This is a genomic window from Paraburkholderia sp. GAS32, assembly GCF_050434225.1.
Lineage (GTDB): Bacteria > Pseudomonadota > Gammaproteobacteria > Burkholderiales > Burkholderiaceae > Paraburkholderia > Paraburkholderia madseniana.
In genome coordinates, this window is sequence record NZ_JBNPVS010000010.1 from 1 (window position 1) to 57671 (window position 57671).

Genomic DNA, 57671 nt, shown 5'->3' on the forward strand with positions numbered 1-57671 from the left:
ATCACTACGTTGCGCATCTTGCTCGGACTACGGCTCACGCAACGCTTGCACCATTCATCGAAGCAGTGGTCCTCAGGATATATGACACAGTAAGACTAGTGTTCCGTGGAGACCCACGTAACACGAATTCGCCGATCCTTTCTTTCGAGCGTGCAGATAGTGAAAGAGTGCTCCCCTCGCTGAGTTCGGGCGCAGTATCGTGGCGGTACCTATTGGTGTCTACGAGGCAACAGTGAGTGCTGTGATGCGTATCTACCAAGGTAGGGACTCGGCGCCTAGTATTCCCGACATGGCATCGCGATCGACTCGACTGAGTTGGCCGGTCGTTGAGGTCGTTAGTGGAGAGCGTCATGCTTCGTCTCGGACCCCTGTCGGTGTTTGCAGGCTGGATCATGCTATCTGCGGTCAGTGTCGGGCTTGCAATTGCTGTCTCGTTCAGCGGTATTTTCTGAAGTCTGATATTCGCCTCCCAGATCGCGATTTTCCATAACCAGCGAGGCATGAGAACTGAAACATGCGGCTCGTAAAGCGGACATCCAGCTGAATTGGCAATCCGCATGAGTGTGCTTGGGAGCGACCGCACTGCTCGATCTTTCTGGCTGCCCATTTGTCGGCGGCGGGTGAATGTAAATCCACTGTGATGAGGTGGTCACTTTTCCTGAGGGGAGCCTCCTCGGAAGGACTTGCTTTGCCTTCGGCCCGCAGGCGGGTGATTGGCTCTTCGGTGTGTTTGTGAACGAGGTCCGCCGGTGGTACCGAACTCATCGCGGATATGACATGGGTGGCTCGCCATGGAAACTCCATATGTTGATTGGCTCGCAACTTCGCCGGCGTTGACCAGCACAGGATGCGCTATCGCAGTTGGCGCCCATCTTGTTAGTGAACGGAAAGGCTATACACACCACGGAATTTATGCGGGAAATGGACAAGTTATTCACTATGGGGGCTTTCATCATTCGGCGAAACGGCGCCCCATTGAATATATTTCGTTGCACGGTTTTGCAGCAGAAAAAGGCATAAAAATTCAATCTGAACCCGACGCCATTTATACCGGGACTGATGCCGTGGAGAGAGCCAGATCCCGCCTCGGCGAAGACCGGTATCAGTTGCTGACCAATAACTGCGAACACTTCTGCACATGGTGTGTACTAGGCGTCGCGCGTAGTGAGCAGGTACGCCGGTGCTTAAGGAATCCTTGGACAGGTATCAAGATGCTGTTTGCGCTTGCGAGGGGAGAATGCATGCCCTCCGTGTCCGCGCGAAGCGGACTCGTCGGGACAGTCGCAGTTTAGGTCGCGCTGCATGATGCCGAGGCCGCACCAGATGTGCTCCGTGATTCGCTACGAAGAACTCTTTTACTCAACGATCAGATAGGCCAGAAAATGAGCATTCAGTCACACACCGGACAGCGCGCATCACGCGCGCTGAAGCTGGGTGTCTCGGCGATGTTAGCGGCGGTGCTGTCGGCGTGCGTGAACTACGCCGGCATCCACAGCGACGCGAAAACGGCTGAGCCGCAACAGTATGCGACCCAGCAAAGCCTTCCCGCCGAACAAGGCCATTGGCCCGCCGCCAACTGGGCCGACCAGTTCGGCGACGCGCAACTGAAGGCGCTAATCGACGAAGCGTTGAGGAGCAGCCCGACGCTCGACCAGGCGCGTGCCCGCGCTGCGGCTGCATCGGCATACAGCGAAACCGCGAAGGCGAGCACGATGCCACGCGTCGACGCGAGCTATTCGCTCACACGTCAACAGTTCTCGAATACAACATTCATACCGCCTCCATTTGGCGGCTCGTGGCAGACGGAGAACAAGGGCCTGCTGGGCGCCTCCTATGACCTTGACCTCTGGGGCAAGAACCGTGAAGCGCTGAAAGCGGCAATCTCGCAGCTTCGGGCGAGCCAGGCCGACGCGGAAGTCGTCAAGCTGACGCTGACGACGTCGATCGCCCGCACGTACAACCAGCTTGGGCGTCTCTATGCGTTGCGCGATATCGCGCAACAGGAAATCACGCAGCGCGAGCAGATCGACCGTATCACAGCGGGCCGCATCGCGACGGGCCTGGAAACGGAAGTCGAACGCAAGACCGCGCAGGCCAATCTTGCAACGAGCCGCGCTGCGTTGAAATCGTTCGACGGACAGATCCTCACGACGCGCTATCAGATCGCCGCGCTGCTCGGCGCGGGTCCCGACCGTGGCCTGCAGATCGCACGGCCGACGCTTGGCATTGGCGACGAAGTGCGCCTGCCCGACAACCTGCCCGCCGATCTCGTGAGCCGCCGCCCGGAGATCGTCGCAGCGCGCTGGCGCGTCGACGCGATGACGCACGACGTCAAGGAAGCGAAGGCCGAGTTCTATCCCGACATCAACCTGAGCGCCGCAATCGGACTCGACGCTTTCGGCTTCGGCCGCTTTCTGACGGCGGCGAGCCGGACGGCATCGGTCGGTCCGGCAATCCACCTGCCGATCTTCGACGCAGGCGAACTGCGTGCGCAACTGAAGGGCCGCTATGCCGATTTCGACTATGCCGTCGCGACCTACAACCAGGCGCTCGTGACCGCGTTGAGCGAAGTCGCCACGCAACTCGCCGACGTGCGTTCGACGGATGTGCAGCTTGTCGATGCGCAGACCGCGCAGGACGCCGCTAGCAAAGCCGCCGAACTCGCGCTTGTGCAATACAAGGCCGGTCTCACGAATCAACTGACCGTGTTGAACGCCGACGTCAACGCGCTTTCCGCCAATCAGAGCGTCACGAATTTGCGCATGAACCGCCTCGATCAACAGATTGCACTGGCTGCCGCACTGGGCGGCGGTTTCGTCGACACGTCGAACGCAAACTCCGGAGCAGCGCCGCGCGCCGATGCGTCCGCACCCAACACGCCTGTCGTCGCCGCGCGCTGAGCGGCTGCCTACCGAATCTGTCTGGAGACTTGAAATGAGTGAAATCGATGCAACGGAGCCCCGAGCGATGCAAGCGGCGGGCGCGAAACATGACGCGGCACAGACGAAAGCTTCTGTTGCAAACGAACCCAACACACGCAAGCGCCAGGTGCTGCTCGCGCTGTTCGGTGTGGCTATCGTCGTGTCGGCGGCGGCTTATGGCGCGTATTACACGACCTATGCGCGCTACCATGAGTCCACCGACGATGCATACGTCAGCGGCAACCTCGTGCAACTGACGCCGCAGGTGGCTGGCACCGTCGTCGCCGTGAATGCCGACGATACGCAGATCGTGAAGGCGGGCGACCCCGTCGTTACGCTCGACAACGCCGATGCGAAAGTCGCGCTCGGCAACGCCGAGGCGACGCTGGGGCAGACCGTGAGGCAGGTGAGCAGCCTCTACGTGAACAACGATTTCTACGCAGCGAACGTCACACAGAAACAGTCTGATCTGGCACGCGCGCAGGACGATCTGCGCCGCCGCCAGGCCGTCGCCGATACGGGCGCCGTGTCGGCAGAAGACATCGCGCACGCGCGCGATACCGTGACGGCCGCGCGGGCCGCGCTCGACGCCGCGCATCAACAAGCGGAAGCCAACCGGGCGTTGACCGACCGCACGACGATCGAACAGCACCCGAACGTGCAAGCCGCCGCGTCGAGAGTGCGTGATGCGTATCTTGCCTATGCGCGCAACACGTTGCCCGCGCCCGTCACAGGCTATGTCGCGAAGCGATCGGTGCAGGTCGGCCAGCGCGTGTCGCCGGGCACGCCGTTGATGGCGATCGTGCCGCTCGACGGCGTGTGGGTTGACGCGAACTACAAGGAAAACCAGTTGCGCAGCATGCGCATCGGTCAACCCGTCACGCTGACGGCCGATGTGTATGGCGGCAAGGTTAAGTATCACGGCCGCGTCGTCGGCTTTTCGGCGGGTACGGGCAGCGCGTTCGCGAGCTTGCCGGCGCAGAACGCGACGGGTAACTGGATCAAGATCGTCCAGCGCTTGCCCGCGCGCATCCAGCTCGATCAGAAGGAACTCGAAGCGCATCCGCTGCGAATTGGCCTGTCGATGAATGTCGATGTGGATACGCGCAACGACACGGGCCCGCAGCTCGGCGCGGCGATGAACACGTCGTATCGCACGGATGTGTTTGCCGAATACGGCGCGCAGGCAGATGCCGAGATCGGGAAGATCATCGCGCAGAACATTGTCCGTTTGCATGTTGCGTCCACGGGCAACGTCGTATCGTCGATGTCTTCCGCAAAGCGCGACGCAAGCGACAAGAGTGGCGCTAAACAGCGAGCAGGTTGAATTGCATCCCGGGGCGCGCAGCGCAGTCGCGTCCTGGTTCATTCAATAGTCTGACAGGCCGGATCAATGCGCCGGACCTGTCGAAAACTTCAGACTGGAAGCGAGATGAATTCCCCAATGCAACTTGCACCGCCTCCGTTGACAGGCGGAAAGCTGGTTCTCGCGACAATCGCCGTCGCGCTCGCGACGTTCATGAACGTGCTCGATTCATCCATTGCCAACGTTGCGATTCCAACCATCTCGGGCAACCTCGGCGTATCCGTCGACGAAGGCACCTGGGTGATCACGCTATTCTCGGCGGCCAATGCCGTCGCGATTCCGCTGACGGGCTGGCTCACGCAGCGCGTCGGCCAGATCAAGCTGTTCGTGGCTGCGATCGTGCTGTTCGTGTTCTCGTCGTGGCTGTGCGGCGTCGCGCCGAATCTGATCGTGCTACTCGCTGCGCGTGTACTGCAGGGCGCCGTCGCGGGCCCGCTGATTCCCCTTTCGCAGGCCATTCTGCTTAGCTCGTATCCGAAGGAAAAAAGCTCGACGGCGCTGTCGCTGTGGGCGATGACGGCGACGGTCGGGCCGATCGCAGGTCCTGCGCTGGGCGGCTGGATCACCGACAGCTACAGTTGGTCGTGGATCTTCTACATCAACATTCCAGTAGGCCTGTTTGCCGCAGCCGTGACGTGGATGATCTACCGCGACCGCGAGACGCCGGCGCACAAACTGCCCATCGACAAGGTTGGCCTGATGTCCCTCGTCGTGTGGGTCGCGTCACTGCAAATCATGCTCGACAAGGGCAAGGATCTCGACTGGTTCAGCTCGCCCGTGATCTGCATTCTTGCGGTCGTCGCGGCGATCAGCTTCCTGTTCTTCCTGATCTGGGAGTTCACGGAGAAGAACCCGATTGTCGATCTTCGCCTCTTCGCGGGACGCAATTTCCGCGGCGGCACGATCGCGATCTCGGTCGCTTACGCGGTGTTTTTCTCGAACCTCGTTATCTTGCCGCAGTGGATCCAGGGTTATCTCGGTTATCGTTCGGTGGATGCGGGTCTCGTGACCGCGCCGCTCGGGATTTTCGCCGTGCTGCTTGCACCCGTGATGGCGAAGATCATGCCGAAGTCCGATGCACGGGTACTCGCGACGCTGGCCTTCCTCGGCTTTGCAGGCGTGTTTTTCATGCGCTCGCACTACACGACGGGCGTCGACCCTTATACCCTGGTGTTGCCGACGCTGCTGCAAGGCATTCCGATGGCGCTCTTTTTTACGCCGCTTACCGCAATCGTCCTGTCTGGGCTGTCACCCGACAAGATTCCGGCGGCCGCCGGCCTGTCCAACTTCGTGCGCGTGTTCGCGGGCGGCGTGGGCACGTCGTTGATCTCGACGGGCTGGAACGACCGTACGATCCTGCATCATGCGCAACTCGCCGAACAGTCAAGCGTGAACAACCCTGACTATATGAGCGCCATCGCGAACCTCCACGCGACGCTCGGCGGCGGCATGGATCAGGCCGTGGCGTTTTTCGAACACTCGCTGAATGCGCAGGCTGCGATGCTCGCGCTGAACGATATTTTCTGGCTCTCGTCAATGATCTTCATTGTGATCATTCCGCTGGTCTGGCTCACCAAGCCCGGCAAGGGCGGCGGCGGGGCGGCGGGTGCTCACTGAGTAAGACCACTTCACATACGCGAGGATTTCAATGAAGCTACTTTGCCGCCTTTTGTCCGCCACAAGTCTGTCCATTCTTCTGGCTGCGTCGGCCGTTGCGCAGCCGCCGACCGACTTCAAGCTCTCGAGCCCCGACATTGCTCCTGGCGGCAAGATCGATAACAAATTCGTGCTCAACGCGTTCGGTTGTACTGGTGGAAACGTGTCGCCCGCACTTGTCTGGAAAAATGCGCCGGCTGGGACGCGGTCGTTCGCACTGCAGGTATACGATCCGGATGCACCGAGCGGTAGCGGTTGGTGGCACTGGACGGTCTACAACATTCCCGCAGCCGTTACACAACTGCCGCGAGGTGCCGGCAACGATCCATCCCGTTTGCCCGTCGGCGCCAATCCCGGTATGAACGACTTCCAGGACACAGGCGCGGTTGGAAGCAACGGTAACTATGGTGGCCCCTGTCCGCCGGTGGGCGACAAGCCCCACCGGTATATCTTTACGCTGTATGCGTTGTCGGTCGACGACTTCTACGCCGCAGCGGGCATTCCGAAGACGGGTACCGCCGCCCTGCATGGCTTTGCACTGGACAAGGCGTTGGGCGACAAGGTACTCGGCAAGGCGTCTTTTGCTGCCTACTACGGCCGGTAACGTACGACCGTGCCCCGTTGCGGTGACGGCGGAGCGCCTCTCGCGGGCGCGTCATGCGCAGTCGGAAAGGAGAGTTTCAGTCGTTCATGTCGGTTCGCTCATCGCAGCGGACCGCCTGACTGCGACAGAGCCGATTTTGCTCATGTTCAGGTTTCCTCAAGGCGTCAAGCGCGTCGCGTTATGAGTTGCTGTCATCGTCCGACGGCGCAAGCGCGACGACGTTCTCAATTCCGTGTCGTGCCATCTTGGTGTAAGGACAAAAGCGTTCCGTGTTGCGCACCAGTTCCTCGGCGACCGCGCGCTCGATACCTGGCAAACGGACGCGGGTGTGCGCCGTCAACTTGAACAAACCATCGATCGGGTCGCGGCCGAAGTCGACCGTGACGCCCACGGAGGCGCCGGGAATCGGAATGCCCGACCGCGCTGCAAGCAGACTCAGCGCGCCATGAAAGCAGGCCGCGTAGCCCGCCGCGAATAGCTGCTCCGGATTCGTGCCGCCGCCAGGGCCGCCCAGTGCCTCCGGTATTCGCAGGTCGACTGCGAGCTGTCCGTCATCGGAACGGGCAATGCCCGACGCGCGTCCGTGTCCTGCGTCGCCGCCTGTTACGGTGACGGTGGTTGAATACAGCGTTTGCGCATCTTGCCCGTAATACTTCTCGAGCAATGTCAGCGGCGGTGGACGCAATGTTGTCATGGCGCGCCTCGTATGTGCTTGACAGTGTTTTACCGGACTGGCCGCGATTCGCGTGCCGTCTGTACAGGAAGCATCTTAGGCGTGCGCTACGTCATGTGGTAGGGCCGCCGAGGGACCCGCTGTGTTGCATCAGAAACATCAGTCAACGCAGCGTCGTTCGGAGCGTCATCATTCGACCACCGATAACGTCGTCATCGTCGTCAGACACTGCAGATCGAGTGCTCTGGTCTGCTCGGTCATGTAGTCGATGAACACACGGATCCGGGCCGGAAGATGCTTGCGGCTCAGATAGCAGAGGTAGTGGCCGCCGTCTTCGGGTGCATGCTGCACGAGGCAAGGGAGGAGTTTCCCGTTGCCGATCAGATCGCAAACCTGATAGGCCGGCAACTGCGCGATGCCCAGCCCATCGAGCACCGCCTGCAAGATCAGATCCGCGTCGTTGAACGTGTGTAGCGCGGCAGGCTGGTGCCGCTGTGCGAGACCGTCGACCTTGAATTCCCACGCCCTGACGCGGCCGGACGCCGACCGGAAGTTGATGCAGCGATGATTCGCCAGTTCACCGACATGGCGTGGCAAGCCGTGAATCCGCGCATAAGCGGGCGATGCACAGACGATCATCTGCATCGGAATCAACTGCCGCGCTACGATTCCGCTGTCCTCCATGCGTCCATCGCGAAACGACACGTCGACGCGATCGGCAGTGAAGTCGGCGTCGGCGGGGCGATCGTTCAGCAACAGTTCCAGGGCTATCTCGGGATATTGCGTGTGAAAGCCTCGCAGCAGCGGCGCGACAATCTTGCGGCCGAAGCCAGGCGTCGAGCCGATGAGCAGATGGCCGCGCGGCGGCCCGTTGCGCAGCTCCCGCATGTCTTCCAGCGCCTGGGCGATGCGCTCCATACCCGGCTGACAGTTCTCATAGAAGAGTTCGCCCTCGCGCGTCAGCGACGTACTGCGAGTCGTGCGCAGGAAGAGACGCGTGTCGAGCTGGGCCTCGAGTTTCTGCACGTTGCGGCTAACCGAGGAGCGACCGATGCCGAGGCGATCGCCCGCGCGGGCAAAGCTGCCTTCGCTGGCAACGGCCAGAAAGGAAACGACGCCAGCGTAACTGGTCGCAAATCTGCTTGCAAACGGATCGTCGGCGCTGGCGGCGGGGGAGCGTGATGGGAAAGCTGAGATGGGAGCGCGGTTCGGGGAGTCCATGCTAGGCCAGACGTATCAGCACTGTTATTTGTGACATCGTGCGCCGTTTTTTTTTGCGATGGATGTGTGGGCGTGCTCACGGCGTTAGTTCCCCGGTACGAGGATTGGCCGAAGTTCTCGATTGGTCAATGGGCCGGAGATGGCTGGAAGCGGTCGCCCGTGGATTCTTGTGGCGTCGAAGCGTCGGATTAGACTCCGGTACAGGTCAGGGCGCCTCTCGTGGGCCGCCCTGGCGCTTTGTAGACACGACTGTAATTAATGCGCGAAAAGTTTTCTCTCTTCTCCACTGATTGCAGCGTCGTTCATCGCTACTATCGGCTCGACGTCGAAGCCCGCCACACGCCACGCATCGATACCGCCAGTAAGCGGCAATGCAAGCTTGACGCCGGCCAGTCGCAACCGCTTGGCCATCCACGCCGCAGAGACTTCGTTTGGACATGAACAATAGATGACGAGCGTCCGGTTCGCCCCATAGCGTTCCACGATCTGCGGCAGTTTCCGTTCATCGGCAAATACGGCGCCTGGAATGACAAACGGATCGAGCATTCTCCGCTCGGCGGAGCGGATATCGAACAGGATTGGCCGCGGGTTGTTCGCGAGCAATGCATGCAATTCGCCCACACTGATCCGCGCCTTCTCGAGCGCTTTTGCCAGCATGATTCTCCGGCAGTATCGATACAACACGTAAAGCACCAGTGCGATGCCGATCACGATCAACGCCTGCCAGCCAAGATGAGAGATAAGCACGAAAACCACGTCGATCTGCGACGCGAATAGTGTACCGATAGCCAGCCCAACCGATGCCCACAGCGCAACGCCCGCGCAATCATGCAAGACAAAGGAGCGCAACCTGACGGCCATTGCGCCGCACAGGGGCACGGCAACGAGCGACAAGCCAGGTACGAAGCGCGCAACGACCAGCACGCGGACTCCCCAGCGCCCAAAGAAGCGCTCCGTCTTCCTGACGCACGTCTCGCGCGAAAGCGACAGTTTGCAAACGGTATGGAGCGTGCGTTCGCCGTATCGCTTGCCACCCTGAAACCAGATCAGGTCGCCCAGCACACCGCCAATCACAGCGGAGCCTAGCATTGTCGCTAAATGCAACAACGTCGATGACGCAACGTGTATGGCGAGCGCGGTGCCTGCTCCAACGGTGATCAATGTCGGTAAGACAGGCAACGGCAGGCCAAGCGAAGAACCAAGCACATTCAGGAACACGACTAACATTCCGTACCGCGCGATCAATTCATGGGACAACATGGTGCTCTCCTTGTGGCCTGCACGTACCCGTCTTGAGGATCGTTCATCGCTCCGCCTGAACCGGGCTGCCTAACGCTCGCCCCATAGTGACCGGCATATTGACGGTGCAGGAACGAAGAACGCCATCGCCCGACCACAACTCGCTGCAACGCCAGTACATAAACAATGCGGCGATCTGCATGTCACTGAAGTAGCCTTGCAAGCTCGGCCACACTGCGTCATGAACAGACTGCCGGGCCATGGCCGCAAGATGTTCGGCCCAGGAAAGTACAGCTTTCTCACACGGAGAAAACACACCGGCGCAGCGCCATGCGCCGATGTTCTCGGCTTTCGCCGCTGGCACCCCTGCCTTACGGGCACGGCAAAGATGGTGTTGAACGCACAACAAACAGCCATTGATTTGTGAGGCGCGCAGATCGAGAAGCGCGATCAGGCTTTCGTCAAGCGTGTTGGTCGCATCAAAACACGGGGTATTTGGCGACGCCGCCGCGCCCTGCATCAGACGGCTGAAGCCCTGATACGACTCCCAGGATGCATACGCCCCGATGCCGCGCTCGCCACATGACCGGACCGTCTTCGTTCTGGTTTGCCATGAAGTCGCGTCATGGCGCAATCGAGGCAGGGATGTCTGGTTCATTTTTGCCTGATCAGCGGAAATAGAGCTACCGAGGGAGGGAGTCGATACGCGCTACTTTGCGCCAGACAGTTCTTCCTCCAGCGAGCGTTTCAATGGCGGCAAAGCGTCCTTGCCCAGCCCGGCGATTTCGTTGACCTCCTGTCGATAGCGGTGCACGTCCCGCGTGACGAAGCCGATTTCGCGGCTCGGGATATCGAACCACTCGGGGTGTCCGAACGAACGGCGAATATCCTCGAGGCCGCTCGCCCAATGCTCGCGCATCGTATCCTTGCTGAATTCATAGTCCTTGTAGTGCCCCTCGAACGATTTGTTCTTGTAGATCAGGTGCACGACATTCACCGCACTGCCGTCCGCTGTTTTCTGCGCCTCCCGCAACAACGGGTGCGCAAGCCGCAATTTTTCGGGAATGTGTTCGAGCAGCGCCTTGATCATCTGCGCGTGTTTCTGGTTCTGCGACATGAACGCGGTGATCGCTCGCGTACGGCTTGAATATTGAATGTCCTTGGTGCGCTCGCTGACGTCGAGGAAGTCGCCTGGCAGCTTGCCTCGCGAGCTCCACAGATCGATCTGGAAAACGAGTGTGTCCTTATGCTGGCTTTCCTTGATGATCTCGGTAAGTGGCGTGTTGGAAACCAGCCCGCCGTCCCAGTAGAACTCTCCATTAATCTCGACGGCTGGAAAGCCCGGTGGCAGCGCGCCGGATGCGATGAAATGCTCCGGTGCCAGACGCATTGTCGAATTGTCGAAGTAGACGAGATTGCCTGTTCGCACGTTGACCGCCCCAACGGATACGCGAATATTCCCGTCATTGATGCGATCAAAGTTTGCGTACCGCAAAAGCGTTTCACGCAACGCCGACGTGTCGTAATAGCTGACCTGGTCTGGACGTTTCCTGCCGAGCCCTGCAAGAGGCATAGGCGTGCGCGGGGAGAAGAACCCGTCCTGACCTTCCATCAGCGTGCGCGTCGCGGCCCATGCGCTCGACCACCTGCGCCCCATATTTTCAAACCCCGGCCATGCTGGAATGCGCGCACCGATATGTGAGAAGAAATCTGCCGGCTGACTGATCGTGTTCCAGAAGCCGCGAAGCGCTTCCACCCGGTCCGCAGGCGCATTGCCGGCGATGATCGCCGTATTCAGCGCACCAATGGATACTCCGGATATTCGCGTCGGTTCCACGCCGACTTCGGCCATACCTTCATACACGCCGGCCTGATATGAGCCCAGGGCGCCGCCACCCTGCAGCACGAGTCCGATTTCGTCATATGCGGGGAGCTTGATGCGATGGGGCTGCTGCAGCTTGTTGCGCTGGCTCGGATACATGGTTGTCTCCTTACTGCATGAACCAGCCGTGGCTGACCACAATCGATTGTCCGGTGAGCGCGCTCGACTCGAAGCCGGCGAGGAATGCAACCGTGTTCGCGACATCGGCTAGCGACGTGAATTCGCCGTCGACCGTCTCCTTCAACATTACGTCCTTCACAACCTGCTGCTCGGAGATTCCCAAGGCCTTCGCCTGCTCGGGGATCTGCTTGTCGACCAGCGGGGTTCTGACGAAGCCCGGACACACGACATTGGCGCGCACGCCACGCGGTCCGCCTTCTTTCGCGACAACCCGAGCGAGACCGAGCAGCCCGTGCTTCGCGGTCACATACGCCGATTTGAGCTGCGACGCCTCGTGCGAGTGCACCGAGCCCATGTAGATCACAGCGCCACCTTTGTTCGACGCGTACATATGCCTGATGGCAGCCTTGGTCGTCAGGAACGCGCCATCGAGGTGAATGGCCAGCATCTTCTTCCAGTCGGAAAATGCGTAGTCCTCGATCCGGTTGACGATCTGGATGCCTGCATTCGATACGAGCACGTCGATGCCGCCCAGCCGGCTCAACGTTTCGGCGACACCCGCATTGACCGCTTCTTCGCTGGTTACGTCCATTGCAACAGCGATTGCTTTACCGCCGTTAGCAACGATACCTTCAGCGACCTTTTGAGCGTTCGCGAGATTCAGATCCGCGATCACGACCGTCGCGCCGTCTGACGCGAGCTTACGTGCACACTGCTCGCCGATACCGCTTGCTGCACCCGTAACGAGCGCGACCTTATCATTCAATGCCATACGTCCTCCGAGAGCTTACTGGTTGACTGCGAGTTTCAACGACTCGGCAGGGGCGAGATAGTCATAGACCACTTCGCCGACGTCGAGCGTGAGATTTGCAATGATGTGACGTGCGCCGATCACCTTGCGAACCGGCAGATCGGCAACCGATGCGAGCGCGTGCGGATGCAGCTCGAGCGCTGCAGGACCCTCCCACGCGCCGATCACATCGACGTCACGCAGGAAGAAGCGCACCAGTTCGCAAATGCGTACCGAGCCATCGACGTGCGGAATGACCTTGAGCAGATAGTTGGGCGTGTCCGCGAGCTTGCGGCGCTCGGCCGCCGTCTCGAGCGCGCGATACTTGTAGCCCATCGTTCCGGTGGCGATGCGCTGCGTTCCGTAGTCGAGCGTGCCGAGCAGCGTGTCCTTGCCATCGACGCAGAGCTTCGGTGAAGCCAGCTTCTTGGGAAAGCCCCAGATTTCGCGTCCGCCTGCGATCGGGCCTTCGTCGTCCAGATACATCGCGTGGGTGAAGTTGGCGCGATTGCCGTCCTCATCCAGCACCGAGATCACCTGGCCGCTTTCCGTGTAGTCGCCGAACCCCGACGAATCGGGCATGCGGATGAATTCGTAGTGAACGATTGCGTTGTCGACCGTCAGCGGTTCCGGAACGACGGCCTTAAGAGCATCAATGTCCGTTTCGTATGAAATGATGAAGTACTCCCGATTGACGAAGCGGAAGGGCGGACGCGGATACGCCGGATTGTGTACGGGCATCGCAAATGCGTTGTTGCGGATATCTTCTTCTGTCACGGATCGTTCCTCGGTTGGTGAGGTGCTGCGTAACACGCATCGCAACAGCTTTTGCTGCCGCGGCCAATGACGTGGGCGCGCAAGGCAGTGAAGACTTGCTGTGCGCGTTTGCACGTTTCTTTTACAGTGTTGTGTTTCACGGCTTGCATCAGGCAGCGTGTGTCGTTACCGTCAGGACAAAGCGTAAGCGTGGTCGTCTTGCGGCAGTAGCTCTGCAAAGGAGCTCACCGTGTTGTCTCTGCGACAACAATCAACGGCAGGAGGGCAGGTACACAGCGTGTGGCGCTTGGTGGTATTTCTGGTGGTATGTTTTTCCGCGTAGAGCCGCAGATGCCTGTTGGTGAAGGATGACGCGGCAGTATTCGAGTCCGGTCCCCGGTACCAAGTTGTATTCCAGCCGATTCCCGGAAATTCCGTCAACCCTTGATGCAGCAATGCTTCGAGGGTTTTTGTTCCGGCATATCTCGCAGGGGCGAACATGCGGAATTCAGTTGGTTGCGTCGATCACCAGGGTCGACCGATGCAGGTGTCGCGGCAACGTATCTGGCCGTCGCTTTAACGCATGCGCGTGTTATCTGATATATGCACAATGGCAGCCACGATCAAGTGTCCCGCATGGACGACTTGAATGCGTACCGCCGTCGTGAGAGGGCGATACGTTCAATCTGAATCGAGGACCCCGACATGCATGAGTCAATTCCTGCGCAGGTGGCGTTTGAAAGCCTGGCATCGACGATTCCAGACATCGACTTCACGGATTGCACCGCCACGGCGCTAGTCGTGGTCGACGTTCAGTACAGCGACGCCGCAGCCGACCGTGGCTGGGTCAAGGCATGCGAAGCGATAGAACCCGGTTCGATGCATTACTACCTCGAAAGGCTTGAGCGCACGACCATTCCTGCAATTCGCACGTTGCTCGATGCCTTTCGTCGAATGGGAAGACCGGTCATTCACCTTGCAATTGGGTCGGCGTATCGAGATATGCGTGATTGCCCGATACGGTTTCGCGAATGGTCGGGCATGCTGGAAAGGGCCAGTGGCATCGAGGACTTATGGTGGACGGGAAATCCGGACTATGCGTTCCGCGAGGAGGTCGCTCCTCTGGATGGAGAGACTGTGATTCGCAAGACCACGCAAGGTGCGTTTAACGGTAGTGAAATTCAGAACGTCCTGGATCGTATGGGGATCAAAAATCTGGTATTCACTGGGGTGGTGACGAGTTGCTGCGTCGAGACGACAGCACGGGATGCTGCTGACCGGGGTTTCGGCTGCGCGCTGGTTTCAGACGCGTGCGCCGATTGCGATCCGGCCATGCATGATGCTGCGCTGTCTAACTTCGGGCTTTACTTCGGCAAGATTGTGCCCACTGCGGATGACCTCGTCAGGACGTTGGCCGAGAAGGGACGCATGTAGCTGATAACCGTGTCCGCAAATGCGGCACCCAGGGCGAACAACTTGGCCACCATTTTTCTTCACCGCCGCTGTCGCAAGAAAGATTTCAGTAGACTGCGGGCATACCTGCCGGGCGGTGTTTGAAGCGTCTGTGGACCCAGTAGTACTGGTCGGGAAGGCGCAGGATTTGCCTCTCAAGAAACGCGTTCATCGTGCATGCGTCAAGCGCTTCGCTGTCCGTGGGAAAGTTTTCGAGCGAATCGAAGATCGTCAGCTTATAGCCGCGAAATGCGGGCAATACCTCGGTCACAAAGGGCACGACGCGTGCACCGCCCAACCTGGCGAGGCGTGACACGGACGTGAGCGTGCAGGCCGGCACACCGAAGAGCGGCGCGAACACCGAACCCGTTGTTCCGTGGTCCATGTCCGCCGCCAGCATCACGGGAACGCCTGAGCGCAGCAGCCGGACAACTTGTTTCGCACTTGCGCTGCGTTCAATCATATCTGCTCCGAACCGTCCCCGTTGACGCCGTGCGAGCTCGCAGACACGCGTGTTCGACATGCGCGTGTACAGCGCGGCGCCAAGCGCGTTGCCGGCTCGTGCAACTAGCGCGTGCGGCAGAACCGACAGTAGCCGCAGCAAACCGAGCAGCAGCCAATAACCGAGACTTTTCATGCTTACACCTGTTGTCAGTGGATACATTGATGACCACGCAGTTCGAGGTGCAACTGGACCAGCCACGCAAACGGGCAGTCATCGGCAATCGATGCTACGAGATCGTGCTTCCCGATCAGTTGAACCTTATGCGCGAGCCTCGCTGCGTCGAACGCTTGCCGCGCACGCCAGCGCAGCGCCAGCATGATCACGGCGCCGAGCAGAAAAATGCTGCCCTGGTAAGGCAATGTAGGCGTGCCGTCGTCGAGCAGGCCGAGCAGCGATGCGAGACTGACGCACGGGACGATCGCGATAACTGTCGAAACCGAAAAGAGCACGAGGTTGGCGCGCAGTGCGGTCACAGTACTGGCTTTCATGGACACGCTCCCACAGTCGGATGAAGTCGGCCTTCATACTGGACGCGCATGGCTTACCAGACACTTAACGGTGAGCTGCGCAGACTGTCATGCTTCGGCCATGCCGCTATTGAGGTGAGGGATCTGGGTAGTCCGGCAACTTGTCGGCGTCGGCGGATCTCGTCGAGAGCATGTGGCGCCTCTGCAGGTAGAGGTCGCGAGTGAACGAATAGGGATCGATCGCGGCCTGTGAAAGCAGGTCCGAGGCGCTTAGAAGATCGGCGCGTTTGCTGACAATACGAGTGCCGGTCACCGACACCTGAACGGCAACTGGTGCGGCCGCGAACGGGTTGAGCAGAACGCCTGCCGCGACGTCGCTGACATCCCGCACGCTGCTCGGGCCGAACAACGGCATCACCAGATATGGGCCAATCGGTACGCCATAGTGCGCAAGCGTCAGGCCGAAATCCTGATGGTGCTTGGGCAAGCCCGCAGGCGTCGCCCAGTCGATCAGGCCGCCAATCCCCAAGGTGGAGTTGAACGCAAAGCGCACTACATCCTCGCTCGCGTCTGTCGCTTTCAGTTGCAGCAGGTCATTGGCAAAGTTGCCGATATCGCCGAGATTGGAAAAGAAATTCCGGACTGCCGTCTGTACTGGCGTCGGCGTCACCTTCTGGTAGGCGGTTGCTACTGGTTTGACCGCGTATCTGTCGACCTTGTCGTTGAACGAGTAGATGGTTCGGTTCATCGGTTCAAGCGGGTCGCCTGCGGTGCGCCCGGGCCCCGTAGCGCATCCCGATGAAAGAAGCACCGTGACGGCGAGCGCCAGAGTATTCAGATCGCGCCTTTTCATCGGGGGACTCCCGGTACAAAAATGACAAAGAGGTACTAGCCATGCAGCGCTTCGGCCGTGGCGAAGGACAGTCGATGCGATAGTGCGACGGGAACACTTACCGGCCACTTACTGGCCGCCTGGCGATTACATTGCGGTCCCTTACCGCTAGCACCGCACGAATCGTTCCGATCGAAGCAGACGGCTTCCGGATCAGTGAGTCTTGACGCCGGGCGCACGCACTGTGCACGCGACACTACTCGGTCGGTTTGTACAACAGGATTTCACATCCGGGCGTCGTGTCCTTGAAACGGATCGACATGCCGTGCATGCCCGCTACCGCCAGCACAAGGCTCAGGCCGAGCCCGCTGCCGGGCGTGTGGCGGCTCGCTTCACCGCGATAAAAGCGCCGTAGCACCGCTTGCTGTTCGGCGGGCGCGATACCTGGCCCGTCGTCCGAAACGGTGATGCCTGCGCCGGTCTTGTCGCGGAACACCGTGATCCGCACATGGCCGCCGTGCGGTGCGAACTTGATGGCGTTTTCCACCAGATTCGCTAGTGCCTCGAATAGCAGATTCGGATCGCCCTGGATCTCAAGCGGCCCCGATACCGTTCGCTGCAATTCGAAGGCGATTTGCTTGTCTTCGGCAGTCGGATCGTAGAATTCGAAGACGTCGTCGGCGACGGCAGCCAGATCGACCGTTGCGAAACCTGCACGGCGCACGCCGCTTTCGATTTCCGAAATGCGCAGCAGCGCGTTGAAGGTGCGCAGCAGCCCGCTGGTCTCGATGATGGTTTCATCGATCGCCGCGCGATACTCCGCATCGGTTTTGGCGCGCCGCTGCGCACGTTCGAGTCCGCCGAGCATCCGGGTGAGCGGTGTGCGCAGATCGTGCGCGATCGCATCGCACACACCCTTGACTTCGTTCATGAGCCGTTCGATTTCGTCGAGCATGCCGTTCACGACGCCTACCAACCGATCCACGTCGTCCCGTTTCGAAGACATCGGCAAACGCCTGCTGAGATTGCCGGCGACGATTTCTTCGATCGAGGCGGTCACCGCGTCGAGCCGCCGCATGGCCGAAATGCCGATCAGACCCGCTCCGACCAGGCCGATCACGAGTGTGATCATGGCGGTGGAAAGCAGCGCGTGCAGCAGTTCTTCGTCGAAGTGGTCGAGTTCGCGGGTGTTCTGGCATTGCAATGCGATGCGGCTATCCGGCACGCGCGCGGCAATGCATCGGCCGGGCGGGTGGCCGGGCAGCTTCGCGAGCCGCATGGAAAACGGCTGGTCGAACACGGGGATAGCCGGTTCATCGCCCGCGTAGCCGCCGGCAAGATGTTTTCCTGCAGCGTCGAACAGACCGAACGGGCGCTGGTGGCGCGGATCGAACTGGTTTTGATGTTCGAATCGCGCGACCAGTTCATCCGGCTCTTCGCGTGTCAACTGTGCGTGCTCGCGCATCAGCCAGTCGTCGATACGTTCCTGTTCGAAGCCGGTGATCTCGCGGTACAGGTAGCCGAACAACAGTATCGCGATCACGCCGAACAGCATCAGGAACAGCGTGGCGAGGCGAAAGCCGGTGGTGCGGTGCAGGTCAGTCAGGCGCATGGAGCATGTACCCCGAACCGCGCACAGTATCGATCATCGGAGCCGTCCCGTCCGGGTCGAGCTTCTTTCTCAGGCGGCTGATATGCACGTCGATCACATTGGTCCGCTCGTCGAGCCGGTAATCCCACACCGCCTCGAACAGCATGGTGCGGCTCACCACCTGGCCCTCATGCTGCATCAGGTATTCGAGCAGCCGGTATTCGCGCGGCAAGAGCGACACCGGACGGCCGGCGCAGCTCACTTCGCGCTTGAGCGGGTCGAGACGCAATGGGCCGACCTGATATTCCTGCACACCGGGTGCCGCTTCGCGCCGGCGCATCAGCGCGTCGAGCCGTGCGGTCAGCTCGATGAATTCGAACGGCTTGGTCAGATAGTCGTCGCCGCCGGCGCGCAAGCCGCGCACGCGTTCGTCGACCGCGGACAGGGCGCTCAGAATCAATACCGGCGTGACCACGCCGGCGCTGCGCAACGCCGCCAGCATGCCGAGCCCTTCGAGGCCACCCGGCAACATGCGATCGAGCACGATGGCGTCATAACTGTTGGCGACCGCGAGCATCAAACCGTCACGGCCCGTGCTCGCGGCCTGCACCTTGCAGCCGTGATCGGTGAGCGCTTCAACGATCTCCGCGAGGGTTTGCTCGTCGTCCTCGACGACCAATACATTCGACATGCCTTTTTCCAGAAGTGAGCGCGTGTCGAGCCTGCGCGAACCGCGCCGTTTACACTACGCTCGTACCTGCGATGTCCGCAGTATGCCGCGTGAAGCCGCACAGGCGTTTCGCGCCAACATGAAAAAATTTTAATGTAAGTCCTCATTGCCTTGATTAGCGCATGCGAGTCCTTCTGATCGAAGACGATACGCGCGCCAGCCATTTTCTGGCGCGCGGGTTGAGCGAGAGCGGTCTCATTGTCGACGCGGTGGCCGACGGTGCGACCGGGCTCGCGTACGCGCGCGAGGGCATCTACGACGTGATTGTGACTGATCGGCTTTTGCCGGCGCTCGATGGCATCGCCCTCGTGCAGCAATTGCGGGCAGGCGGCGATACCACGCCGGTGCTGATGCTATCCGCGGTCGGCGGGCTGAACGAGCGCGTGGAGGGCATCCGCGCCGGTTGCGACGACTATCTTGTGAAGCCGTATGCCTTCGTCGAAGTGCTGGCGAGAATCGAGGCGCTTGCACGGCGCGCGGATCGCAGCAGGATGAGCGAGAGGCTCGAATGCGCGGATCTGATGCTCGACACGCGGGCGCGAACCGCGACGCGCGGCGGCCGCGATCTACGCCTGCAGCACCGCGAATTCCTGTTGCTCGAATGTCTGGCGCGACGCGAAGGGCAGGTCGTCACGCGCAGCATGCTGCTCGAGGCAGCGTGGAATTACGATTTCGAACCGCGCGGCAATATCATTGATATGCACATGCATCGCTTGCGGGCGAAGGTGGATCGCGATTTTCCGGTGGCGCTGATTCATACCGTGGTGGGTGCGGGTTATGTGCTGAACCCGGCACCTTAGCAGGTGCTTTGCGGCGACATGGATACGCGCTCCGACGGCGTGTTGCGGCGCATTAAATTTTTTTCATTATTGGGCGAAAGCGCCGACAGGACCCGCTGACTACTCTAGCGACATTGCCATGTTGCGGGAGTGTTCTCCAATGTCAGGGCTGTCCCGTCCGGCGCCGTTTTCGCGCGTCGTCAGTCCTCGTGCGCCTCGTCGGGCCCTGCGTGCTGCCGCATGCGCACTCGGCGTCGCGGTTCTGGCCGGGTGCTCGCTCGTGCCGGCCTATCAGCGGCCGGTTGCGCCGCTCGCGCAGCGCTTCGACGGCGCGGCGAATGCTTCGCTCGCCGATACCGTTCCTGTAAAGAGCGGCTGGTGGCGCGAATATCACGACCCCGCGCTCGATGCGCTGGTCGATCGCAGTCTGCAAAACAACTTCACGCTGGCGTCCGCCATCGCGAGCGTAGAGCAGGCGCGCGGCAACGCCGAGAAAGCCGGCGCGCCGCAGTATCCGTCGCTCTCGGTCGGCGCCACCTTCGACCGCGCTCACCAGGGGCGTGGCTCGACCACCAAGACCCAGAGCCTGTTTGCCGAAGCCAGTTACGAAGTCGACTTCTGGGGCTTCAACGCCGCCAACGCCAGCGCGGCGGACCTGCTCGCGCGCGCGTCCGAGTTCGATCGCGATACGGTGGCGTTGACGCTGACCGCGTCGGTGGCGGACACGTATTTCCAGGTGCAGAGCCTGCGCCGCCGTTTGGCGATCGCACGGTCCATTTCCGACGATGCCGCGCACATTCTGCAATTGTTGCTCGCGCAACAGGAGGCGGGCGTCGCGACCGAGCTGCAGGTCCAGCAGCAGCGCAATGCGCTCGCCACCTTCCAGGCGGCGGTGCCGGCGCTGCAACAGCAACTGGACACTAACATCCATGCGCTCGCCGTGCTGGTGGGCACCGCGCCTGAGCAGTTTACGGTCACCGACACCGCGCTCGCCGGTATCACCATTCCCCAGCCGCGTCCGAATCTGCCGGCCAGCCTGCTGGAAACGCGCCCCGATATCCGCTCGAAAGAAGCACAGTTGCAGTCGGCCAATGAGAGCGTCGGCGCGGCGCGCGCGGCCTTTCTGCCGAACATCGTGCTGACCGCCGACGGCGGGCTCAGCAGCAAGTCCCTTTCGCATTTTCTGTCGAGTCCGTTTGCGAGCCTCGCCACGTCGCTGGCCGCGCCGCTGTTCGACGGCGGCGCGCTGCACGGTCAGTTGCACGCAACCCAGGCCGCCGAAGCCAAGGGCGTCGCCGATTACCGGCAGGCCGTGGTGACTGCGCTGCAGGACGTCGAGGATTCGCTCTCGGCGGCGCAACAGCAGCAGCTCGCGGAAACCGCCGACCAGACCGCCGCTGACGCTGCCCGCAAAGCCGCCACACTCGCGCAAGCCCAATACGAGCTCGGCACCGTCGACTTTCTGACCGTACTCGACGCCCAACGCACGCTCTATCAAGCCGAAGACACACTGGTGCAGGCGCGGCTCGCGCGCCTGCAAGCGTCGGTGAGCCTGTTTCGCGCGTTCGGCGGCGGCTTCGGCGTGACCGATAGCAGCGCCGCTTCCACTTCTACGCCTTCCCGCTCATGAAACCTGCCGACCTTCCGAACCACGAGGCGCCCCGGGCGCGCCGTCGCGCGCCGCTCGTGGTGGCGTTCGTTGTCCTTGTCGCGATCCTTGTCGCGTGGTTATGGCCGAGGCATCCGGCCGTGAAGCCGGCGGCTGCGGTGCCGGTCAACGCCGGCCATCCGGTGAACAGCGATTTTCCGATTCGCGTGGCCGCAGTGGGTACGGTCCTCGCACTCAATACTGTGGACGTCAAAGTGCGTGTGGACGGCCAGTTGCAGCGCGTGGCTTTCACTGAAGGGCAGGATGTGAAGGCAGGGCAGTTGCTCGCGCAACTCGACCAGGGACCGCTCACCGCGCAATTGCATCAGGCGGAAGCGGCGCAACGCAAGGACCAGGCCTCGCTTGATAACGCGAGGCTCGATCTCGCGCGTTACTCGAAGCTCGTCGGCATTGGCGCGGCGACCACCCAGGCCGTGGACACCGCGAAGGCGCAAGTCGAAGCGCTCGCCGCCACGGTCGCTGCAGATGCAGCGCTGGTGCAGAGCGATCGCCTGCAACTGAGCTTCACCATGCTCTTCGCGCCGTTCACAGGCCGTGTGGGCGCGCGCGAAGCCGACATCGGCGCGATCGTGCATCCCACCGACACGACCGGTATCGTCACCGTCACGCAAATGGAGCCGATTACCGTGCTGTTCTCCGTGCCGCAAGACGTGCTCCCCGACTTGCTCGCCAATCAGGCGGCCGCGCCGTTGGCGGTGAACGTCACCACGCGTTCCGGCAGCACCGCGCTCGCCGACGGCACGCTCGTGTTCATCGATAGTACGGTCGACCCCACCACCGGTCAGGTCAAACTCAAGGCCTCCTTCACCAACAGGGATCGCAAGCTGTGGCCGGGCGAGCTGGTGAATGCGCGCGTGCTGTTGCGTACCGATACGCGGCGGGTCGCCGTGCCGAGCCGCGCGGTGGTGAACACGCAGAACGGCACGCAGTTATACGTGATCAACGCGAATGGCACGGCGCAGATGCGTCCGGTGAAAATCGGCGTGACGGTCAACGGAATGACGGAAATTCGCAGCGGTGTCGCGCCCGCGGATCTCGTTGTATTCGATGGACAAAGCCGCTTGAACCCAGGCGTGCATGTGGCGGCCACCACGGTGCCGACAGTAGCCCAGGCACCGGCCAACGCAAACTCCGCGGGCAGTCAGGCTAACCAGGACAATCCGTCATGAGCCTGATGGAACTGTTCATCAAACGGCGCATTGCGACCAGTTTTCTTGCTATCGCGGTGCTGCTGGCGGGCGCGGTGGCGTATTTCCTGCTGCCGGTCGCGCCCTTGCCACAAGTCGACTTTCCGACCATTCAGGTCGTGGCGAAGTTGCCGGGCGCGAGTGCGGAGACCATGGCGACTTCGGTCGCGACGCCACTCGAACGACAACTCTCGCTGATCGCGGGTATCACGCAGATGACGTCGTCAAGCTCGCTCGGCACCACCAACATCGCGGTGCAATTCGACTTGTCGCGCGATATCAACGGCGCGGCGCAGGACGTGCAGACGGCGATCAACGCGGCCGGCGGCACCTTGCCGAAGAATCTGCCGAACCCGCCGACCTATGAAAAGGTCAACCCGGCCGACTTCACCTTGCTGTCACTCGCGCTGACCTCGCCATCGCTCACGCTCACGCAACTCGACAGCTACGCCGAAGACTATCTGGCGCAGCAGATCTCGCAGATGCCCGGCGTCGGCCTGGTCGATTTTCACGGCCAGCAGCGGCCTGCCGTACGCATCCAGCTCGATCCCGACAAGCTCACCGCGCGCGGCCTCACGCTGGAAGATGTGCGCTCGATCGTCGGCGTGCAGACGGTGAATGCACCCAAGGGCAGCCTGAACGGCCCGGATCGCTCGGTGATTTTCAACGCCACCGACCAGATCACGACCGCCTCCGAGTATCGCGATCTTGTGATCGCGTACAAGAACGGCGCGCCGATTCGCGTATCGGATCTCGGCACCGTTCTGAACGCCGCCGAAGACAACCAGCAGGCCGCGTGGCTTCAGCACGAACGCGCGATCATCCTCGATATTCACAAGCAGCCTGGCTACAACGTCGTGCAGACGATTGCCAACATCAAGGCGAAGCTGCCTGCGCTGGAAGCGACGCTACCCGCCGCCGCGCATCTGCATGTCGTGGGCGATCGCACGCAAACCATCAATGCGTCGGTGCACGACGTGCAGTTCACGCTGATGCTGACGGTCGCGCTCGTCGTGATGGTCATCTTCTCGTTTCTGCGCAACGTGTGGGCGACGATCATTCCGAGCCTGACGATTCCTTTGTCGCTGGTCGCTACGTTCGGCGTGATGTATCTGCTCGGCTATAGCCTCGACAATCTGTCGCTGATGGGGTTGACCATCGCGGTGGGTTTCGTGGTGGACGATGCGATCGTCGTGATCGAAAACGTAATGCGGCATGTCGAGGAAGGCGTGCCGCGCATGAAAGCCGCGCTGCTCGGCGTGATGGAAGTGCGCTTCACCATTATCTCGATGACGATCTCGCTGATCGCGGTGTTCATTCCGATCCTGTTGATGGGCGGCATTGTCGGACGCCTGTTCCGCGAATTCGCGGTGACAGTGAGCGCGGCGATCCTGATGTCGGCGTTGGTCTCGCTGACCGTCACGCCGATGCTATGCGGCTGGCTGATCCGCTCGCCTGAGCCGGATGACACAGGGCGGATGCGCAAGCTTGAAGCCTGGCTCGAACGAGGCTTTGTCGCGGTGGAGCGGCGTTACGAGCGAGGTCTCGATTGGGTGTTGAATTGGCCGAAACTGATGCTTGGCGTGACGATCGCGACGATCGTCGCGACTATCGCGCTGTTCGTCGTGATCCCGAAGGGCTTCTTCCCGCAGGAAGACAGTGGTTTGATCATGGGTGTCGCGCAGGCTGCACCGGATATTTCCCCGCGCGCGATGTCTTTGAAAATGCAGCAACTGGGCAATATCATCGAAGCCGATCCAGCCGTCGATAACGTCTACTACTGGATGGGTGCGAATCCCACCGTGAGCCAGGGCCGCGTGATGATCAACCTGAAAGCGTTCGGTCAGCGCAAGGACAGCGCCGCGCAGGTGCTCAATCGCCTGAAACCGCAACTGGCGAAGGTGATGGGCATTTCCTTGTCGATGCAGGTCCGCCAGGATATTCAGGTGGGCGGCCGTATCAGCGCCGCGCAGTATCAGTACACGCTTCAGGACCCCGATATCAATGAACTCAATCATTGGGCGGGCGTACTAACCGATAAGCTGTCGAAGCTCCCGCAACTCGCCGACGTCACTTCGGATCAGCAAGCGGCAGCCACCAGCGCCACGCTCGTGATCGACCGCAGCACGGCTTCGCGTTTCGGCATTACTGCTCAAGCCATCGACGACACGCTATACGACGCGTTCGGTCAAAGGCAGATCGCGACGCTGTTCACACAGTTGAACCAGTACCACGTTGTCGAAGAAGTCGATCCGGGCTTCCAGCTGACCACCGATGCGCTCGCGCACCTCTATGTTCGTTCGCCGCTGACGAACGAACTGGTGCCGCTCAACACGCTGGCGACAATCGAAAACAACGTGTCGCCGATTTCGGTGAATCACCAGGGGCTGTTCCCGGCTGTGACGATCTCGTTCAATCTGGCGCCGGGGCAATCGCTCGGTAACGCAGTGACGGCAATTCACCAGGCCGAAGTCGCCGCAGGCAAACCCGACAGTTTGACGGGCTCGTTCCAGGGCACGGCGCAGGCGTTTCAGGCGTCGCTCGCGAGCGAACCGTATCTGATCGCCGCGGCGCTGGTGGTGGTGTATCTGATCCTCGGCATCCTGTACGAGAGCGCGATTCATCCGCTCACCATTATTTCGACGCTGCCCTCGGCGGGTGTGGGCGCGTTGCTGGCGCTGATGCTGTGCGGCCAGGATCTCTCGATCATGGGGATGATCGGCATCATTCTGCTGATCGGTATCGTGAAGAAAAACGCCATCATGATGATCGATTTCGCGCTTGTGGCCGAGCGTGAGCAAGGCTTATCGCCGCGCGAGGCGATCCGTCAGGCGTGCGTACTGCGCTTCCGGCCGATCATGATGACGACGCTCGCCGCGCTGTTTGGCGCCCTGCCGCTCGCGCTCGGCCACGGCGCGGGGGCGGAATTGCGTGTCCCGCTGGGTATCGGGATTGTCGGCGGCCTGATCGTTTCGCAGATGCTGACGCTTTTCACGACGCCGGTGGTGCATCTGTGGTTCGATCGTCTGTCCCATTGGCTGGCGAAACGGCGCGCGAAAGGCGGCATGCTCGAGCGTGAACCGGTAGGTTGAGCGCCGACGGCGCGCAACGCGGTGCATAGCGGCCGGTGCTTGACTGCCGGCGCGCTCACCCTGCTCAGCGTGTCGTCTCGGCACGCATTCCAATTCTGCGGGACCGCCGCCGATCCGGCGCGGCGGTCCTTACCCTCCGGCTGAATTTCCTGAGTGCGTTAGTGCACTTTGGCTGCGGCCTCCTTGGCGAGCAGGCGTTGCGCCTGTTGATCGCCCTTTCCTGCTTCCTGCGCGGTTTGAACCGACGTCTCGCTTGCTTCGGCCAACAAAGCACGTGCGGCGCTGCTGATGTTGACCGTATACGACGACGCTGACGAAGCGGACGACGCGGGCGTGCTGGTGCTCGACCCCGTAGCCGAAGAGGCGCTCGTGCCCGATGCCGGGGCGCTCGACGCTGAACTCGAGGTAGACGCGGCGGATGAAGCCGCTGCTTGTGCGGCGCTTTGACCGATTGCCTGAATGGACATCCCAATCTCCCGATAGAGAAAAAACGTGTGTACTGCGTTCTGTCTATCGGCCTCGATTCGGAGTGCTTGAACAGTATATTTTTTCAAAATTTCCATCTTCTTAAGGATCTCTTAAGGAGAGGTAAAAATGCCAAACGGTTCTCGCCCGCATTCGGCACAGACTGGCAGCAAGAACACTACTAGCGACGAGCTTTGCAGACGCATGGGGGCATACCAGCCGGCGTAGTTTTACGCGCCGTCACCGTTCAGTCATGCGCGCATGTTTCCATATATTTCGTTTCATTGCCGGGTACCTGGCATATGCCGGTGCCTCTGCCTTTTCCGCCCGCATACCTGTTTCCGGAGACGAACATGCCCCGCATTCGATCTGCTTACACAGTAAGCCGCATTTTTAGTCGCACCGCACTAGCGTTCACCGCCCTCAGTTTCGCGGCTGGCGGCGCCAACGCGCAAACCGCGGCGAAGCCGTTAGTCACTCCGGGTTTTAGCATAACCGTGTTCGCGGCGGGTTCCGGCGGGTTGATGAGCGCACCGGATTCACTGGCCGTGCTCGATGGTCACGTTTGGGTCGGCTATGCAAATAACGGCGCACCAGATGGCTCGAACGGCGCGATGAGCGTGATTGTTGAATACGCGCAAGACGGCAGTGTCGTGAAGACTTATCAAGTCGCGGGACACAACGATGGCCTGAAGATCAATCCGTATACTCGCGAGATCTGGGCGATGCAGAATGAGGATGCGAATCCAAACCTCGTCATCATTAATCCCTCGACCGGCCAGGCATCCAAACCGTATTCCTTTGGCAAGACGCTGCACGGCGGCGGTTACGATGACATCGTGTTCAAGGACGGCCAGGCCTACTTCAGCGCGTCCAATCCCACCCTTAACAGTAGCGGCAAGAATATGGGGCCCGCGATTGTCCGCGTTGTGCACCTTGATGCGAGCACCTACACAATCGACGTCACTCCGGTAATGCGCGGCACATTGGACGCCAGCAACATTCCGTTTGGCACGGTGGCGAACCTGACCCTGACCGATCCGGATTCAATGACGCTGACGCCGTCGGGTGATGTACTGCTCGATGATCAGGGAGATGGTCAGCTTGTCTTGTTGCGCTCGTCGGGCGACGAACCGCGAGTGCAATATCTGCCGCTTCTCGGCAACGTGCAGGTGGACGACACGGTATTCGCCACTGCGCGACGGGGCTACCTGCTGGTGTCCGATACGAAGGCGAACGTGGTGTACAAGATTAGTGCCAATGTCTGGCAGCGCGACGCGGCGTTCTCCGCATCAACGGGCGTGGCCGCTACGAGTAGCACGCCGGCGGTGCCGGCTTATGTCGGCCAACTTGATCTGCGTAGCGGAGCACTCCTTCCTCTGGTGACCAATTTGGTAAGTCCGCACGGCATGGCCTTTGTATCGACAGACGACCGGCAGTAACGGCCGCGCGTTGATTGCAGGATGACGTGGTCGCCGTAAGCAATTCTGCGGCGATTGCGTTGGCCGAACGCGCGATTGTCCCCTGGAGGGGACGCGGTCATGGAGGTAGCGCCATCCGCTTGCCGACCGTATCTCTTCCTCAAGCGATTCCCAGTGCCTGCAATATGGGTAGATGTATTTCAGCAAAGCGATTCGCTTTCGCAATCAGATCGTCGCGGGTGTTCAGCGGGCTAACGGAAACGCCCTCCGTGACGTGAACTGGCGTGGGACTCGTACGCAAAGCAGCTTCGGCGAATTCGGCCCACTGTGTGGGTTCCCTTAAATGACGTCGCCTTGCCAACAGGAAGAGCTGTGGCACACGGGGAATCAAAACACCCGATCCGGACACGGGACTGACCAGAAATTGTACGTCCCCATGCTGGAGCGCCTGCTCGCAAATGGCGGCGTTCAGCCTGTCCGACGACGGACGAGCCAGATTAATGTGCGCCTCGTCCTGTACATTCAGCAACACGCCGGCCCCCACTAACAATGTTACGGCCTTGACAATGAAGGAGAGCGTAATTCCGCGTCCGCGGACGCTGGTTTCGATATCGGAGAGACGTGCGGGGTGATGGCTGGCAAGCGCGTCGAGAATCGGACCATATGAGCTTTCCGGTAGCGTCGCTTCTCCCAGCGCTCCGCGCACCTTCAGCAAGACCGAAGCCCTCGGCAGCGCCAGCATGACGCGATGCGCGCGCAGCGCCGTCTGCTGCGCCTCCTCACCGAGTGTTCGGCTCCCTTTGACCCAGTAATCTCGCCGCATCGACCGGTTGATGCAAAAGTCTCGTACGGTCTCCCGTAAAGCGGTATCCGGAATGCCCACCAACAAGGCGCGTTGAGCTGGGTTGAGATTGATCTCGTCGACGTGATCGCGATAGTCCGCAGAACAGCCATAGGTCAAACCGCTCGCGGCAAGCGATGATGTGACCTGCGAGAAAGTCATGGGCTGCCAGTCACGATTGAAATATTCATGCGCGAGGTAGTGCGTGTTCTCGTTGCACAATGCGTCGACACGTTCAGCCAGCTGCGGGTTGACCACTGCGTAGCCGGGTTGCGTCGCAACCACGGTCTTTACGAAGTCTAACGCCGCTGCAATGTGCGTCTGGACTTGCGTTTCGGCGGGCACGCCGCCGTGGGCATTCAACCTCGCGCTCGCCTGGAAATGACAGTTCATCAATTCGCGCACGGGCAACATCGTGGCCCACCCGGGCTGGGTGTTATAGCTCATATACACGACGCCGCCGTCATTGAGTTTGCGTCGTATGAAATCGGCAATGAGCGCACGGTTTTCGTCGGAAATCCAGCTCCAGATACCGTGCATGCCAATGAAATCAAATTTCGGCAATTCGTCTCGCCTACAAAATTCTGCGAAGCTTTCAGCGAACAAGCTTGCCTGCGATCCGGCGCACTGTGTCAATTGCCGTGCAAAGCTCGCATGAGACGGGTTGAAGTCGGTACCGAACCATCTTGTAGCTGACCCGGCTGCGTGGATATTCACGCTGACGCCGTGGCCGAATCCCAGTTCGCAGGCGGTACGCAGGGCCGGAGGGGCGAATCCAGACTGTAGCAACGGAAGTCTAAGGCGCAGCGGATCCAGTTCGTCGCAATAGCCGTACGTGTACGCAATACCATCAATGCCGCCGGCTTCCCACTCACTCACGTTCTAGCTCTCGTTTTCTTGAAGGATCGCCGTGCTGGAGCGGCGACTTCCCAACCCACTTTCAGCGGAGGCCGGGCGATACGGTCAACGTCAGCGGGCGCGGATCGCCTCGCCGTCGGGTCGACGTGATGCGAAGCCTCTCATAGCGCGGACCTCTTTGTCTATCCACAGTCCGACGCCAGACATTCCTGCGTGGTTTCCCGCTCTGATAGCAAGTCCCTCAGGTTCTCATAAGGTAACGTCCCTTACATTCATTCGCCGACGGCGATGCCGCCCAACTGCTGGTCGGCTGATCCGGGATGAGGTTCGAGTCTTTGGTCATTCGACACACCTCGTTATCCAATCGACATTCGTCCTTCGACATGAATAGCTCCGACTCCCAGCCCCAATCCGATGTGTGGTCCGATTGGCTGTTACATATCCGGCACGGAGATGATCCAGGGCACGAACGAGCCCTCCATGTCGAACTCAAACACCATGTGGACCGCGTTCTCGACGGCGCGAGGCTTACCCCTGGCATGACGCTCGCCGACATCGGTACCGGAGATGGGCTGATCGGTTTAAGCGCGATCGACCGGATAGGCCCATCGCTGCGCGTGCTTATGACGGATATTTCGGCACCTCTGCTTCGTCACACTGAAGCACTCGCAGTTCAGCGGAACATCCAGGATCAGTGCGTCTTCATCCAATGCTCCGCCGAATCGCTCGATGGCATTGAGGCTGGCACTGTCGATGCAGTCACGACACGGGCCGTTCTCGCGTATGTCCCGGACAAGATGGCCGCCCTGCGGGAATTTCATCGGATTCTCAGGCCCGGTGGCCGGCTGTCGATCGCCGAACCGATTATGCGCGACGATGCAATCGAGGCAAGCTCGCTGCGGAAAATCGTTGAAGGTCTGCCCGAGAAAGCAGGGGGCAACTTCTTCCACCTGCTGCATCGCTGGAAATCCGCTCAGTTTCCCGATACTGACGAAAAAATTTCTGCGAATCCGATTGCCAACTACGGCGAACGCGATCTGGTCCGCTTCGCTTTAGATGCGGGGTTCGCGGATATTCATATGGAGTTTCACATTGATGTACGTCCCGCCGCGGTCACCTCCTGGGACGTGCTGCTTGGCAGCTCGCCGCACCCTTGGGCTCCGCGGCTCGGCGACATTCTCGCGACGCAGTTCACAGTGGACGAACGACTATTCTTCGAACAGATCCTCCGCCCGCAAGTTGAAGGTCGCCGATTGGTCACGGCCGAGCGCACCGCTTACCTTACCGCGCTAAAGTCTCTTCGCTGACGCACATAGCCGCTTCGATCACATGCGGTCCCCGTACCAAGTTGTACTCCGCTCGATTTCCGGAAATTCTGTAAACCCTTGAGTCGACGATGTTAAGCGGCGACGTGACCTTCGCGCGTGTCATCTCTCTGTTCCATCTCCATCACCACGATTCGCAGACCATTGCTGAACTGGCCGAGGCAACTGGCCTGAGTCATGCTGCGGCCAGTCGTATGGTCGACGGACTGTATCGGGAAGGCGTGGTGGATCGTCGGGAGGCGGCCGAGGATCGCAGGCAGAAGTGTGTTGAATTGACACCTGCTGGCTTGAAAAAAATCGAGGCCATGCGCCAGGTAACAACCGAGGCCTATGCCGAGATGATGGCGCAAGTGCCAAAGGAACTACGTATCAGGCTCGACGAGATCCTGATGGAGCTCGAGCCGTACGTGATCCCTTCCGAACCAGAGCGGGGAGGCCGTCCGCGTAAACCCCGGTCGCGTCGCCAAAGCTGAGAAGGACGCGGCAACAATCGAATCGGCTGCAACGCTGGCCCGTTAGACCGCAGACACATAACGATTCACGAAGCGGCAGGGACCAGCCGCTTCAAGGCTTTTCGAATAGGCGCGCTGCCATTACCATCCAGCGTGCGGGCGAGCCACCGCGTCTCGCGCACTTTACTGCGACCGAAATTCAGGTACACAATCAGCACGGATATTGCAGTTCGCAGTCTCCAGTCCTTTTGATTATTCGTGCCCTCAAGGTGCTCACCCGGGTCACAATCCGTGCCCACTCATTTGGAATCTCTCCATGAGCGATAAATCGTCGGGCGGAGTTGGAGAATTGGTGTCAGGCGGCAGCCGCCACCACCAGATTTTTCCAACGCTGAATGAAAGACAGTTTGCACTATTGGAGAGGTACGGTGAGCGACGCAGGCTGAACACGGGCGATGTGCTGTTCTCCGAAGGCGACCGGCACATTCCCATGTTCGCCATCGTCTCAGGGACTATCGAGGCGACGAGAGGCTCAGGAGACGGTCTCCATGTGCTGGGCAGGCACGGTCCAGGCAGCTTCACAGGTGAGGTCGGAACGCTTGCCGGCCGCGCCGCGGTGGCCACGGCGCGCGCCACCAGTGATTGCGAAGTCATCGTTATCGACGAGGAATCGCTGCGCGCGCTCGTCATCGCGGAAGCTGAATTAAGCGAAACAATCATGCGCGCGTTCATCCTGCGCCGGGTCGCTTTTATTCAGGACCAGAGCGGGGGTATTCTGGTCATTGGCAGTTCGGCGTCCGCGGCCACGTTCCGTCTTCGGCATTTTCTGAGCCGCAACGGTCAGCCATCGGCCTACTTCGATATCGTCGAGCATCAGGAAGCGCAGGCGCTTCTCGAACGCAATGGCGCGACAGAAGCTGATATACCAGTGGTCATCACGCTACAAGGTCACGTTCTGAAGTGCCCGACCCACCGCGCCGTGGCCGATGCAATCGGTCTCAGTCCCGACAAGCTGAATGGCGAGCGGTTCGATGTGGTCGTGGTGGGCGCCGGCCCGGCAGGTCTTGCGGCCGCGGTGTACGCGGCCTCCGAAGGCTTGAAGGTCGCGGTCCTCGACACCAAGGCGCCGGGTGGCCAGGCGGGTACCAGTTCAAAGATAGAAAATTACTTCGGGTTTCCAACGGGCATCTCGGGTCAAGCGCTTGCCGGCCGCGGCCTGTCGCAATGCCGCAAGTTCGGTGCCGAGGTCGGCGTACCCATTGAAGCGCTCGGCATCGATTGCCAGGACGCACCGCCTTTTCACATTCGGCTCAATTACGACGAGCACGTATATGCCAGCGCCGTCGTCATTGCTACTGGCGCGCGTTATCGGAAACCGCCGCTGGACCGCCTGGAGAATTTCGAGGGGCGCGGCGTTTACTACAGCGCAACGTTCATGGAAGCCGCGTTTTGTGCCAACGAAGAATTGATTATCGTTGGTGGCGGAAATTCAGCCGGCCAGGCAGCGGTTTTTCTCGCGGGATTTGCGCGGCATGTTCACATCGTGATTCGCGGTGACGGACTCAATGCGAGCATGTCGAATTATCTGATCCGACGGATCGATGCGGCGTCCAACATTACCGTTCATCAGCGGACCCAAGTCGTGGAGCTGTACGGCGAGGAGCGGCTTGAATCGGTCAAATGGGACCGGCAAGGGGAGATCGAACAAAAACCGATCCGGCACGTCTTCCTGTTTCTCGGTGCGCAGCCCAGTACCGGCTGGCTCGGCGATTGTGTTGCGCTGGACAAGAACGGCTTCGTGCTCACCGGCACCGATGCACTTAAGGCGTGTCCGCCGGATCGTCCGCCTCGATTTCTGGAGACGAGCCGGCAAGGCATCTTTGCAGTTGGTGACGTTCGCAGTGGTTCGGTGAAGAGGGTCGCGGCTGCTGTCGGAGAGGGCGCCGCTGTCCTTCAGTCGCTGCATGAATATTTGGCCCTGTATGAGTGAAGTCTGACTGCGAGTGTCAACAAAATAGCGGCGTTGGGACGCATGCCGTGCTCGCCAGCGAGATCCGTGTCGTCAGGTATGACATGCTACGATTCCTCGAAGATCACGATGGAGGTAGCTATGTGGGACAAGATCGAACACAGCGGATATGAAGTCTGGGTCCTTCCGATCCTTGCATACGGTCCACCGGCCCCAACCACCTTGTGGCACTACTCGGCGTACATCTGTCGCCACGGTTCCGATGCCCACCTCGCCGGGCAGAGCATTCGCTTCCAGGAACTTGTCGCCACGTTCGGCAGCGAAGAAGCGGCCCGCGAGGCTGGGTATGTAGAAGGAAAGCGGCGTGTCGACCTGATGGTCGAAGGCGGCTCGGTCGTCAGCAACGGCTGATCACTGCTCTAGTTGTTCAAAATGCAACTCTGGATTCAACCATGCGCACGATGCGCTGATCTCTACGGGCAGTCGGCTACTGCGGCTCCGCATGACGACCTGACGCCTAACGGCGTCGGCACCGTGAAGGATACGCGAGCAGAAGAGCACTACACGTGCGTGCGGTGCGGCGGCGTGTTTGCACGCATTCTCGCAGGTGCGCCCACGCGACAGATCTGGATGCTCCTGAACGCGGGGCAGCACTGATTATCTTGCGCCAGAGGGTCGGCTTGCGGATAGTATCCTTCATACGAGGATTCCTCGAAGATACCGACGGAGGCCGCTATGTGGACCTGTCGAAACTGCAATGTCTCGTTCGACTTCGATCGCGTCGAGCCGGAACTGGATGAACAAGGATTCTTTTTCCTCTGTCCCGCCTGTGACTACCGCAACAAGCTGGTGGATACAGGTCCAGACGCGACCGGGCGCCCGAAGCTTGTCCAGAGCGACGACGGGGTCTCGCGTCAAGATCAGTCTGACTGAAGACAACGCTGCCGAACACCTTCCGCGGGGAATTGCGCTCGAGGCGCGCCGCGTCGCCGTCGCAGACGATCCGGCGAGGAAATTGGCTGGTGAACCAGAAAAAGAAGCAGCGCATAATAGTGAAATTCCTTTGGCAGAATGATGGAGGCAGATATGGCCACGTTTGCTATAGACGCCATTCGCATCAATCCGACGAACGACAGGATTACCCATGTGCGTTGGGCTCCCGTCGACCCGGCGACGCGTGATTGGTTGTCCCCCACGTCGATTGTCGAGGTGGCCGAAGTCGTGGCCACGATCCGTCGGGGGAATGCTGTTTGGTCCCTTTTTACGCTCGGCGGCATACGGTTTCTGGGGCCAAAAATCGTGTCTGTCGCTCACACCGACGGCCATGACGGGATTGACACTGATGTCCCTGGCGAGCATGTCGAAAAATGTATTGACGACCTGCCGCACGTTTGACCGCCCACACTCGGTCAGGCGGACCTTGGCGTAGCGGTGCTGTCGCTGCGCACGGTCACGGTGTCCTCGAAAATCATTCGCAAAGACCGCAAATTGACGTGCAAGGCGGCGCGCCTTCCTGCTTGCCCTCGTGGCGAAACATATCGAACTGGCGGCCGCCGCGGCCCGGATAATTGCGCCGTTGCGAAGAACGTTGCCATGTTTAATGTAAATTGGTCGTTCTTGAGAGCGCCTTTCAGCGAGACACCATGAAAAACGGAAAACCAAAACTAACGCGTCGTGATGCAGACGGTCTTTTCCCCGACCTGCAGCAAAGCGGCGCCCATCTCGCTAGCCGGCCTGATAACCCGTTCGGAGAAAAAGTTTCCAGAACAACCGATCGACGTGATCGTGGCGAGGCAAAGCTTTGGAAAGACAACCTCGTTACCTTGCCTGCAGCGATCGAATTGCCTCCGGGGTACGAGTCGGTGTCGCACGTGCGCGATGCGATGGAGCGGGCCTGGCGTATGAAATGGGTCCGGGAAAGCGGCAATGAGGTCGTCGCGGAATTTCCTGAAGGCTGGGCGGCCATTCGGCCGGCCAGCGGCGCAGTGGAGTTAAAGGACGCAACCGGCGTGGTCCGGGCCGTGTACGGCTGGGCAGGGGATGCTGAAGTGAGACTCCTGCCACGGTATCGGGTCGAAACGCAGGAGAACAGTTCGAGCGGTCTTGGCAGTTTGCTTGTCCGTGATCGCGAGAACGGACAGATTCTCGAGAGGTCGTCGACATGGTCTGCGCAGACCGGGACCAACCACCCCGATTGGACCCGGCTGTCGGCGTGGCTCGACAAGCAGTATCCGCTTCACCGGGATCCGCTGCGGTTGTGGACGGACTGCGAAGACAATCGCGGTTGAATTCGACCCAACGAAAATCCGCGTCCCGCTGTCTCCGCCGCGAGGCATGCAACTCCCGTGCCGTCGCCATTCGCAAAGAACACCATCATGCAACACCTGAAATACCTGACAGGCTACCCAGCCGGGCTACAGGAAAAAGTCAAAAAACTGATAGCCGACGAACAACTAGGCCCTTACCTCGCGAAGCGGTACCCCGACACGCACCAAGTGCAAACAGACCGGGCCCTGTACGAGTACTGCGCGGAGCTCAAGCGCGAACACCTTCGCAACGGCACGCAAATCGACAAAGTCACCTACGATAGCAAGCTCGACGTCGTGCGCCACGCACTCGGCCTGCATACGAGCATCTCGCGTGTGCAGGGCGGCAAACTGAAGGCAAAAAAAGAAATCCGCATCGCCTCGCTATTCAGGGACGCCGCGCCGGAGTTCCTGAAAATGATCGTCGTGCACGAACTCGCTCACTTGAAAGAAAGCGACCACAACAAGGCGTTCTACCGCCTCTGCGAGTTCATGCAACCGGGCTACCACCAGATTGAATTCGATCTGCGCTTGTATCTCACGCACCGCGATCTGAAGAAGGCTCAGACCTGAGCGTTAAGCCTCGAGCTTCGGGATTCACTGATGATCAGAATCCCGCGAAACTCGCAAACGATGGCAACGGTCAGCGGTCAAGCGGCAACCGCTTCGGCTGCTTCAACCGTCTCAACCGCCGACGCCGTCAACAACACCGGAATCGACTTCGAAGTCGGCGTCCCCGCGCCATCGGCAACCGAAGAGAGCGGTACCAGCGGATTCGTCTCCGGATAGTAAGCGCCAAGACACCCGCGCGGAATGTCGTATTCCACCAGCAGGAACCCGGCCGCGTGACGCTCGATCCCATCGGCCCACACGCTCTTGATATCCACACGCTGGCCCGCAACGAAACCCAGCATCGCGAGATCGTCCTTGTTGGCGAACAGCACGCGCCGCTGCCCATATACGCCGCGATAACGGTCGTCGAGGCCGTAAATCGTCGTGTTGTACTGGTCGTGTGAACGCGTCGTCATCAGGGTCATCAGACGCTCGCCATGCTCGGCGCGCGCCTGATGAATCGGCGTGTCGACGTCAATCGCATGCACGAGGAACTGCGCCTTGCCGCTTGGCGTCTTCCAGATCCGCTCGCGCGACGCCACACCCAGGTGAAAACCGCCCGGGTTCTTGAGGCGCTCGTTGTAGTTCTGGAAGCCGTCGATCACCTGCGCAATGCCGTCGCGAATCAACGCGTAGTCTGCTGCCTGCGCGAGCCAATCGACCTTGCTGCTGCCGAGCGTGGCGTGCGCCATGCGCGCGACGATTGCAATCTCCGACAACAGATTCTCCGAGGCCGGCTTGTTCATGCCGTACGAGATGTGCACCATGCTCATCGAATCCTCGACGCTCACGCCTTGCGCCACACCATTCTGCAGATCGATTTCGGTGCGTCCGAGCGTCGGCAGAATCAGCGCGTCGCGGCCATGTATGAGGTGGCTGCGGTTCAGTTTGGTCGTGATGTGGACGGTCAGTTCGCACGAGCGCATCGCTTCCCATGTGCGCGGCGTGTCCGGCGTCGCGATCGAGAAGTTGCCGCCGAGGCCGATAAACACCTTCACCTTGCCGTCGAGCATCGCCTGGATCGTGTTGACGACGTCGAGACCATGCTCACGCGGCGGTTCGAAATCGTAGACTTCGCCGAGCCGATCGAGAAACGCCTGAGTCGGCCGTTCTTCGATGCCGACCGTGCGGTCGCCCTGCACATTCGAGTGTCCGCGCACCGGGCACAAGCCCGCGCCGCGGCGGCCGATATTGCCGCGCATCATCATCAGGTTCGACAGGATCTGCACCGTCGGCACGGAGTTCTTGTGCTGCGTGAGGCCCATGCCCCACGTCGAAATCACTGCACGGCCCTTCACGTAGATGTCGGCAAGCTTCAGTACGTCTTCAAACGGCACACCCGATTCGGCGACGATCGTGTCCCAGCTTTCGGCACGCAAATCGTCGGCGAACGCATCGAAGCCGACCGTGTGTTCGGCGATGAACGCGACGTCGAGCACGCGTTCCAGACCCGAGGCCAACGCTTCGTCGTCGAGTTCGATCACGCGTTTGGCAACGCCCTTGATCAAGGCGAAATCGCCGCCCACCTTTGGGCGGATGAATACGGAGCTGATCTTCGTGCTGCCCATCGTGATCATTTCCACCGGATGCTGCGGGCTGGCAAAGCGTTCGAGGCCTCGTTCCTTCAGCGGATTGATCGACACGATGGTCGCGCCGCGCTTCGCGCATTCACGCAGTTCGCCGAGCATGCGCGGATGGTTGGTCGCCGGATTCTGGCCGAAGATCAGCAGCGTATCGGCGTGTTCGAAGTCGTCGAGCGTGACTGTGCCTTTGCCGATGCCGACCGTGTGCGGCAAGCCGCGGCTGGTGGCTTCGTGGCACATGTTCGAGCAATCGGGGAAATTGTTGGTGCCGTACATGCGCACGAACAACTGGTACAGGAAGGCGGCTTCGTTGCTGGCGCGCCCCGACGTGTAGAAGGCGGCGCTGTCCGGATCGTCGAGGCGTTTCAGGTGGTCGGCAATGAGGTCGAATGCTTCGTCCCAGCCGATCGGCACGTAACGGTCGCGCACGGCGTCATAGACGAGCGGGTCGGTCAGGCGGCCATGTTGTTCCAACTCGAAATCCGACTGCGCCATCAGTTCTTCGACCGTATGTTCCTCGAAGAACGCCGGCGTCACGCGCTTGCTGGTCGCCTCGGCCGCCACAGCCTTGACGCCGTTTTCGCAGAACTCGAAGGTCGACGCATGCTCGCGGTCCGGCCACGCGCAACCCGGGCAGTCGAAGCCGTCCGGCTGATTCTGCTTGAGCAGCATGCGGTAGTCGCCGCCCGTCACCTTTTCCTTGAGGAGGTTGATGGCGACGTATTTGAGCGCGCCCCAGCCAGCGGCGGGGTGGGTATACGGTTCGATGCGAGCTTCAGGTTTCTTCATGATCTTGCCGCCGGAGGTGGCTTGGACGAGGCTTTATGCCGATGCATGAAAGCCTACTGTGTTCCAAAAACGGCGCAGCATACAGAAAATCGGAAAGGAGAGGGGTACAGTTGGTGGAAATTTGTCATAGACTGGCGTTCCCGCCCATGTTTTTGTTCGAGCCTGGTCCTTGAAACTGTACGAAAAACTCGCCGACGAAATGACCGAAGCCGTACGCCGCGGCGTCTTCGCGGCGGGCGAGCGGATTCCGTCGGTGCGGCAGGCGAGCCAGCAGCACGGCGTCAGCATCAAGACCGTGTTGCACGCATACGCGTTGCTGGAAAGCCGGGGGATTGTCGAAACCAGGCCGCAGTCGGGCTATTTCGTGCGCGATGCGGTGGCGACGGCGGCCGCGCTCGACGAGCCGCGTCTGAACCGCCAGCCGGCAACCCAGGCGCTGCCGGTGGCCGCTGAGGTCGACGTAAGCCGCCTCGTGCTGTCGACCCTGCGCAGCATCCGCGCGCATGATGCCGTTCCGCTCGGCTCACCGTATCCCGATCCGTCGCTGTTTCCGTGGCGGCGCATCAACCAGTACGCAAATGCGATCGCCCGGCGTCACGCGAGCTGGAATCTGATCGACGACCTGCCGCCCGGCAATCCCGAGCTGATCCGGCAGATCGCGCGGCGCTATGCCGAGAATGGCGTGCCGGTCGATCCCGACGAAATCATCATCACGCTCGGCGCGACGGAGGCGATCAACCTCAGCTTGCAGGCGGTCGCCAAGCCGGGCGACACGGTCGCCGTCGAGTCGCCGACTTACTACGCGATGCTGCACGCCATCGAGCGTCTCGGCATGCGCGCCATCGAAGTGGCGACGCATCCGGTCCACGGCATCGACATCGAGGCATTGGCCCAGGTCATCGCGCGGCAGAAGATCGCCGCGTGCATGGTGATGCCGAACTTCCAGAATCCGCTCGGTTTCCAGATGCCGGACGCGCGCAAGCAGCAACTGGTCGAACTGCTCGCCGCGCACGAGATTCCTGCCATCGAGAACGATGTCTATCAGGAGTTGTACTTCGGCGAGGCGCGTCCATCGACGCTGAAGAACTACGACACCAAAGGGCTGGTGCTGCATTGCGCATCGTTTTCGAAGAGCCTCACCGCTTCGTACCGGATCGGCTGGGCGATGCCGGGGCGCTACCGCGCACAGGTCGAGAAGCTGAAGTTTCTCAACACGCTGACCACGCCTTCGGTGCCGCAAGTCGCCGTCGCCGATTACCTGAAGCAGGACGGCTACGACCGGCATCTGCGGCACGTGCGCAAGATCTACCGGCAACAGGCGAGCATCATGATGGCGATGGTGCAGCGGTTTTTTCCGGCGGGCACGCGCATGTCGGCGCCGCAAGGCGGGTACGTGCTGTGGGTGGAGTTGCCAGAACGGGTCGATTCGATGCGGCTCTATCAGGCGGCGCTCGCGCGCAGCATCACGATCGGGCCAGGCATGATGTTTTCGATGCGCGACGATTTTCGCCACTTCATCCGGCTCAATTACAGCTATCCGTGGACGGCGCAGACCGAGGCGGCATTGAAGACGCTGGGTGAACTGGTGGCGCAGATGGCCTGATCGGCCTTGAGAAAAGCGAGGAGACATTCACGATGGAAGACGAGGAACTCGATCCGGTACTGGTAGCCGTGCTGGCGCAGTTGTGGCGCGCGCATTTGGAGACGCCTGGCGGCGCGTGGTCGCTCGCCAAGCTTTCTAAACAGGCGGATGTGCCGATGAGCGGCTTACGACGGCAGTTAACGGCGCTGGTCGACGGCGGCCTGGTGGACACCACGTTCAACGAGGAAGGCACGGGAACGGCGCGCCTGAGCGAGAACGGGCAGGGCTTGTGCGCGGATTTGTTCGGTGAGGGCGATTCGCCCGGCGAAGAGCAGGCGGACCCGCCGCCGCGCGTTCACTGAGGTTTTTGCCACCAAAATACAGATTTCGTTATGGGCGAGATAACGAGAAATAATTTTTCCGCGGAAATTGACCTTCGAATATGACCCCCTATGCTGGAGCCTTGCCCGGGACAGTCCCGGCACTTTGGCAGGCACCTGGAAATCATCTTCGGAGAATTCATGAAAGCAAAGCTGGCGCGAGTGCTGCATCACTCATTGCGCATCAAAACCGTCCGGACCGTTCTTGCCGCAGCGTTCGGCGCGTCCCTCGCGCTCGGTGCCGGAGCGGCAGCCGCCGCGACTGCGCAGCCGCTCGGCATCGCCTTCGTCTACCTCGGTAATCCGGGCGACGCCGGCTGGACCTACGCGCACGAGCAGGGCGTGAAAGAGGTCGAGGCGAAATTCGGCGACAAGATCAAGGTGACGCGCGTCGAGAACGTGCCGGAGTCGGCGGATTCGGAGCGCGTGTTTCGCGATCTGGCGTCTAAGGGCAACAAGATCGTGGTCGGCTCGAGTTTCGGCTTCCAGGATTTCGAGCTGAAGGTCGCCAAGGACTTCCCGGACGCCGTGTTCGAACATGCGACCGGCTACAAGAAGGCCGCCAACTTCGCCACCTATGACGTGCGGACCTACCAGAGCGCCTACCTGGCCGGACTGGTCGCCGGCTATACGACGAAGTCCAACACGCTCGGCTTTGTCGGCTCGGTGCCGGTGCCGGAGGTGGTGCGCAACATCAACGCATTCACGATGGGTGCGCGCTCGGTCAATCCGAATGCACGCGTGAAGGTCGTGTGGATCAATAGCTGGTTCGACCCGGGCCTCGAAAAGCAGGCCGCCGAGACGCTGATCGGCCAGGGCGCCGACGTGCTGATCCAGAACACCGATTCGACGGCGACGATGCAGACAGCCGAGCAGAGGAAAGTGCATGCATTCGGCTGGGACTCCGATATGAAGAAGTTCGGGCCGAACGCGCAGTTGGGCGCGTGCGTGAGCAACTGGGGCGTGTACTACACGCATCTGGTGCAGCAGGTGATGGCGGGTTCGTGGAATAACTCGCCCGTGTGGTGGGGGCTGAAAGAGAAGGCGATCGATCTGGCCAACATCAACACGAATGCGGTGTCGCCGACGGCGCAAAAGGCGTTGAGCCAGAAGCGTGACGACATCATCTCCGGCAAGTTCAATCCGTTTGCCGGTCCGATCGCGGATCAGTCCGGTGTGGTGAAGGTCGCCGCGGGCAAGTCGTTGAGCGATGCGGAGCTGCTGCGTTTGAACTGGTTCGTGCAAGGCGTCGACGGTTCGCTGCCGAAGTAAGGCATTGATTGGCTTGCCTAACTATTATTAAAAACTAAAGGAGATCGCCCGTGAGTCTTACCGTCCCGACCGATGCCGGCGCCGCTGGAGTGGCGCCGGCCTATCCGCCGCAGGGTTTAACGCCGACGCACGAGCAGGTCGTACGGCATCTGCGGCATTCGAGCCGGGTAGCCGAGCGGGCGACGCTGCTGGGACACCATCCGTTCGGCGCGGTGCTGGTCGGCCCGGATCAGGAGACCGTGTTGATGGAGCAGGGCAATGTCGATACGGTGAATCACGCCGAGTCGGTCCTGGCTCGCGTGGCGGCGTTGAATTTCACGCCGGAGTATTTGTGGAGTTGCACGCTCTACACGTCAGTCGAGCCTTGCTGCATGTGTGCCGGCACGATGTACTGGGCCAATATCGGCCGCGTCGTGTTTGGCATGACCGAGAAGCGCTTGCTGGAGGCGACCGGCGATCATTCCGAGAATCCCACCATGAGCGTGGATTGTCGGTATGTGTTCGATCACTGCCAGAAGCCCGTCGAGGTGATCGGCCCGGTGCCCGAGGTGGAGAGTGAGGTGATGGAGGTTCAGCGGCGGTTCTGGAGCGCCCGGTAGCGCTATCGCACTTCCGCCGGCGCGAGCATCGCCAGTCCGCAGAACCAGTCGCCGCCGTGCGGCTGATATTTCCACTTACTGTTGTTCTCCCTGATCACAGTGGAACACTGGTCGTTCACGACGATTCCGGGATCCGCCGCGGTGCATCGAAGCATCGCGGTTTCGGTTTGCTGTAGCGCGGGCATCACCGCCTTACGTTGAGTGTCGGGTTCGGCCGGACCATCCTGGGTTCCCGTTCGGATACTTTCGATCAGCCGCTGCAGTTCCTCGATCCGCGTCGCATACCACGTCCCCAGACACGCCGCATCGCGGCAATTCGCTTCCCGCCACGCCCACTTGCTGTCACTGTCAGTGAGGAAGGCGCGACGGTTGATGACCCGTCGCCGCGCTTTCCAGTACAGTTGGCCAAGCGTGTCATCGAGCTTCGAGAGCGCAGGGTCGTTGCAGATCATCCGTTCGGTGAGCGAGCGTCCCCTGGTGCAGTCGAAGCTGGTGGCGTGAGCGGGCAGATGCGTGAGCATCAGTGCGGCGACAAGGATTGGTCGGAAAATTTTCATGGTGCTCCCGGCGGTGCATGGGTTTTTCATGCAATGGATGATCGGCCGAGTCGCCGGAATGCAGATGCCCGAAAACAGCGTGAGTTCGGGTGGGTGATTACCAAATCTTGCTTTGCACGGGGCGCACTGGAACGGCTTGGGCAAGTCCGTAAGCATTTGCCGGGTGGTTTCAGGCATGTGCATTGCGGGTGCGGATGAGTAGGCGCTGTGGCCGCCACACCGCTTGAAGCGACGACCAGGCCCGACGCATTCACACGTGCATGCAGGCAGGCACACATGCAAGCCGTAGCGGCACGCACGCAAACGCGGGACGTAAAAAACGGGAGATAAAATGAAACAACACCTCGTTCGATGCATGTATGTGGCGGCCAGCTTGCTGGCGCTGCCAGCAGTGGCGTCCGCACAGTCGCAGGCCTATACGAACAGCACGGTCAACGTGCGCGCCGGGCCGGCTTCGGATTATCCCGTCGTGACGCAGTTGCCGGGTGGTGTCCCGGTTAGCGTGATGGGTTGCATCAGCAACTACCAATGGTGTGACGTCGCCGCACCGAACTTGCGCGGTTGGGTCTATGCGGCGCGACTCAGCTATCCCTATCAGGGCAGCAATGTGCCGGTGATGAGTTACGGCACGGTGATCGGCTTGCCGATCGTGACGTTCTCGATCGGTACCTACTGGGGCAATTACTATCGTGGCCGGCCGTGGTACGGCCAGCAATCCCGCTGGGCGCATCATCCACCGCCGCCACCTCCGAGCTCCGGTGCCGGACGGCCACCAGGAGGGCGTCCGCCCGGAGGTCCGCCGCCCGGGAATGCGGGTGGTCGGCCGCCAGGAGGCCGGCCACCGGATAATGCAGGCGGACGTCCACCGGGCGGGCAGCAGCCGGGCAACGGAGGTGGACGCCCACCAGGCGGGCAGCAGCCGGGCAATGGCGGCGGTCGTCCACCGGGCGGGCAGCAACCGGGTAATGGAGGTGGACGCCCACCAGGCGAGCAGCAACCGGGTAATGGAGGTGGACGCCCACCAGGCGAGCAGCAGCCGGGCAATGGCGGCGGTCGTCCACCGAGCGCGCAGCAGCCGGGTAATGGAGGTGGACGCCCACCAGGCGGCCAGCAGCCGGGCAATGAAGGCGGTCGTCCACCGGGCGGGCAGCAGCCGGGCAATGCAGGCGGTCGTCCGCCGGGTGGGCAGCAACCGGGCAATGCGGGCGGACACCCTCCGGGCGGGCAGCAACCGGGCAATGCAGGCGGCCGTCCGCAGGGAGGTCAGCAAGGCGGTGGAAATAACCGCCCTCAAGGTGGATCTCCACAGGATGGCGGGAGACCGCCAGGAAGTGGAAACAACTGAGCCAGGGTGGACCGGTCAATCCGCTCCGCCCATTCCCTTCAGTAGGCCGCGCTCAGAAACGCCGAACTGACCGCTCGCAAGGTTTCCTGCGAGCGCGGGTCGCTTAGCCGCGTATGCAGTACCACTTTCGAAGTCGGCAGCGTCGGCAAGCCGAGTTGCTCGCCGACCTCCACCGCTCCCGCCGGCGCCACGCGCTGCGCCAACGCGGCCACGGCGAGCCCTGCGCTGACGGCAGCGCCAACAGCCATCACGCCTCCGCCAACGAACACCTCGGTCCACCCAATCCCGGCCGCATCGAGCGCATCCGTGGCAATCGCGCGAATCCCGCATGGCGCGGCGAGCGTCGCCAGCTTCAGCGGCTGTCCCTCGCGATGCTGCCAGCCTGGCGCCGCGAACCAGCCGAGCCGCTCCTCAGCCAGCAGTTGCCCATCGCGGCGATCACCTTCCCGACGGCCAATCGCAGCGTCGACTTCACCCCGCTCGAACCATGCAAGTACGTCGCGTGACGCGGCAATGCGTACTTCGATGACGAGTAGCGGATCGTAAGCCGCGAGCCGCCCCAGCAGCACCGGCAAATTCGGCCCTGCCACGTGGTCGCTGATGCCGAGCTTGAGCCGGCGTTCCGGCGCGTCGGCGGTCCCCGCCAGCGCTCGCTCATGAGCGAGCAGCAATTGCCGGGCAGCGCCGATAAAGGCGTCACCGCGCGGCGAGAGTCTCACCGCGCGTGGTGTGCGCTCCAGCAAGCGGTAGCCCAGACGCGCTTCGAGCCGTTTGAGCTTGAGGCTCATCGCGGCTTGTGACGTATCCATGACTTCGGCGGCGCGCGTGAAGCTGCCGAGATCCGCGACCAGCACGAAAGCCTGGATCGCATCCAGATCGAGAGGACGGGTGAGGCTGCCCATATCAAAACTTTATCGCAGATATAAATCACCATATCTTGATGTAATGATTGTGCGGGCGCAAGCTCATCCTCAGTCGAAACCACAAGGACTTCGCCATGCTTGCCAAACAGTATTCGCACCGCCTGCCGTCCACCTACGACATGGGGATCATCCGCGAGCGCGCGACGCGGCGCGGCCCGCTGTGGGACGCAACCGAGGGGCTGGGATTCAAGGCTTTCGTCGTCCGTGAACGGGGCCGCTACGGCGCCACCGCGAACGTGTATTCCGCGGTGTATCTATGGCTCGACGTCGAGCAGACCGCCGACTTCTTCATGGGCTCGCGCTTTCAGAACGTGATCGACGACTTCGGCCGTCCCGAGGTTGAAACCTGGCTGCCGCTCGACGCCCGCAAGGGGCCGGCGCAACGGGCGCTTGCGTTGTATCGCGAGGAACAGCCGATCGGCGAGCAGGACAACCGCGCCGAGTTGCGCGCCGCATTGATCGAGCAGAACCGTCGCATCGCGGAGCAGGACGATACGGTCGCCGTGGTCTCCGCGCTCGATGTCGCCGACTGGAAGTTGATCCGTCTCACGCTGTCGTCGGCGGCGCCGGTCGCCACGGCGGGGCGCACGGTCTACGAGGTGCTCCACCTCGCGCGGCCGGGTGTCGCGAGCCTGAAGTGAGCGCCGGCGGCGCGTCCAACGGCAGAGCGGCTGAGACCGGTCCGGCAGCCGCGCTGGTGACCCCCGCACAACCGGTGCAGCGAGCGCCGCTCGATATCCGCGTGGCGCTGGCCGCGCATCTGGCAGGGCTGGCGCTGCCGATGGCCGCGATCGTCGGATTCACCGTGTTAATGGGGCAATCGCTTCATTGGCTGACCGGCTAGCCGGTCACACGTTTTGCGCGCCATGCTTCGCGATTAAAGTGCGCCGGCCTCGCGTAAACCCCGGTGCGCCGCGTACACTAACCTGCCGATGTGGGGTTAGGGGGCGCACAAATGACACGCGAAGCGACATCAGATTGCACGATGGGAGCAACGCCTGAGGGCACCCGCTACGGGCCGGACCGGGCCGAGGGGGTGCTGGCGTCGGAGCGTACGGTGTTGCGGCTGATTACCCGCAACACACCGCTGCCGGAATTGCTCGCTGAAGTATGCCGCCGCGCGGAAGCGCTGCTGGGCGATGGTGCGACCTGTTCGATCCTGCTACTGGACGCGGACGGCGTACGCGCACGCGTGGGCGGCGCGCCTTCGTTGCCGGCGCACTTTAGCGCCGCGATCGACGGCGTCCCGATCGGCCCGCGCGCCGGTTCCTGCGGCACCGCGATGTACGAGCGGCGCATGGTCGCCGTCGAAGATATCGAAACCGATCCGCTGTGGGCCGATTTCCGGCACCTCGCGTTGCCGCTCGGTTTGCGCGCGTGCTGGTCGGTGCCATTTGAAAACGATGCCGGCGCGGTGCTGGGTGCGTTCGCGGTCTATCACCGCACCTCGCGCCGGCCAAGCGCCGAAGAAGCGGCGATGCTCTACGACATCGGCCACAGTGTCGGTCTCGCCGTCCATCAGGACGCCATGGCGCAGCGCCTCGCGCACAGCGAGGAGCATCACCGGCTGGTTGTGAACCATCTGAACGAAGGCATCATCGTGCAGTCGCGCGAAGGCGTGGTGCTGGCCTGCAATCCGAGTGCGCAGCGCATTCTGCGCGCGAGCGCCGAGCTGGTCGGTCACGACATTCTGACGGTGATGGTGCGTGCGTATCACGAAGACGGTTCCATCGTTACCGAGGTCGATCGTCCGACCAGTCAGGTGCTGGCGACCGGCAAACCCACGCTCGGTGTCACGATCGGTCTGGAGCTGACGGACGGCGATGTCGTCTGGATTACTGAGAATGTCGTGCCGATCATCAAACCGGGCGACAGCGAACCCAGTTCGGTGCTGATCTCGTTCACCGACATCGGGCCGGTGCGCGAAGCGCAACGGCAGCTCAAGTTTCTGGCCACCCGCGATCCGCTCACGGGCCTTTACAACCGCGCCTACCTGGCCGAGCGGATGCGCGATCTGTTCACGCCGGGTGAGGTGGCAGGGATGGGCGAACTGGCGCGGGTCGCCGTGCTGTTCGTCGATCTGGACGGTTTCAAGAAGGTCAACGACACCGCCGGTCACGAAGCCGGTGATGCGCTTCTGTGCAGCGTGGCGGAGCGGCTGTCGGCATGTGTCGCGCGCGACGACACGCTCGCGCGCGTGGGCGGCGACGAATTCGTGATCGTGGTCAGCGCTTACGAAAACACGGGCCGGCTGATCGCGCTCGCCCAGCGCATTCTCGACACGATCGCGGTACCGTTCGCAGTGGCGGACAACGAGTACTACATGGGTGCGTCGATCGGCATCAGTCTGTTTCCCGAAGACGGTCAGGACGTGCCCACGTTGATGCGCAACGCCGACTCGGCGATGTACCACGCGAAACAATGCGGCCGCAACAATTTTCAGTTCTTCACCGCCGAGCTGAATCAGCATCTGCAACGCCGTTTCATGATCGAGCAGGCGTTGCGGCGCGCGCTCGCCACCGATGAACTCAGTCTCGTGTATCAGCCGATCGTCGACAGCCAGTGCGGCCGCACGATCGGCGCCGAGGCGCTGCTGCGCTGGTACAACAGCGAGCTGGGCAACGTTTCGCCGGTGGAATTCATTCCGGTGGCCGAAGACGCCGGCCTGATCGTCGAGATCGGATCCTGGGTGCTGGCGCGGGCCTGCGACCAGGTCGCGCAGTGGCGGCGCACGCTGGCGCCGGATTTGATCGTCGCGGTGAATCTGTCGCCGCGCCAGTTCAAAGGCGGGCTGGTGGAGCGGATCGAGCGCTGTCTCGAGCAGTCCGGGCTCGAGCCGGCGGCGCTGGAGCTTGAGATTACCGAGCGGCTGTTGATGAGCGACAGCGACGCCGTCCTGCCGATGCTCACCGCGTTGAGCGCGATGGGCGTGCGGATTTCCGTCGACGATTTCGGCACCGGTTATTCGTCGCTGTCGTATCTGAAGCGGTTTCCGCTGCATAACCTGAAGATCGACCGTTCTTTCGTCGCGGGGTTGCCGGATCATCGCGATTCGATCGCGATCACGCAGGCGGTGGTGGCGATGGCCCATTCGCTCGGCATGAATGTCACTGCGGAAGGTGTCGAAACCGCCGAGCAGGCGGCGTTTTTGCGCGGAATCGCTTGCGACAAGCAGCAGGGGTATTTTTATAGCCGGCCTGTCGGGGCGAGCGCTTATGCACGTAGCTTGCATGACGCGCAGGTGGGGCTGGCCAGCGCTTTATAGCTGTCCTGACGTCTCCAGCCATGGCCGCAGGCGCCGCAATCCCACTTCGCCTGAGTGGCTAATAGAGCAATTGAACCCCACTGCCGCGGGGACCCAGATTCGATTGTTCAGATTCGCGAACAAGTGCCTTCGCGTTCCCGGTATTTATCCGCGGCCCCGGTCTCCCTAAAATTCTCCCATCGAATATACATTCCGCGTCGTGCCGAAACGGCCCAGCGCGATGGGAGCCGTTATGCCAGCCTTGATTCAAAACCAGCTTTATCGACCCGCGGTGATCCTGCCGATGGTCGCCCTCATGCAGGTGATGGTGTCGCAGGATTTCAACCTCGGCCAGGTCGGCTGGGTCGTGGCCGCGCGCGGCGCGCAGGCCGCGCTGCAACGTTCGCGCGAGTTGATCTGCGCTGTGCATTGCCACGCCTGAACACAACCGGGCGCAATTTCCATCAATCGGCGGCGCCGGCCCATCGGCGGCGCGAAAACAGATCGGCAGCCGGCGCACGAACGTCACCGCGCGCAACAGAAGCAACGAGAAGGGGCGGTAACGGCAACGCGAGGCGCTAAGGGTAAGATGCTACGACCTGCACCCCAGCCTCGGGAGATCTGCCATGCCACAGCACTTCGACGCAGTCGTGATCGGTACGGGACAAGGCGGGACGCCGCTCGCTGTCCGTCTCGGTCAAAGCGGCCGTAAAACCGCGGTGATCGAACGCGGGGCCTTCGGCGGGACTTGCGTGAATGTCGGCTGCACACCCACCAAATCGTATGTAGCCAGCGCCCGTGGGGCGCATGTGGCGCGCCACGCCGCGGACCTCGGCGTGCAGGTGAGCGGGGCGGTCAGCGTCGATCTGGCAGCGGTCAAGGCGCGCAAGGACAGGATCATCGGCCAATCGCGCGACGGTGTCGAGAAATGGCTGCGCGGCACGGCTAACGTCACCGTCTTCACAGGCCACGCGCGCTTCACCGGCGCGCATACGCTCGCCATCAGCGGCTCGGTGCGCGACGAACTCAGCGCCGACGAAATCTTCATCAATACCGGTACGCGCGCCGTCGTGCCGCCGCTCAATGGGCTTGAGCGCGTTCGCTACTACACCAACTCCAACCTGCTCGAACTGACGGAATTGCCGGACCATCTGGCGATTGTCGGCGGCAGCTATATCGCGCTCGAATTCGCGCAGATTTTTCGCCGCTTCGGCAGCCGGGTGACGGTGCTGGTGCGCGGCGAACGCGTGCTGACGCGTGAGGATGCCGACTTCGCCGGCTCGGTCCAGAAGGTACTGGCGCGCGAAGGGATCGAGTTTGTGTTCGGCGTGCAGCCTTCGCGGGTCGAACCGCATCCGCATCACGAGAACGAGGTGTGCATCGGCTTTGAGCAGAACATTCCCGCGCTCGAAGCGTCGCACCTGCTGTTCGCCACCGGCCGTGAACCGAATACCGACGACCTCGGCCTCGATGTGGCCGGCATCGCGACGGACAAGCACGGCATGATTCCCGTCGACGGCCAGTTGCGCACCAACGTGCCGGGCGTCTGGGCGATCGGCGACATCAACGGACGCGGCGCCTTTACCCACACTTCCTACGATGATTTTCAGATCGTCGCCGCCAATCTGCTCGACGGCGGCGCGCGCTGCGTCGATACGCGGATCATGACGTATGCGGTGTTCGTCGACCCGCCGCTCGCGCGTGTCGGGCTTTCGGAGACCGACGTGCGCAAAGCCGGACGCGAGGCGCTGATCGCCACCATGCCGATGACGCGGGTGGGCCGCGCCCGTGAACGCGGCGAGACCGACGGTTTCATGAAGGTGCTGGTCGACCCGCAAAGCAAGCAGATTCTTGGCGCGGCGATCCACGGCATCGAAGGCGACGAAGCGCTGCACACGTTCATCGACATCATGACGGCCGGCGCGCCGTATCCGAGCTTGCAGTACGCCATGCACATTCATCCGACCATCAGCGAACTGGTGCCGACCTTGCTCGATGGCCTCAAGCCGATGAAATGAGCGGCGCACGCGGTGGCAAACCGGGGGCGAGCGCCCTCGACGATAACGTGCAACGAACTCAGGTAGCGAGCATAGCCGGAGCACAAGCGATGAAACGCACGATCAGCAGCGGCAACCTCTTCGATCCCGGTGCGCCAGCGGGCCCTGACGAGCAAGTCGACGCGCTCGTGGAAGAGGCCGGTGTGAGCATCGAACGGATCGTCTCGCGGGGGCACGCAAGTCCGCCGGACTTCTGGTACGACAGCCCGCGCGCCGAGTGGGTCGTGCTGCTGAGCGGCGCGGCGACGCTCGAATTCGAAGGCGAGCCTGAGCTGCATCCGATGAAACCCGGCGACCACGTGCTGATCGACGCGCATTGCCGGCATCGGGTGGCATGGACGAGCGACACGGAGCCGAGCGTGTGGCTGGCGGTGTACTACCCTGGCGTTTGCCAGTGACCGATAGCTGAGATCACGTCGCCGTGACGGGACTGAACTCGGGGATTAAACTCGAACTGGCACGTATCCTGGAGCGAGATCATGAATGATGCTGACCCTAAAAGCACTTTTCGCGGTCTACCGTTGACCCCGGAACAGGACGCGGAAGTCAGACACTACATAAAAAAGCAGAAGCAACAGGGCGCGGAGTGGGACACGCCGGAACTGGCGTCCATGCTTCGCGACATGCTGGAACCGCCGGGCGATGACGACGGAGAATTCGATCCCGACTTCGACGAAACGAAAGCCGCCGCGGAACGTGCGGCGGCCTCGATCGACGAGGCGATGGACCCGATCGAGGCGAGCGAAGAGCGGAACGCCGCGATGGAAATCGAGGCCATGAAGGGCTTGAGACGCTGAGCCTGCATTGCAGAACCACTGACGAGCGGCGTTGATCGACCCGACGGGAGAAGGTCGCGCTTCCACCACGGATCAGGAAAAAACATGAGCATCAGCATCGTCCAGCTTGGGTCTCCGAGAGCGGCCGACGAAGGGCTGCGTATCGGTACCGTTCGGCGACCGCCGCGCGGCGTACCCCGGGCCGAATTCGCCACCCGCGACTATTACGATGTGTGGCTCCCCAATCTGTCGCCTGACGCGGAGTTGGTCAAAGAAGCCAAGGCGGTTACGAGCGATCGCGATTGGGCCGCGTTTGCGAAAAAATTCCGCGCGGAGATGAATGGCGGCGACGCCAGCAAGGTGTTGGACCTGCTGGCCGCCTTGTCGAAAACGACCAACTTTTCCGTCGGTTGCTACTGCGAGGACGAAAGCCGGTGCCATCGCAGCATTCTGCGTCAGTTGTTGGACGAGCGGGGTGCGCTGATAAGGTGAGGCGTGCATACGCCGCCGGCCGGCATTCGACAAGTCCCGTTGTCATCGCCGATAATCGGCGGCGTGCGGACCTGCCCGGGCAGTCCCGCATACTGCGGCTTCGGCGGGCAATTGCGGTGTGCCATGCCCGCAAGCACAGGTCTTCACAATCGCGACTACACAATCAGGAAACCGACCGATGGGCAAGGGACGCGTCGAAGCCTTCAGCGATGGCGTGATCGCCATCATCATCACGATCATGGTGCTCGAATTGAAGGTGCCGGACGGCTTCGATCTCGCCGCGCTGCGCCCCGTGATCCCCGTGTTCTGCGCCTACGTGTTGAGTTTCATCTACGTCGGCATCTACTGGAACAATCATCACCACCTGTTCCATACCGTGCAGAAGGTCAACGGCGCGGTGCTCTGGGCCAATCTCCATCTGTTGTTCTGGCTGTCGCTGCTGCCGGCCGTCACGCATTGGGTCGGCGAAAACCATCTCGCCGCCTGGCCGACTGCGATGTATGGCGCCGTGCTGTTCATGTCGGCGATTGCGTATTTCATTCTGACCCGCGTGCTGATCCGCGAGCACGGCACCGACTCGACGATCGCGAAGGCGGTCGGCAACGACTTCAAGGGCAAGGTCTCGGTCGTCATCTATCTGGCGGGCATGGGGCTGGCATTTGTTCAGCCGTGGCTCTCGGCTGCGCTCTACACGTTGGCCGCGGCGTGGTGGTTGATACCTGACCGGCGCATCGAACACCTGATGGAAGCGTAAGCATGTTGCTTGCGCTCAAGCTCGCGCTGGTGCCCGCGTTTCTCGCCGCGCTGACCGTGGCGGGGCGTGTGTGGGGGCCGTCGGTGGCGGGATGGCTAGCAGGGCTGCCGGTGGTGTCCGGCCCGATCGTGTTGCTGCTCGCGCTGGAGCGTGGGCCGGCGTTCGCGGCGCAGGCGTCGGCGGCGTCGATTGCGGCGATCGCCGCTTCCGAGGCGTTCAATTTTGCGTATGCGTGGACGTGCCGGCGTTCAGCATGGCCGCTTGCGCTCACGGTTGGGATGCTCGGGTGGGTTGGCGTGGCGATGTTGCTCACGCATTTGCCGGGTGGACTGATGTGGGCGGTGGCCGCGGGTTGTGTGGCCGTCGTCGTTTCGCAAAGCGGCTTGCCGCGCGTCACGGGCCATGTGCCGGCGACGCGTCTCGGGCTCGGCGATCTTGCGCTGCGCATGCTCGCCGGCGCGCTGCTGACTGTTGCGGTGACGACACTGTCGGCGTCGATGGGTGCGACGTGGAGCGGGCTGCTGTCGGTGTTTCCTTTGCTCGGGATCGTCCTCGCGGTGTCGGCCCAGCGCGCGCATGGCTCGGACTTCGTCGCATTGTTGATGCGCGGCATGGTGATCGGCCGCGGCTCGTTCGCGGCGTTCTTCGCCGTGACCGCGACGATGTTGCCGCACTACGGCGTGTGGTTCAGTTTTGCGTGTGCGGCGGCGGTGTCGATGGTGGTGCAGGGGGCGACCAGACGGTTGCTTCGCGCGAAGCGGCCAGTGCAGGTATTGACGCGTGAGCTTGCTGAACAGCAGTCGGCGGATTGAGGCCGTTTGGCCGATACTGACATCATGACTTCGCGCAGACAAAGCTCCCCCGTCACCCGGATCGGCTTGATCTCCGACACGCATAACCTCGTGCGTCCTGAAGCCCTGCAGTACCTCGCGGGCTGCGATGCGATCATCCACGCGGGCGATATCTGCAATCAGGCGGTGCTCGATGCGCTCGCGCAGATCGCGCCGGTCACCGCCGTGCGCGGCAATAACGATATCGACGAACCGGTTGCTTCGCTGCCGACACACGTCAAGCTGACCGTCCAACAGGTGACGATCCTAGTCGTGCATGACATCGCCGACGTGGGCGACGATCCGCGCAGCGCGGGCATCGACGTGGTCGTGACGGGGCACTCGCACAAGCCCGCGATCAGCGAGCGCGACGGGGTGCTGTTCGTCAATCCGGGCAGCGCAGGGCCAAGGCGTTTCAAGTTGCCGATTTCCGCCGGCATGCTGATCGTTGAAGGTGCGCACGCCAGCGCAACGTTCGATTCTCTGGTGACATAAAAAACGGGCCGGCAAACATCTGCCGGCCCGTTTTCGGACATGCTCACGCTTATTGCTGTGGTTGCCTGTCGCCGCCCGTCATAGCGATTGCGGGCGATGCGCGTACAACTTCAGCGATTAGTTACCGCGCAACCTAGGATCAGGCACGCGCCGTAGCCGCGGCAGCGTAACCTTCATCCATCTCCGCCGCCTCACGTTCGCCGCGCAGCACCGCATGCGCTTCGGCACGCGTTGCGACACACGGACCGGAGCCGAGCAACGGCTTGCGGGCCGTTTCACGCAGCGCGAACACCGACACGATACCGATCAACGACGCGCCCATCAGGTAGTACGCGGGCATCATCAGATTGCCGGTGCTGTCGACCAGCCATGCCGTCACGAGCGGCGTCGTCCCGCCGAACAGCGACACCGAAATGTTGAAGCCGATCGCGAGCGCACCGTAGCGGATCTTGGTCGGGAACAGCGCCGGCAGCGCCGACGGCATCACGCCGGTAAAGCACGACAGCAGCACGCCGAGAATCATCAGGCCGCCGAACACCGGCAGCACCGTGCCCATGCGGATCAGCAGCAGCGCGGGAATCGACAGCACGAACAGACCCACGCAACCGAACAGCATCACCGGCTTGCGGCCGATCGTGTCGGACAGGTGGCCGGCTGCCAGCGTCATCGGCATCATCAGCACCATCACTAGCAGCACGAGGAAGAGACCGTGCGTTTCGTTGAAGTGCAGCGTGGCCGACAGATAGCTCGGCAGATACGAGAGCGCCATGTAGTCGGTGACGTTGAAGATCAGGACGAGGCCGACGCACAGCAGAAGCGGCTTCCATTGCTGGATGAGCAGCTCGCGGAACGATTGCTTCGGGAGCGCCTTGTCTTCGGCTTCGCGTTGTTCGGCCTGCTTCTTGAACGCGGGCGTTTCTTCGAGCTTCATCCGGATGTAGAGACCCACCAGACCCAGCGGGCCCGCGATCAGGAACGGCACACGCCAGCCCCACGAGAGCAGCGCCTCGTTCGACAGCGTTGCCGTCAGAACCGCGACCGTACCCGCGCCGAGTACATAGCCGATCAGCGTGCCGAACTCGAGGAAGCTGCCCATGAAGCCGCGGCGCTTGTCCGTCGAGAATTCGGCGATGAAGGTAGCGGCGCCGCCGTATTCACCACCCGTCGAGAAGCCTTGCACGAGGCGCGCGACCAGCAACAACGCCGGCGCGAAAATGCCGATCGTCGCGTAGCTCGGAATCAGGCCGATCGCGAAGGTGCCGAGCGCCATCATGATCATGGTCATGGCCAGCACGCGCTGACGGCCGATGCGGTCGCCCAGCGGCCCGAACACCATGCCGCCGACAGGCCGCACGAGGAACGCCGCGGCAAACGTGCCGAAGGTGGCGATCAACTGGGCGGACGGGCTCGACGACGGGAAGAACACTTTGCCGAGCGTGACAGCGATATAGCTGTACACGCCGAAATCGAACCATTCCATCGCGTTGCCGAGCGCCATGGCGCCGACGGCCCGCTTGAGGAGAGATTTGTCGACGACGGTGATGTCATCGAGTGAGAGGCGTTGTTCTTCTTTGTGATGTCGCCAGAAGCCGTTGCTGGAAGCGGTCAAGGTGAAAACTCCAATGACTGCGACGAAACTCATGAAAACGCGCATGAACGTTCCGCCACGGGTGCTGGGGAAGTGCAGTTTCGCGAGCAGAGCGATGGCGTCTCTTTCGCCCGAAGGCGATCGAAGGGGGCGTGAAAAAAGAAAACAGAACGCCCGTGCCTCGCGAATCATTCGCGAAAAAACACTCGTCTAGATTGTGCTGACTGTTGCATCTGCGTGGCCGTGGAAGGGGGGCAGATGCATGAGGACGCTGGGGTGGCTGAAAGCTGGCCCATGCGCCGCTGAAAGGCTCGAAACGAAAAAGGCCGGTGCTGGATCGCCGCTCATAGTGCGAGCTCAAGCGGGGAAAAGACCGACAAGCCTTCTTGTATAAAAACTGTTCAATCCGGCCCTTGGTACGCACAGCATGCCAAGTTTGAACTGAACGCGAATGAAGGTGAATTGCTGTTGGAACGGTGCACATCATAGCACGATGACGGATGATCGTGCAAACCCGGGGTCCAGCCGGCAGCTCGGGGAGGGCGCTCAATCCCTTGCGTGGCGGGGGATTCGGCGGATTGCGGCGGTATGGAAAAGAGGCTTAAAAGTGGCCGGAAATGGTCCGGTTAGTGAATTTTGCCAAGGCTCTAAAGTGGCGAAAGGCGAGGAAAAATGAGAGGCGAGATGCGCCGCCAAATTCGTGGCCAAACAGGCGAAAAAAATCCGCGCTCGCGGCGCGGATTTTTCGTCAGGGTGATCGCCAATCCTGGCTTGTAGCGCAAGAAGGCGCTTACTCGGCTGCCGGCGGCACGTAGCCCTGTGCCGTATCCGCGCCTTCGCCGAAGAAGAACTTTTCGGTCTGCTTCATCAGATATTGGCGTGCGCGCGGATCGGCCATGTTCAGGCGGTTTTCGTTGATCAGCATGGTTTGCTGCTTCAACCAGGCCTGCCAGGCTTCCTTCGAAATGCTTTCGTAGATCCGCTTGCCAAGGTCGCCCGGCAGCGGCGGGAAATCGAGGCCTTCGGCTTCCTTGCCGAGCTTCGCGCATTGAACCGTACGAGTCATACTGTGCTTCTCCTATATCGATGTGGGGGCGGGCAGTCGCTTTATATGGGGACGCTCAGAGCTGTTTCATCAGCACGAGCGACTTGCGCTGCCAGTTATAGAGTCGGCGGCGGTCTTCCGGCAGGTCGTCGACCGTGACCTTGACGAAGCCGCGCTTGAGGAACCAGTGTTCGGTGCGCGTAGTGAGCACGAAAATCCGCGTGAGGCCGCGTGCCCGGGCGCGTTGTTCGATGCGTTTGAGCAGGCGCTCGCCGTCGCCCGTGCCTTGCGCTTCAGGCGCGACCGTGAGACACGCCATTTCGCCGATGCGCTCCTGCGGGTACGGATACAGCGCCGCACAGCCGAACAGCACGCCATCGTGCTCGATCACCGAGAAATGGTCGATGTCGCGTTCGATCTGGTGGCGGCCGCGCCGCACCAGCGTGCCGTCGGATTCGAGCGGCTCGATCAGCGAGAGAATGCCGCCGACGTCGTCCGGCGTGGCTTCGCGCAGGCTTTCGAGGTTCTCGTACGAGATCATCGTGCCCACGCCGTCGTGCAGGAACAGTTCGAGCAGCAGGCTGCCGTCGAGCGCGTAGGGGATGATGTGCGCCCGTGCCACGCCGCCGCGGCAGGCGCGGATCGAATGTTTCAGATAGAAGCCCGCGTCGCCGGTGACTTCGCCGCTTTCATGCAGCTTGTAGGCGTCGTCGAGCGACAGTTCGCGAACCAGTACGGGTCCGTCTTCGCCAGTCTCCATCAGGCCCGGCGTCTCGGTCAGGAATACGATCTTGTCGGCGCGCAGCGCGATCGCCGCCGCCGAGGCGACGTCTTCCATCGACAGATTGAACGCCTCGCCGGTGGGCGAGAAGCCGAGCGGCGACAGGAGCACCAGCTTGCGGCTTGCGAGCGAATGGCGGATCGAATCCGCGTCGATCTTGCGCACCACGCCGGTGTGGGCGAAATCGACGCCGTCCAGAATGCCGACCGGGCGCGCCGTCACGAAGTTGCCGGACACCACGCTGATGTGCGCGTGCGCCATCGGCGTGTTCGGCAAGCCCTGGCTGATCGCCGCCTCGATATCCAGACGCACTTCGCCGGCCGCTTCTTTCGCGGACTCCAACGCGCGCGCGTCGGTAATGCGCATACCGTGCGAAAACTCCGATTCCACGCCGTGCAGGCTCATCTGCTCTTCGACCTGCGGTCGCGAGCCGTGCACCAGCACGATCTGGATGCCCATGGCCTGCAGCAGCGCGATATCGGACACGAGCGCATTCAGGAGCCCCTGATGCACCACCTCGCCGCCGAAACCGACGACGAACGTCTTGTTACGGAACGCATGGATGTAAGGGGCGACTGAGCGCATCCAGTCGACGAATTGCGCGTGCTGTGCGAGGTCTTCCGTTGCTCCGGCGGGGGCCGGAACGCTCGCGGGCGCGGGGACGAGGTCGGTTTGGGAATTCATGCCGGGGATTATAATGCGCCCCCATGTCGAATGTACCCAAAAGTCCCGCTACGGCGAACGAGAATGTGACGCCGCCCGCCGATCAGGCGAAGCCCGGCGACGCGCGCCGCCGCG

At 61.6% G+C, this 57671-nt stretch carries 55 protein-coding genes and 1 pseudogene (1 of these 56 running past the window's edge); 37 read left to right on the forward strand and 19 right to left on the reverse strand.

From position 1 onward, the window contains the following. Positions 1-791 precede the first annotated feature (791 nt). From P3T25_RS14315 to P3T25_RS14335, 5 genes are all read left to right on the forward strand, one after another. Positions 792-1292: a lecithin retinol acyltransferase family protein gene (locus tag P3T25_RS14315; RefSeq protein ID WP_233469082.1), complete on the forward strand. Its 501-nt coding sequence runs from the start codon at positions 792-794 to the stop codon at positions 1290-1292. Positions 1293-1382: 90 nt separating this feature from the next. Then, positions 1383-2900 carry an efflux transporter outer membrane subunit gene (locus tag P3T25_RS14320; RefSeq protein WP_233469081.1) on the forward strand — a complete coding sequence of 506 codons (1518 nt, stop codon included), beginning with the start codon at positions 1383-1385 and terminating at the stop codon, positions 2898-2900. Between the two features lie 34 nt (positions 2901-2934). Further along, positions 2935-4248, forward strand: coding sequence for an HlyD family efflux transporter periplasmic adaptor subunit (locus tag P3T25_RS14325; protein WP_171928985.1), 1314 nt, complete (start codon positions 2935-2937; stop codon positions 4246-4248). Between the two features lie 105 nt (positions 4249-4353). Further along, positions 4354-5904 (forward strand): DHA2 family efflux MFS transporter permease subunit, encoded by a 1551-nt coding sequence (locus P3T25_RS14330; RefSeq protein ID WP_266237153.1) that lies wholly within the window; start codon positions 4354-4356, stop codon positions 5902-5904. Between the two features lie 31 nt (positions 5905-5935). Continuing rightward, positions 5936-6547 carry a YbhB/YbcL family Raf kinase inhibitor-like protein gene (locus tag P3T25_RS14335; protein WP_171928983.1) on the forward strand — a complete coding sequence of 204 codons (612 nt, stop codon included), beginning with the start codon at positions 5936-5938 and terminating at the stop codon, positions 6545-6547. Between the two features lie 178 nt (positions 6548-6725). On the opposite strand, the gene P3T25_RS14340 is transcribed toward P3T25_RS14335, so the two are convergent. The 7 genes from P3T25_RS14340 to P3T25_RS14370 form a co-directional block, all read right to left on the reverse strand. Continuing rightward, on the reverse strand, positions 6726-7241 hold the full coding sequence (locus P3T25_RS14340) for an Ohr family peroxiredoxin (protein ID WP_171928982.1): 516 nt from the start codon (positions 7239-7241) through the stop codon (positions 6726-6728). Between the two features lie 168 nt (positions 7242-7409). Further along, positions 7410-8441 (reverse strand): LysR family transcriptional regulator, encoded by a 1032-nt coding sequence (locus P3T25_RS14345; protein WP_171928981.1) that lies wholly within the window; start codon positions 8439-8441, stop codon positions 7410-7412. A gap of 255 nt (positions 8442-8696) precedes the next feature. Further along, positions 8697-9701 (reverse strand): DedA family protein/thiosulfate sulfurtransferase GlpE, encoded by a 1005-nt coding sequence (locus P3T25_RS14350; protein ID WP_171925423.1) that lies wholly within the window; start codon positions 9699-9701, stop codon positions 8697-8699. Positions 9702-9744: 43 nt separating this feature from the next. Next, positions 9745-10338: a carboxymuconolactone decarboxylase family protein gene (locus P3T25_RS14355; RefSeq protein ID WP_171925424.1), complete on the reverse strand. Its 594-nt coding sequence runs from the start codon at positions 10336-10338 to the stop codon at positions 9745-9747. Between the two features lie 51 nt (positions 10339-10389). Then, positions 10390-11661 carry a DUF3734 domain-containing protein gene (locus P3T25_RS14360; protein WP_171925425.1) on the reverse strand — a complete coding sequence of 424 codons (1272 nt, stop codon included), beginning with the start codon at positions 11659-11661 and terminating at the stop codon, positions 10390-10392. A gap of 10 nt (positions 11662-11671) precedes the next feature. Beyond that, a complete protein-coding gene (locus tag P3T25_RS14365; RefSeq protein WP_171925426.1) occupies positions 11672-12454 on the reverse strand; it encodes a 3-hydroxybutyrate dehydrogenase in 783 nt (260 codons plus the stop codon). A gap of 15 nt (positions 12455-12469) precedes the next feature. Then, positions 12470-13249 (reverse strand): acetoacetate decarboxylase, encoded by a 780-nt coding sequence (locus P3T25_RS14370; RefSeq protein ID WP_171925427.1) that lies wholly within the window; start codon positions 13247-13249, stop codon positions 12470-12472. 708 nt (positions 13250-13957) lie between these two features. On the opposite strand from P3T25_RS14370, the gene P3T25_RS14375 reads away from it, so the two are divergent. Then, positions 13958-14662: a cysteine hydrolase family protein gene (locus P3T25_RS14375; protein ID WP_429358267.1), complete on the forward strand. Its 705-nt coding sequence runs from the start codon at positions 13958-13960 to the stop codon at positions 14660-14662. 85 nt (positions 14663-14747) lie between these two features. Here the strand turns inward: P3T25_RS14375 and P3T25_RS14380 are convergent. From P3T25_RS14380 to P3T25_RS14400, 5 genes and pseudogenes are all read right to left on the reverse strand, one after another. Beyond that, positions 14748-15221, reverse strand: a pseudogene (locus tag P3T25_RS14380) (lipid A biosynthesis lauroyl acyltransferase); the annotation flags it as partial. Between the two features lie 110 nt (positions 15222-15331). Continuing rightward, the gene (locus P3T25_RS14385; protein ID WP_266237142.1) at positions 15332-15673 is read right to left on the reverse strand and encodes a hypothetical protein; all 342 of its coding nucleotides are present in this window, start codon (positions 15671-15673) and stop codon (positions 15332-15334) included. Between the two features lie 106 nt (positions 15674-15779). Next, positions 15780-16505, reverse strand: a complete 726-nt coding sequence (locus P3T25_RS14390) for an MlaA family lipoprotein (RefSeq protein ID WP_171925431.1) — start codon at positions 16503-16505, stop codon at positions 15780-15782. Between the two features lie 235 nt (positions 16506-16740). Then, on the reverse strand, positions 16741-18096 hold the full coding sequence (locus tag P3T25_RS14395) for a sensor histidine kinase (protein WP_429358268.1): 1356 nt from the start codon (positions 18094-18096) through the stop codon (positions 16741-16743). Beyond that, complete coding sequence (locus tag P3T25_RS14400; RefSeq protein ID WP_093633662.1) at positions 18083-18766, reverse strand: response regulator transcription factor; 684 nt, start codon at positions 18764-18766, stop codon at positions 18083-18085. Before P3T25_RS14400 ends, P3T25_RS14395 begins: the two co-directional genes overlap by 14 nt. 161 nt (positions 18767-18927) lie before the next feature. Between P3T25_RS14400 and P3T25_RS14405 the strand changes: the two genes are divergently transcribed. The 6 genes from P3T25_RS14405 to P3T25_RS14430 all read left to right on the forward strand — a co-directional run bounded on the left by P3T25_RS14405 (position 18928) and on the right by P3T25_RS14430 (position 27439). Further along, on the forward strand, positions 18928-19605 hold the full coding sequence (locus P3T25_RS14405; protein ID WP_154562644.1) for a response regulator transcription factor: 678 nt from the start codon (positions 18928-18930) through the stop codon (positions 19603-19605). 139 nt (positions 19606-19744) lie between these two features. After that, positions 19745-21214 (forward strand): efflux transporter outer membrane subunit, encoded by a 1470-nt coding sequence (locus tag P3T25_RS14410; protein WP_171925433.1) that lies wholly within the window; start codon positions 19745-19747, stop codon positions 21212-21214. Then, positions 21211-22422, forward strand: a complete 1212-nt coding sequence (locus P3T25_RS14415) for an efflux RND transporter periplasmic adaptor subunit (RefSeq protein WP_429358269.1) — start codon at positions 21211-21213, stop codon at positions 22420-22422. Before P3T25_RS14410 ends, P3T25_RS14415 begins: the two co-directional genes overlap by 4 nt. Beyond that, positions 22419-25532, forward strand: coding sequence for an efflux RND transporter permease subunit (locus P3T25_RS14420; RefSeq protein ID WP_266237139.1), 3114 nt, complete (start codon positions 22419-22421; stop codon positions 25530-25532). The genes P3T25_RS14415 and P3T25_RS14420 overlap by 4 nt, the downstream gene beginning before the upstream one ends. Before the next feature lie 288 nt (positions 25533-25820). Then, on the forward strand, positions 25821-25979 hold the full coding sequence (locus tag P3T25_RS14425) for a hypothetical protein (RefSeq protein WP_171925436.1): 159 nt from the start codon (positions 25821-25823) through the stop codon (positions 25977-25979). 542 nt (positions 25980-26521) lie between these two features. Then, positions 26522-27439, forward strand: a complete 918-nt coding sequence (locus P3T25_RS14430; RefSeq protein WP_429358270.1) for a hypothetical protein — start codon at positions 26522-26524, stop codon at positions 27437-27439. Between the two features lie 139 nt (positions 27440-27578). Here the strand turns inward: P3T25_RS14430 and P3T25_RS14435 are convergent, their stop codons facing one another. Then, entirely contained in the window at positions 27579-29138 is a 1560-nt protein-coding gene (locus P3T25_RS14435; RefSeq protein ID WP_171925438.1) for a class I SAM-dependent methyltransferase, read from the reverse strand. 362 nt (positions 29139-29500) lie between these two features. Here P3T25_RS14435 and P3T25_RS14440 point away from each other — a divergent pair, with 362 nt between their 5' ends. From P3T25_RS14440 to P3T25_RS14475, 8 genes are all read left to right on the forward strand, one after another. Further along, complete coding sequence (locus P3T25_RS14440; protein ID WP_429358271.1) at positions 29501-30424, forward strand: class I SAM-dependent methyltransferase; 924 nt, start codon at positions 29501-29503, stop codon at positions 30422-30424. Positions 30425-30513: 89 nt separating this feature from the next. Further along, a complete protein-coding gene (locus P3T25_RS14445) occupies positions 30514-30915 on the forward strand; it encodes a MarR family winged helix-turn-helix transcriptional regulator (protein WP_171925440.1) in 402 nt (133 codons plus the stop codon). A 295-nt stretch (positions 30916-31210) separates the two neighbouring features. Continuing rightward, positions 31211-32884, forward strand: coding sequence for an FAD-dependent oxidoreductase (locus P3T25_RS14450; RefSeq protein WP_171925441.1), 1674 nt, complete (start codon positions 31211-31213; stop codon positions 32882-32884). A 108-nt stretch (positions 32885-32992) separates the two neighbouring features. After that, positions 32993-33274 carry a hypothetical protein gene (locus tag P3T25_RS14455; RefSeq protein WP_429358272.1) on the forward strand — a complete coding sequence of 94 codons (282 nt, stop codon included), beginning with the start codon at positions 32993-32995 and terminating at the stop codon, positions 33272-33274. A gap of 346 nt (positions 33275-33620) precedes the next feature. After that, positions 33621-33938: a hypothetical protein gene (locus P3T25_RS14460; protein WP_216674135.1), complete on the forward strand. Its 318-nt coding sequence runs from the start codon at positions 33621-33623 to the stop codon at positions 33936-33938. An 11-nt stretch (positions 33939-33949) separates the two neighbouring features. Beyond that, positions 33950-34258, forward strand: coding sequence for a hypothetical protein (locus P3T25_RS14465; RefSeq protein ID WP_154562664.1), 309 nt, complete (start codon positions 33950-33952; stop codon positions 34256-34258). 248 nt (positions 34259-34506) lie between these two features. After that, on the forward strand, positions 34507-35151 hold the full coding sequence (locus tag P3T25_RS14470; RefSeq protein WP_266237128.1) for a hypothetical protein: 645 nt from the start codon (positions 34507-34509) through the stop codon (positions 35149-35151). An 87-nt stretch (positions 35152-35238) separates the two neighbouring features. Next, positions 35239-35742: a M48 metallopeptidase family protein gene (locus P3T25_RS14475; RefSeq protein ID WP_171925445.1), complete on the forward strand. Its 504-nt coding sequence runs from the start codon at positions 35239-35241 to the stop codon at positions 35740-35742. Between the two features lie 77 nt (positions 35743-35819). Here the strand turns inward: P3T25_RS14475 and P3T25_RS14480 are convergent, their stop codons facing one another. Further along, positions 35820-38153, reverse strand: a complete 2334-nt coding sequence (locus P3T25_RS14480) for an FdhF/YdeP family oxidoreductase (protein WP_171925446.1) — start codon at positions 38151-38153, stop codon at positions 35820-35822. Between the two features lie 169 nt (positions 38154-38322). Between P3T25_RS14480 and P3T25_RS14485 the strand changes: the two genes are divergently transcribed. From P3T25_RS14485 to P3T25_RS14500, 4 genes are all read left to right on the forward strand, one after another. Next, complete coding sequence (locus P3T25_RS14485; RefSeq protein ID WP_154562670.1) at positions 38323-39756, forward strand: PLP-dependent aminotransferase family protein; 1434 nt, start codon at positions 38323-38325, stop codon at positions 39754-39756. Between the two features lie 32 nt (positions 39757-39788). Further along, positions 39789-40097, forward strand: a complete 309-nt coding sequence (locus P3T25_RS14490) for a helix-turn-helix domain-containing protein (protein ID WP_429358273.1) — start codon at positions 39789-39791, stop codon at positions 40095-40097. Between the two features lie 159 nt (positions 40098-40256). Further along, positions 40257-41387: a BMP family ABC transporter substrate-binding protein gene (locus P3T25_RS14495; RefSeq protein ID WP_154562674.1), complete on the forward strand. Its 1131-nt coding sequence runs from the start codon at positions 40257-40259 to the stop codon at positions 41385-41387. Between the two features lie 50 nt (positions 41388-41437). Further along, on the forward strand, positions 41438-41986 hold the full coding sequence (locus tag P3T25_RS14500) for a nucleoside deaminase (RefSeq protein ID WP_168435793.1): 549 nt from the start codon (positions 41438-41440) through the stop codon (positions 41984-41986). 2 nt (positions 41987-41988) lie between these two features. Here P3T25_RS14500 and P3T25_RS14505 read toward each other — a convergent pair whose 3' ends face one another. After that, positions 41989-42543, reverse strand: a complete 555-nt coding sequence (locus tag P3T25_RS14505) for a lysozyme inhibitor LprI family protein (protein ID WP_154562676.1) — start codon at positions 42541-42543, stop codon at positions 41989-41991. A 331-nt stretch (positions 42544-42874) separates the two neighbouring features. On the opposite strand from P3T25_RS14505, the gene P3T25_RS14510 reads away from it, so the two are divergent. After that, on the forward strand, positions 42875-43888 hold the full coding sequence (locus P3T25_RS14510; RefSeq protein WP_266237123.1) for an SH3 domain-containing protein: 1014 nt from the start codon (positions 42875-42877) through the stop codon (positions 43886-43888). 38 nt (positions 43889-43926) lie between these two features. On the opposite strand, the gene P3T25_RS14515 is transcribed toward P3T25_RS14510, so the two are convergent. Beyond that, the gene (locus tag P3T25_RS14515) at positions 43927-44790 is read right to left on the reverse strand and encodes a LysR family transcriptional regulator (protein ID WP_429358274.1); all 864 of its coding nucleotides are present in this window, start codon (positions 44788-44790) and stop codon (positions 43927-43929) included. A 95-nt stretch (positions 44791-44885) separates the two neighbouring features. Here P3T25_RS14515 and P3T25_RS14520 point away from each other — a divergent pair, with 95 nt between their 5' ends. The 11 genes from P3T25_RS14520 (at position 44886) to P3T25_RS14570 (ending at position 53459) form a co-directional block, all read left to right on the forward strand. Next, on the forward strand, positions 44886-45452 hold the full coding sequence (locus P3T25_RS14520) for a DUF4865 family protein (protein ID WP_266237120.1): 567 nt from the start codon (positions 44886-44888) through the stop codon (positions 45450-45452). Further along, positions 45449-45655 (forward strand): hypothetical protein, encoded by a 207-nt coding sequence (locus P3T25_RS14525; RefSeq protein ID WP_171925453.1) that lies wholly within the window; start codon positions 45449-45451, stop codon positions 45653-45655. Before P3T25_RS14520 ends, P3T25_RS14525 begins: the two co-directional genes overlap by 4 nt. A gap of 111 nt (positions 45656-45766) precedes the next feature. After that, positions 45767-48076 carry a putative bifunctional diguanylate cyclase/phosphodiesterase gene (locus P3T25_RS14530; RefSeq protein ID WP_429358275.1) on the forward strand — a complete coding sequence of 770 codons (2310 nt, stop codon included), beginning with the start codon at positions 45767-45769 and terminating at the stop codon, positions 48074-48076. Between the two features lie 232 nt (positions 48077-48308). Next, entirely contained in the window at positions 48309-48497 is a 189-nt protein-coding gene (locus P3T25_RS14535) for a hypothetical protein (RefSeq protein ID WP_054043350.1), read from the forward strand. Between the two features lie 184 nt (positions 48498-48681). Continuing rightward, on the forward strand, positions 48682-50073 hold the full coding sequence (locus P3T25_RS14540) for an FAD-containing oxidoreductase (RefSeq protein ID WP_429358276.1): 1392 nt from the start codon (positions 48682-48684) through the stop codon (positions 50071-50073). 89 nt (positions 50074-50162) lie between these two features. After that, a complete protein-coding gene (locus tag P3T25_RS14545) occupies positions 50163-50510 on the forward strand; it encodes a cupin domain-containing protein (protein ID WP_154562684.1) in 348 nt (115 codons plus the stop codon). Between the two features lie 81 nt (positions 50511-50591). Next, on the forward strand, positions 50592-50909 hold the full coding sequence (locus tag P3T25_RS14550; protein ID WP_154562686.1) for a hypothetical protein: 318 nt from the start codon (positions 50592-50594) through the stop codon (positions 50907-50909). Positions 50910-50993: 84 nt separating this feature from the next. Further along, the gene (locus P3T25_RS14555) at positions 50994-51380 is read left to right on the forward strand and encodes a DUF488 domain-containing protein (protein ID WP_154562688.1); all 387 of its coding nucleotides are present in this window, start codon (positions 50994-50996) and stop codon (positions 51378-51380) included. Positions 51381-51558: 178 nt separating this feature from the next. Beyond that, a complete protein-coding gene (locus tag P3T25_RS14560) occupies positions 51559-52134 on the forward strand; it encodes a TMEM175 family protein (RefSeq protein ID WP_154562690.1) in 576 nt (191 codons plus the stop codon). 2 nt (positions 52135-52136) lie between these two features. Then, complete coding sequence (locus P3T25_RS14565; RefSeq protein ID WP_171925457.1) at positions 52137-52946, forward strand: hypothetical protein; 810 nt, start codon at positions 52137-52139, stop codon at positions 52944-52946. 24 nt (positions 52947-52970) lie between these two features. After that, on the forward strand, positions 52971-53459 hold the full coding sequence (locus tag P3T25_RS14570; protein ID WP_154562692.1) for a metallophosphoesterase family protein: 489 nt from the start codon (positions 52971-52973) through the stop codon (positions 53457-53459). A 139-nt stretch (positions 53460-53598) separates the two neighbouring features. Here the strand turns inward: P3T25_RS14570 and proP are convergent, their stop codons facing one another. The 3 genes from proP to argA all read right to left on the reverse strand — a co-directional run bounded on the left by proP (position 53599) and on the right by argA (position 57557). Further along, positions 53599-55101 (reverse strand): glycine betaine/L-proline transporter ProP, encoded by a 1503-nt coding sequence (gene proP / locus P3T25_RS14575; RefSeq protein WP_233464949.1) that lies wholly within the window; start codon positions 55099-55101, stop codon positions 53599-53601. Positions 55102-55837: 736 nt separating this feature from the next. Continuing rightward, complete coding sequence (locus P3T25_RS14580) at positions 55838-56113, reverse strand: oxidative damage protection protein (RefSeq protein ID WP_154562696.1); 276 nt, start codon at positions 56111-56113, stop codon at positions 55838-55840. A gap of 55 nt (positions 56114-56168) precedes the next feature. Beyond that, on the reverse strand, positions 56169-57557 hold the full coding sequence (gene argA / locus P3T25_RS14585) for an amino-acid N-acetyltransferase (protein WP_054043361.1): 1389 nt from the start codon (positions 57555-57557) through the stop codon (positions 56169-56171). A gap of 23 nt (positions 57558-57580) precedes the next feature. On the opposite strand from argA, the gene hrpA reads away from it, so the two are divergent. Next, positions 57581-57671 carry the 5' portion of an ATP-dependent RNA helicase HrpA gene (hrpA, locus tag P3T25_RS14590; RefSeq protein WP_171925458.1) on the forward strand. Its footprint extends 4421 nt past the window's final position, so 91 of the gene's 4512 nt are visible here — the first part of the coding sequence; the start codon lies at positions 57581-57583; its stop codon lies off the right edge, out of view.

Bases quoted from the DNA above. Each gene is read 5' to 3' on its own strand.
- P3T25_RS14315 (WP_233469082.1), top strand. From the start codon at position 792: ATGGAAACTCCATATGTTGATTGGCTCGCAACTTCGCCGGCGTTGACC.
- P3T25_RS14320 (WP_233469081.1), top strand. From the start codon at position 1,383: ATGAGCATTCAGTCACACACCGGACAGCGCGCATCACGCGCGCTGAAG.
- P3T25_RS14325 (WP_171928985.1), top strand. From the start codon at position 2,935: ATGAGTGAAATCGATGCAACGGAGCCCCGAGCGATGCAAGCGGCGGGC.
- P3T25_RS14330 (WP_266237153.1), top strand. From the start codon at position 4,354: ATGAATTCCCCAATGCAACTTGCACCGCCTCCGTTGACAGGCGGAAAG.
- P3T25_RS14335 (WP_171928983.1), top strand. From the start codon at position 5,936: ATGAAGCTACTTTGCCGCCTTTTGTCCGCCACAAGTCTGTCCATTCTT.
- P3T25_RS14340 (WP_171928982.1), bottom strand. From the start codon at position 7,241: ATGACAACATTGCGTCCACCGCCGCTGACATTGCTCGAGAAGTATTAC.
- P3T25_RS14345 (WP_171928981.1), bottom strand. From the start codon at position 8,441: ATGGACTCCCCGAACCGCGCTCCCATCTCAGCTTTCCCATCACGCTCC.
- P3T25_RS14350 (WP_171925423.1), bottom strand. From the start codon at position 9,701: ATGTTGTCCCATGAATTGATCGCGCGGTACGGAATGTTAGTCGTGTTC.
- P3T25_RS14355 (WP_171925424.1), bottom strand. From the start codon at position 10,338: ATGAACCAGACATCCCTGCCTCGATTGCGCCATGACGCGACTTCATGG.
- P3T25_RS14360 (WP_171925425.1), bottom strand. From the start codon at position 11,661: ATGTATCCGAGCCAGCGCAACAAGCTGCAGCAGCCCCATCGCATCAAG.
- P3T25_RS14365 (WP_171925426.1), bottom strand. From the start codon at position 12,454: ATGGCATTGAATGATAAGGTCGCGCTCGTTACGGGTGCAGCAAGCGGT.
- P3T25_RS14385 (WP_266237142.1), bottom strand. From the start codon at position 15,673: ATGAAAGCCAGTACTGTGACCGCACTGCGCGCCAACCTCGTGCTCTTT.
- P3T25_RS14390 (WP_171925431.1), bottom strand. From the start codon at position 16,505: ATGAAAAGGCGCGATCTGAATACTCTGGCGCTCGCCGTCACGGTGCTT.
- P3T25_RS14395 (WP_429358268.1), bottom strand. From the start codon at position 18,096: ATGCGCCTGACTGACCTGCACCGCACCACCGGCTTTCGCCTCGCCACG.
- P3T25_RS14400 (WP_093633662.1), bottom strand. From the start codon at position 18,766: ATGTCGAATGTATTGGTCGTCGAGGACGACGAGCAAACCCTCGCGGAG.
- P3T25_RS14405 (WP_154562644.1), top strand. From the start codon at position 18,928: ATGCGAGTCCTTCTGATCGAAGACGATACGCGCGCCAGCCATTTTCTG.
- P3T25_RS14410 (WP_171925433.1), top strand. From the start codon at position 19,745: ATGTCAGGGCTGTCCCGTCCGGCGCCGTTTTCGCGCGTCGTCAGTCCT.
- P3T25_RS14415 (WP_429358269.1), top strand. From the start codon at position 21,211: ATGAAACCTGCCGACCTTCCGAACCACGAGGCGCCCCGGGCGCGCCGT.
- P3T25_RS14420 (WP_266237139.1), top strand. From the start codon at position 22,419: ATGAGCCTGATGGAACTGTTCATCAAACGGCGCATTGCGACCAGTTTT.
- P3T25_RS14425 (WP_171925436.1), top strand. From the start codon at position 25,821: ATGTTGACCGTATACGACGACGCTGACGAAGCGGACGACGCGGGCGTG.
- P3T25_RS14430 (WP_429358270.1), top strand. From the start codon at position 26,522: ATGAGCGCACCGGATTCACTGGCCGTGCTCGATGGTCACGTTTGGGTC.
- P3T25_RS14440 (WP_429358271.1), top strand. From the start codon at position 29,501: ATGAATAGCTCCGACTCCCAGCCCCAATCCGATGTGTGGTCCGATTGG.
- P3T25_RS14445 (WP_171925440.1), top strand. From the start codon at position 30,514: ATGTTAAGCGGCGACGTGACCTTCGCGCGTGTCATCTCTCTGTTCCAT.
- P3T25_RS14450 (WP_171925441.1), top strand. From the start codon at position 31,211: ATGAGCGATAAATCGTCGGGCGGAGTTGGAGAATTGGTGTCAGGCGGC.
- P3T25_RS14455 (WP_429358272.1), top strand. From the start codon at position 32,993: ATGGAGGTAGCTATGTGGGACAAGATCGAACACAGCGGATATGAAGTC.
- P3T25_RS14460 (WP_216674135.1), top strand. From the start codon at position 33,621: ATGTCTCGTTCGACTTCGATCGCGTCGAGCCGGAACTGGATGAACAAG.
- P3T25_RS14465 (WP_154562664.1), top strand. From the start codon at position 33,950: ATGGCCACGTTTGCTATAGACGCCATTCGCATCAATCCGACGAACGAC.
- P3T25_RS14470 (WP_266237128.1), top strand. From the start codon at position 34,507: ATGAAAAACGGAAAACCAAAACTAACGCGTCGTGATGCAGACGGTCTT.
- P3T25_RS14475 (WP_171925445.1), top strand. From the start codon at position 35,239: ATGCAACACCTGAAATACCTGACAGGCTACCCAGCCGGGCTACAGGAA.
- P3T25_RS14480 (WP_171925446.1), bottom strand. From the start codon at position 38,153: ATGAAGAAACCTGAAGCTCGCATCGAACCGTATACCCACCCCGCCGCT.
- P3T25_RS14490 (WP_429358273.1), top strand. From the start codon at position 39,789: ATGGAAGACGAGGAACTCGATCCGGTACTGGTAGCCGTGCTGGCGCAG.
- P3T25_RS14495 (WP_154562674.1), top strand. From the start codon at position 40,257: ATGAAAGCAAAGCTGGCGCGAGTGCTGCATCACTCATTGCGCATCAAA.
- P3T25_RS14505 (WP_154562676.1), bottom strand. From the start codon at position 42,543: ATGAAAATTTTCCGACCAATCCTTGTCGCCGCACTGATGCTCACGCAT.
- P3T25_RS14510 (WP_266237123.1), top strand. From the start codon at position 42,875: ATGAAACAACACCTCGTTCGATGCATGTATGTGGCGGCCAGCTTGCTG.
- P3T25_RS14515 (WP_429358274.1), bottom strand. From the start codon at position 44,790: ATGGGCAGCCTCACCCGTCCTCTCGATCTGGATGCGATCCAGGCTTTC.
- P3T25_RS14520 (WP_266237120.1), top strand. From the start codon at position 44,886: ATGCTTGCCAAACAGTATTCGCACCGCCTGCCGTCCACCTACGACATG.
- P3T25_RS14530 (WP_429358275.1), top strand. From the start codon at position 45,767: ATGACACGCGAAGCGACATCAGATTGCACGATGGGAGCAACGCCTGAG.
- P3T25_RS14535 (WP_054043350.1), top strand. From the start codon at position 48,309: ATGCCAGCCTTGATTCAAAACCAGCTTTATCGACCCGCGGTGATCCTG.
- P3T25_RS14540 (WP_429358276.1), top strand. From the start codon at position 48,682: ATGCCACAGCACTTCGACGCAGTCGTGATCGGTACGGGACAAGGCGGG.
- P3T25_RS14545 (WP_154562684.1), top strand. From the start codon at position 50,163: ATGAAACGCACGATCAGCAGCGGCAACCTCTTCGATCCCGGTGCGCCA.
- P3T25_RS14550 (WP_154562686.1), top strand. From the start codon at position 50,592: ATGAATGATGCTGACCCTAAAAGCACTTTTCGCGGTCTACCGTTGACC.
- P3T25_RS14555 (WP_154562688.1), top strand. From the start codon at position 50,994: ATGAGCATCAGCATCGTCCAGCTTGGGTCTCCGAGAGCGGCCGACGAA.
- P3T25_RS14560 (WP_154562690.1), top strand. From the start codon at position 51,559: ATGGGCAAGGGACGCGTCGAAGCCTTCAGCGATGGCGTGATCGCCATC.
- P3T25_RS14565 (WP_171925457.1), top strand. From the start codon at position 52,137: ATGTTGCTTGCGCTCAAGCTCGCGCTGGTGCCCGCGTTTCTCGCCGCG.
- P3T25_RS14570 (WP_154562692.1), top strand. From the start codon at position 52,971: ATGACTTCGCGCAGACAAAGCTCCCCCGTCACCCGGATCGGCTTGATC.
- proP (WP_233464949.1), bottom strand. From the start codon at position 55,101: ATGAGTTTCGTCGCAGTCATTGGAGTTTTCACCTTGACCGCTTCCAGC.
- P3T25_RS14580 (WP_154562696.1), bottom strand. From the start codon at position 56,113: ATGACTCGTACGGTTCAATGCGCGAAGCTCGGCAAGGAAGCCGAAGGC.
- argA (WP_054043361.1), bottom strand. From the start codon at position 57,557: ATGAATTCCCAAACCGACCTCGTCCCCGCGCCCGCGAGCGTTCCGGCC.